The 42,584-nt window shown below is 65.5% G+C and carries 40 protein-coding genes (1 of these 40 only partly in view); 15 read left to right on the top strand and 25 right to left on the bottom strand.

Going from position 1 to position 42,584, the window contains the following annotated elements:
• Positions 1–109: 109 nt before the first annotated feature.
• From ahcY to CXY71_RS11075, 3 genes are all read right to left on the bottom strand, one after another.
• Positions 110–1,597, bottom strand: a complete 1,488-nt coding sequence (gene ahcY, locus CXY71_RS11085; protein WP_104135664.1) for an adenosylhomocysteinase — start codon at positions 1,595–1,597, stop codon at positions 110–112.
• A 287-nt stretch (positions 1,598–1,884) separates the two neighbouring features.
• Positions 1,885–2,109, bottom strand: coding sequence for a DUF3499 family protein (locus CXY71_RS11080; protein WP_104135676.1), 225 nt, complete (start codon positions 2,107–2,109; stop codon positions 1,885–1,887).
• A gap of 284 nt (positions 2,110–2,393) precedes the next feature.
• Entirely contained in the window at positions 2,394–2,681 is a 288-nt protein-coding gene (locus CXY71_RS11075; RefSeq protein WP_104135663.1) for a hypothetical protein, read from the bottom strand.
• Between the two features lie 448 nt (positions 2,682–3,129).
• Between CXY71_RS11075 and CXY71_RS21105 the strand changes: the two genes are divergently transcribed.
• The 4 genes from CXY71_RS21105 to CXY71_RS11060 all read left to right on the top strand — a co-directional run bounded on the left by CXY71_RS21105 (position 3,130) and on the right by CXY71_RS11060 (position 5,113).
• Positions 3,130–3,285, top strand: coding sequence for a hypothetical protein (locus tag CXY71_RS21105; RefSeq protein ID WP_158253063.1), 156 nt, complete (start codon positions 3,130–3,132; stop codon positions 3,283–3,285).
• 43 nt (positions 3,286–3,328) lie between these two features.
• The gene (locus tag CXY71_RS22370; RefSeq protein ID WP_255412635.1) at positions 3,329–3,463 is read left to right on the top strand and encodes a hypothetical protein; all 135 of its coding nucleotides are present in this window, start codon (positions 3,329–3,331) and stop codon (positions 3,461–3,463) included.
• Between the two features lie 163 nt (positions 3,464–3,626).
• On the top strand, positions 3,627–4,073 hold the full coding sequence (locus CXY71_RS11065; protein WP_104135661.1) for a metallopeptidase family protein: 447 nt from the start codon (positions 3,627–3,629) through the stop codon (positions 4,071–4,073).
• 359 nt (positions 4,074–4,432) lie between these two features.
• Complete coding sequence (locus CXY71_RS11060) at positions 4,433–5,113, top strand: hypothetical protein (RefSeq protein ID WP_104135660.1); 681 nt, start codon at positions 4,433–4,435, stop codon at positions 5,111–5,113.
• Positions 5,114–5,221: 108 nt separating this feature from the next.
• On the opposite strand, the gene CXY71_RS11055 is transcribed toward CXY71_RS11060, so the two are convergent.
• A complete protein-coding gene (locus tag CXY71_RS11055) occupies positions 5,222–6,607 on the bottom strand; it encodes a glycosyltransferase family 87 protein (protein ID WP_104135659.1) in 1,386 nt (461 codons plus the stop codon).
• 756 nt (positions 6,608–7,363) lie between these two features.
• Between CXY71_RS11055 and CXY71_RS11050 the strand changes: the two genes are divergently transcribed.
• A complete protein-coding gene (locus CXY71_RS11050; RefSeq protein WP_104135658.1) occupies positions 7,364–8,659 on the top strand; it encodes a molybdopterin-dependent oxidoreductase in 1,296 nt (431 codons plus the stop codon).
• Positions 8,656–9,267 (top strand): hypothetical protein, encoded by a 612-nt coding sequence (locus CXY71_RS11045; protein WP_104135657.1) that lies wholly within the window; start codon positions 8,656–8,658, stop codon positions 9,265–9,267. Before CXY71_RS11050 ends, CXY71_RS11045 begins: the two co-directional genes overlap by 4 nt.
• Positions 9,268–9,399: 132 nt before the next feature.
• Here CXY71_RS11045 and CXY71_RS11040 read toward each other — a convergent pair whose 3' ends face one another.
• Genes CXY71_RS11040 through CXY71_RS11030 form a run of 3 tightly spaced genes read right to left on the bottom strand, consistent with a single transcriptional unit; the run spans position 9,400 to position 11,776 of the window.
• A complete protein-coding gene (locus CXY71_RS11040; protein ID WP_233198141.1) occupies positions 9,400–10,239 on the bottom strand; it encodes a bifunctional 2-polyprenyl-6-hydroxyphenol methylase/3-demethylubiquinol 3-O-methyltransferase UbiG in 840 nt (279 codons plus the stop codon).
• Positions 10,236–11,021 carry a DUF2064 domain-containing protein gene (locus CXY71_RS11035; protein WP_104135656.1) on the bottom strand — a complete coding sequence of 262 codons (786 nt, stop codon included), beginning with the start codon at positions 11,019–11,021 and terminating at the stop codon, positions 10,236–10,238. Before CXY71_RS11035 ends, CXY71_RS11040 begins: the two co-directional genes overlap by 4 nt.
• Entirely contained in the window at positions 11,018–11,776 is a 759-nt protein-coding gene (locus CXY71_RS11030) for a glycosyltransferase family 2 protein (RefSeq protein WP_104135655.1), read from the bottom strand. Before CXY71_RS11030 ends, CXY71_RS11035 begins: the two co-directional genes overlap by 4 nt.
• Positions 11,777–12,012: 236 nt before the next feature.
• Here CXY71_RS11030 and CXY71_RS11025 point away from each other — a divergent pair, with 236 nt between their 5' ends.
• The gene (locus CXY71_RS11025) at positions 12,013–12,846 is read left to right on the top strand and encodes a response regulator transcription factor (RefSeq protein WP_199184283.1); all 834 of its coding nucleotides are present in this window, start codon (positions 12,013–12,015) and stop codon (positions 12,844–12,846) included.
• Complete coding sequence (locus tag CXY71_RS11020) at positions 12,843–13,991, top strand: sensor histidine kinase KdpD (RefSeq protein ID WP_104135653.1); 1,149 nt, start codon at positions 12,843–12,845, stop codon at positions 13,989–13,991. Before CXY71_RS11025 ends, CXY71_RS11020 begins: the two co-directional genes overlap by 4 nt.
• A 163-nt stretch (positions 13,992–14,154) precedes the next feature.
• On the opposite strand, the gene CXY71_RS11015 is transcribed toward CXY71_RS11020, so the two are convergent.
• The 7 genes from CXY71_RS11015 to CXY71_RS21100 form a co-directional block, all read right to left on the bottom strand.
• On the bottom strand, positions 14,155–15,402 hold the full coding sequence (locus CXY71_RS11015) for an NAD(P)-dependent oxidoreductase (protein ID WP_104135652.1): 1,248 nt from the start codon (positions 15,400–15,402) through the stop codon (positions 14,155–14,157).
• 88 nt (positions 15,403–15,490) lie between these two features.
• Positions 15,491–16,537, bottom strand: coding sequence for an MTAP family purine nucleoside phosphorylase (locus tag CXY71_RS22035; protein ID WP_233204602.1), 1,047 nt, complete (start codon positions 16,535–16,537; stop codon positions 15,491–15,493).
• 280 nt (positions 16,538–16,817) lie between these two features.
• Positions 16,818–18,281: a DUF5719 family protein gene (locus CXY71_RS11005; RefSeq protein ID WP_104135651.1), complete on the bottom strand. Its 1,464-nt coding sequence runs from the start codon at positions 18,279–18,281 to the stop codon at positions 16,818–16,820.
• Positions 18,271–21,276, bottom strand: coding sequence for a glycosyltransferase family 2 protein (locus tag CXY71_RS11000; RefSeq protein ID WP_104135650.1), 3,006 nt, complete (start codon positions 21,274–21,276; stop codon positions 18,271–18,273). Before CXY71_RS11000 ends, CXY71_RS11005 begins: the two co-directional genes overlap by 11 nt.
• Positions 21,277–21,471: 195 nt before the next feature.
• Positions 21,472–21,789, bottom strand: coding sequence for a WhiB family transcriptional regulator (locus CXY71_RS10995; RefSeq protein ID WP_104132008.1), 318 nt, complete (start codon positions 21,787–21,789; stop codon positions 21,472–21,474).
• A 204-nt stretch (positions 21,790–21,993) separates the two neighbouring features.
• Positions 21,994–22,959 (bottom strand): UDP-glucose 4-epimerase GalE, encoded by a 966-nt coding sequence (gene galE / locus CXY71_RS10990; protein WP_104135649.1) that lies wholly within the window; start codon positions 22,957–22,959, stop codon positions 21,994–21,996.
• 46 nt (positions 22,960–23,005) lie between these two features.
• Positions 23,006–23,146 carry a hypothetical protein gene (locus CXY71_RS21100; protein WP_158253062.1) on the bottom strand — a complete coding sequence of 47 codons (141 nt, stop codon included), beginning with the start codon at positions 23,144–23,146 and terminating at the stop codon, positions 23,006–23,008.
• Positions 23,147–23,266: 120 nt separating this feature from the next.
• Between CXY71_RS21100 and CXY71_RS10985 the strand changes: the two genes are divergently transcribed.
• Positions 23,267–24,223, top strand: coding sequence for a GlxA family transcriptional regulator (locus CXY71_RS10985; protein WP_104135648.1), 957 nt, complete (start codon positions 23,267–23,269; stop codon positions 24,221–24,223).
• Between the two features lie 25 nt (positions 24,224–24,248).
• Here CXY71_RS10985 and manA read toward each other — a convergent pair whose 3' ends face one another.
• Positions 24,249–25,532, bottom strand: coding sequence for a mannose-6-phosphate isomerase, class I (manA, locus tag CXY71_RS10980; protein ID WP_104135647.1), 1,284 nt, complete (start codon positions 25,530–25,532; stop codon positions 24,249–24,251).
• A gap of 124 nt (positions 25,533–25,656) precedes the next feature.
• On the opposite strand from manA, the gene CXY71_RS10975 reads away from it, so the two are divergent.
• From CXY71_RS10975 to CXY71_RS10960, 4 genes are all read left to right on the top strand, one after another.
• Complete coding sequence (locus CXY71_RS10975; RefSeq protein ID WP_104135646.1) at positions 25,657–26,835, top strand: acyl-CoA dehydrogenase family protein; 1,179 nt, start codon at positions 25,657–25,659, stop codon at positions 26,833–26,835.
• A gap of 95 nt (positions 26,836–26,930) precedes the next feature.
• Positions 26,931–28,397 carry an NAD(P)/FAD-dependent oxidoreductase gene (locus CXY71_RS10970; protein ID WP_104135645.1) on the top strand — a complete coding sequence of 489 codons (1,467 nt, stop codon included), beginning with the start codon at positions 26,931–26,933 and terminating at the stop codon, positions 28,395–28,397.
• A gap of 121 nt (positions 28,398–28,518) precedes the next feature.
• Positions 28,519–29,940, top strand: coding sequence for an O-antigen ligase (locus CXY71_RS10965; RefSeq protein WP_104135644.1), 1,422 nt, complete (start codon positions 28,519–28,521; stop codon positions 29,938–29,940).
• Between the two features lie 22 nt (positions 29,941–29,962).
• Positions 29,963–31,246 (top strand): O-antigen ligase, encoded by a 1,284-nt coding sequence (locus CXY71_RS10960; RefSeq protein WP_104135643.1) that lies wholly within the window; start codon positions 29,963–29,965, stop codon positions 31,244–31,246.
• Between the two features lie 194 nt (positions 31,247–31,440).
• Here the strand turns inward: CXY71_RS10960 and CXY71_RS21095 are convergent, their stop codons facing one another.
• The 6 genes from CXY71_RS21095 to CXY71_RS10940 all read right to left on the bottom strand — a co-directional run bounded on the left by CXY71_RS21095 (position 31,441) and on the right by CXY71_RS10940 (position 35,584).
• Entirely contained in the window at positions 31,441–31,584 is a 144-nt protein-coding gene (locus tag CXY71_RS21095; protein WP_158253061.1) for a hypothetical protein, read from the bottom strand.
• A gap of 349 nt (positions 31,585–31,933) precedes the next feature.
• A complete protein-coding gene (locus CXY71_RS20710) occupies positions 31,934–32,167 on the bottom strand; it encodes a hypothetical protein (RefSeq protein ID WP_146072806.1) in 234 nt (77 codons plus the stop codon).
• 315 nt (positions 32,168–32,482) lie between these two features.
• Positions 32,483–33,457, bottom strand: coding sequence for a glycosyltransferase family 2 protein (locus CXY71_RS10955; protein WP_104135642.1), 975 nt, complete (start codon positions 33,455–33,457; stop codon positions 32,483–32,485).
• Entirely contained in the window at positions 33,454–34,428 is a 975-nt protein-coding gene (gene galE, locus CXY71_RS10950) for a UDP-glucose 4-epimerase GalE (RefSeq protein ID WP_104135641.1), read from the bottom strand. The genes CXY71_RS10955 and galE (CXY71_RS10950) overlap by 4 nt, the downstream gene beginning before the upstream one ends.
• A gap of 32 nt (positions 34,429–34,460) precedes the next feature.
• Positions 34,461–34,850 (bottom strand): DUF2304 domain-containing protein, encoded by a 390-nt coding sequence (locus tag CXY71_RS10945; protein ID WP_104135640.1) that lies wholly within the window; start codon positions 34,848–34,850, stop codon positions 34,461–34,463.
• On the bottom strand, positions 34,847–35,584 hold the full coding sequence (locus tag CXY71_RS10940) for a glycosyltransferase family 2 protein (protein WP_104135639.1): 738 nt from the start codon (positions 35,582–35,584) through the stop codon (positions 34,847–34,849). Before CXY71_RS10940 ends, CXY71_RS10945 begins: the two co-directional genes overlap by 4 nt.
• 167 nt (positions 35,585–35,751) lie before the next feature.
• On the opposite strand from CXY71_RS10940, the gene CXY71_RS10935 reads away from it, so the two are divergent.
• Positions 35,752–37,254, top strand: coding sequence for a DUF2142 domain-containing protein (locus CXY71_RS10935; RefSeq protein ID WP_233204601.1), 1,503 nt, complete (start codon positions 35,752–35,754; stop codon positions 37,252–37,254).
• Here CXY71_RS10935 and CXY71_RS10930 read toward each other — a convergent pair.
• From CXY71_RS10930 to CXY71_RS10920, 3 genes are read right to left on the bottom strand one after another with little or no spacing between them, the layout of a single operon-like run.
• Positions 37,168–38,454, bottom strand: coding sequence for a lipopolysaccharide biosynthesis protein (locus CXY71_RS10930; protein ID WP_104135637.1), 1,287 nt, complete (start codon positions 38,452–38,454; stop codon positions 37,168–37,170). The genes CXY71_RS10935 and CXY71_RS10930 overlap by 87 nt on opposite strands.
• Positions 38,444–39,355, bottom strand: coding sequence for an alpha-1,2-fucosyltransferase (locus CXY71_RS10925; RefSeq protein ID WP_104135636.1), 912 nt, complete (start codon positions 39,353–39,355; stop codon positions 38,444–38,446). Before CXY71_RS10925 ends, CXY71_RS10930 begins: the two co-directional genes overlap by 11 nt.
• A 12-nt stretch (positions 39,356–39,367) precedes the next feature.
• On the bottom strand, positions 39,368–40,222 hold the full coding sequence (locus tag CXY71_RS10920; RefSeq protein ID WP_104135635.1) for a glycosyltransferase: 855 nt from the start codon (positions 40,220–40,222) through the stop codon (positions 39,368–39,370).
• A gap of 114 nt (positions 40,223–40,336) precedes the next feature.
• Between CXY71_RS10920 and CXY71_RS10915 the strand changes: the two genes are divergently transcribed.
• The gene (locus CXY71_RS10915; RefSeq protein ID WP_158253059.1) at positions 40,337–41,458 is read left to right on the top strand and encodes a glycosyltransferase family 4 protein; all 1,122 of its coding nucleotides are present in this window, start codon (positions 40,337–40,339) and stop codon (positions 41,456–41,458) included.
• An 18-nt stretch (positions 41,459–41,476) separates the two neighbouring features.
• Here the strand turns inward: CXY71_RS10915 and CXY71_RS10910 are convergent, their stop codons facing one another.
• A protein-coding gene (locus tag CXY71_RS10910) for a glycosyltransferase (RefSeq protein ID WP_104135633.1) crosses the window boundary here: on the bottom strand, positions 41,477–42,584 show its end. It continues 1,373 nt past the right edge of the window; the window shows 1,108 of its 2,481 coding nt (coding positions 1,374–2,481); its start codon lies beyond the right edge, outside the window — the gene reads right to left on this strand; the stop codon is at positions 41,477–41,479.

The raw sequence follows: 42,584 nt of genomic DNA, 5'->3' as shown, positions 1-42,584 counted from the left end.
TTCCGCACCTTTGGGGTACGTATAGATACACTACGGCCACCACCACCACCCGTCAAAACGCCCCCCACCCGGGCGTGTCGCACAGCCCGGTCTCGAGACCCGGCATCCGCTAATAGCGGTAGTGAGCTACTTTGTAGGGGCCTTCGGCGGGAACGCCGATATAGGCGGACTGCTCGGGGGTCAGTACGGTCAGCTCCACACCGAGGGCGTCGAGGTGCAGGCGCGCCACCTTCTCGTCGAGCAGTTTCGGCAGCACATACACACCGACCGGGTACTTCTCCGGTGAGACGTACAGTTCAATCTGCGCCAATACTTGGTTGGTGAACGAGTTGCTCATCACGAACGAGGGGTGTCCGGTGGCATTGCCGAGGTTCATTAGGCGTCCCTCCGACAACACGAGCACACTGCGCCCGCTCGGCAGACGCCATTCGTCGACCTGCGGCTTGATCTGAACCTTGACGGCGCCCGGCAATGACTCGAGCGAGGCCATGTCGATCTCGTTGTCGAAGTGACCGACGTTGGCGACAATGGCGAGGTGCTTCATGCGAAACATGTGGTCGACGCCGATGACGTTGAAGTTTCCGGTGCCGCTGACGAAGATATCGACCTGTTCGACGACGGAATCGAGGCGGGCGACCTGAAAACCGTCCATTGCGGCCTGCAGGGCGTTGATCGGGTCGATCTCGCTCACGATCACGCGGGCACCCTGGCCGCGCAATGCTTCGGCGGCGCCCTTGCCGACGTCACCATAACCGGCGACGAAGACGACCTTGCCGCCGATCAGCACGTCCGTGGCGCGGTTGAGACCGTCCGGCAGCGAGTGACGAATGCCGTACTTGTTGTCGAACTTGCTCTTGGTGACCGAGTCATTCACATTGATGGCCGGAAAGAGCAGTTCCTTGCTCGCGGCGAGCTCATAGAGACGATGCACGCCGGTGGTGGTTTCTTCGGTGACACCCATCAGATCGACGGCGACCAGGGTCCAGCGGTCGGTCGATTCGGCCAGAGACTGACGGAGGGCGGCGAGGATGACGCTGTACTCGTGGCTGTCACCGGCAGCATCCGCTGGTACGACGCCAGCTAATTCGAACTCACGCCCCTTGTGTACAAGCATCGTGGCGTCGCCGCCATCGTCGAGGATCATGTTCGGTCCGGTCCAGCTGGCTCCGGCGGCGGACGCTTCGGCGCTCCAGTCGAAGATCTGCGACGTGCACCACCAGTAGTCCTCGAGCGTTTCGCCCTTCCAAGCGAACACGGGAACACCGGCGGGGGCCTCCACTGTGCCGGCGGGGCCGACCGCGATCGCGGCGGCCGCGTCGTCTTGCGTCGAGAAAATGTTACAGCTGGCCCAGCGCACCTGAGCACCGAGCGCGACGAGGGTCTCGATCAACACGGCGGTCTGCACGGTCATATGCAGGGATCCGGCGATGCGGGCGCCGGCCAGCGGCTTGGATTCGCCGAATTCGCGGCGGAGGGCCATCAGCCCCGGCATCTCGTTCTCAGCCAGGCGCAGCTGGTGACGCCCAGCCTCGGCAAGCGACAAATCGGCAATCTTATAGGTGAATGTGGGGGGCGCGGTGGCCGAGGCGACAGTCATGCTGCTATCTTGCCATTTCCGTCTGAACGGCCCCAACAAAAAAACGACCGCACGCTGATATTCCCAGCCGGCCACAGAACGGATGCTGCCTGCTTTCGTCGGCAGGCGGCCAGTGGGCCGAGACGGCCGGGCCGGAGTGTCCCGGTTTTGTCTACAGGGTAATTCCAGCGGGACGAGACGGCCGGTCGTCGGCGATGCCGAGGCGACCGAGTAGACGGGCAGGGCAGCGGGCCGGGTCAGCCGCGGGTTCGGCAGCGGGACGAAGCTTTCGGGCAAGTCGGGGCAGGCTAATTGGAAGGATCCGGTTCGTCGGCGACGAGACGGTGCCGCATCAGCTGCCAGCCCTGCGGAGCGGTCGTTCGCTCCGCATGCCGGGAACAGAGGTCGAAGCTGTGCGGTTCTTTGCGACTGGCGAGCGGGCCGAGTACGGCCAGGGAATCCCGATAGTCAAAGGTGAGCGTGGCCACCGATGGTTCGAGGCAGGCAACGCGGGAACACGGACGGAATGTCATTGCTGTCAAGGCTACCGGCGGCAGCGGCATTACCGGGCAGGCTCCAACGTTTATGTGGCCAGTCCGTTGAAGCGACTCTGGATAGCGATCGCCGCCGCGCTGCGCGCCCAGGACGTGAACCCGCTGCCGTCAACGATGAGCTGAACCTCGAAGGCCTCGGGGTCGCGACCGTTCGAAATTACTGCGGTAACTTGAGTTGCTCGGTTCGAGCCCCGTTAGGAACTCCATGTCAATGACACTCTGTTCCGGTCAAGACTCTACCACGCCAACGGCCGGTCTGGACACTAGTCGTCCAGCTCAAACACGCAGTGAAGTTCGAACAGAAGAGCGGTTTCCGGCAGCAGAATCAGCGGGTGCAAGCCGACCTGAGCCAGTGTGGCGCCGCTAACGATGATTCCGTCCAGCCCCGGCGCGGACTGGGCCTGAATCGTTCCAGCTTCCCCGGTGGGCTGCGCAACGCGCACGCGGTTGAGCGCATCGGCGTCGGGCTCGGAAATCAGAAACTTCGCCGGGTTGCTGCCGCCGGCCGTGCTGAGCCAGCCGATGCCTACCTGCGCCTCGAACGAGGGCATGTCGCCCTTCTCGACCAGGGAATACCACCAGTCGATGGCCCCCTGGAAGCGCGGGTCATCAAAGTTGTAGGTGTCACCCCAGAGACCGCTGGTCAGGGTGGATCAAGCCGGCAAGGTGATTCCGACGATGGTATTCAGCAGCCCGAGATCTTTCACCAAGCTGAAGCTGCGGAGCAGGATGAAGTTGCGGAGCAGGATGAAGTTGGAACCAGGATGAGAAGGCCCTGCACCATGAGCGCGATCAGAAGGATGCTGAAGACCTTGTCGTACCCCTTCCAGTTTCGCAGAACGAACGCGAAGGTGACCATGGCGAGGCTTTCCTTGCCGAAGAAGCCGACCCTGTCGAACCCGAAGTATTCCGGGCCGGCGTTGATGATGCCAAGGCACCTCTTCTACGCCGGCCGGAAGTCACGATCGCGCACCCAAAATTCAACGAATCGGCCACGCCGTGGCGACTAAGGTGATCCAGGTGCTCGAACTGGCCGGACAGCACGTGATCGTGTTCTGCGCGGCTTGCGCCGACGTGTTCTCCGCCATCGTCGACACGATCACCGGCACCTACGCGGCCCCCCGCCGACGGCCCGCTCGGCCCGTTCCGCTTTGATCGCGCCGAACCCATCCGTGCGGCCGGAATCTGAGCCGGGCGCGTGCTCGAGGGCCCGACCCGCGAGCCCAATCTGCCGGGTTTCATCGAAGCGGATGCCGCCGGTCGGTTTGCCGGGGTCAGCTCCGACCCGGTTCCGCTCGCTCTGACCTCGCGGGGAACGCCGCAGCCGCGCTAGATTTCGTGATGCTGCGCCGGACTGGTTTCGCGCCCGGTGCTGCTCACTGCGCACGGAATGCCGGGAAGGGTGGTGCGACCAGGTCGGGGCGGCATCCGTTCGGATCAGAAGTGGCCGCATCCGGCGGCCGGAGCGGCCGCGGCAGCGGCCGTAGGATGGCAGCATGGCCCGATCTCGACGTTCTGCAGCGCCCGAACCGACCGTACGCGGCCGCGGGCGGGACCGGCACGGCCGAGGAATTCGCAGCTCGGCGACCGGCCCGTTTCTGCCGCCGCTGCGCACCCGGATCGATCTGTTCGACATGACGGTCGCCTCCACGATCGAGTATCTGCGCGGCGTCTGGCCAGAAGAACTCGGCCACGCCGTGTTCGAGGTGGCGTCCGGACCGCGCTCGGTGATACCGGGCATCGGCGTGGAGCGCTGGATGGTCACGCCGGAAACAAATCGGGTGGTGTTCTACCGGCTGCCGATTCAGCGCCTGTCGCGCCTGGACGAAAACGATGAAATGCACCAGCGCATGATGATCGAGACCTGCGTCTTTCGCGGAGTCGCCGAACTGCTCGGCAAAGACCCGTGGGATCTCGCGCCGGATCGCTTCCGCCACTTCTAGGCCGCCGCCGCTTGGACCGCGGAAACCGTGCTGTGCGCGGGTCGGGCAACCACTGACCGAAACCGCCGTGCGATTCGTCGCGGCACGTGATTGAGATGCTGGCATGTGTTCAAACCAGTGGCAACTTCGAAAACGCGGGCCACGGGCGGGACGCGGCATCCGCTCGGCTGAGACGCGTCGATCGCTGGCCAGGACCGGGATCGAGGGGTGTTTGGCGCGCCAGTACTATCTGGGCGTTTGCTGAATTGAGTAACAGAACGGTAACGGATTGGGACAATTCCAAACCATTTCGGGGGTGGAACCGAACACCAAGCAGACCCCAACATCACCTGCTCGATCGACAGAAAAGGATTCATCCCATGCGCACATTCACCAAGGCCACCATCGGTTTCGCCTCCGCCGGAATTCTTATCGCCGGCCTCGCTGGCTGCTCGGCTGAAGCCACCACTTCGTCCCCGGCGCCCGCCGCGAGCTCATCGAGCTCCGCGGACGCCACGCCGACACCGCTCGCCTCGATCCCCAGCCTGTCTGGTGTGGACACCGCAGTGCTGCTCGACGCCGACTTCGGTGCCGCCCTGACGAGCCTCGGCCTGAACGCCGGAACCGTGGGAACGGCCACGTTGGAAGAAGGCAGCCTGCACTTTCCGATCACCGGTGGAAACGTGGATTACTACGACCCGGCCGAAGATTACCGCCCCTACGTTCAAGGCTCCATCGAGCACGAGGGATCCGGCTTCTCGCTAACCGCCGGTGACATCGTCGTCGAGCTGACCAACTTCACCATCGACCCGGGCACCTCGGAGCTCTTCGGTGACGTCTCGGTCAACGGCGAGTCCGCTGCAAACCAGGAGCTGCTGTTCGACCTCTACGGTGGAACCCTGAAGCCGCTTGAGATGGACGGCGACAACGCCATCCTCGCCGGTACCACAGTGCACATCTCCTCGGTGGCCGCTGGCTTGCTGAACTCCACCTTTAGCACCGACGCCGTCACCGACCAGATGCTCGTGGGTATCGCGACCATCACCGCCGCCACGAAGTAGTTCTTCTTCACAGCTTTCGGCTGCACAGCACGAATCGGGGCTCGCCACATGGCGGGCCCCGATTGTTGCGTGTCCGGGTGCCCCTTGCGGCTCGCGGCACCGGGGCGGTCAGGCGGGGCGGAGTCGCCGCAGGGGATGCAGCATCCGCTTGACTGAGCCCGGGCCAGCGCGATGCAGGGAAATTACGACGATCACGATCACTGCGACCGCGATCGACGCTCGGGTGAGTGGAACGCTCGGCACCAGTAGCCTCAGCGTAAGCGCCATCGGCACGAGCAGCCATTCCCAGCGGCCACTGAGCGCCACGAACGGCAGCAGCAGCAGCGCATACCAGGGGTAGCGGGGGCTGAGTACGAGCAGGGTTGTGCCGATCATTACGAGCTGGCCGACCCACGGCTGGTTCTGGTCGGTCTTGAGAATCACGACCACGGCGACAATGGCCAGAATCAGGCCGGCGACAATTACAGCGGATGCCCCCGGCGCGACCAGAGACACCAGCGCAAACCGCGACCCGTCCTGGTATCCCTCCTCGCTCAGGTAGCCGGGCAGGTAGCCGAGCACCCCGATACCGGTCGCCAGTACATAGGGAACATAAAGCAGCGCAAAACTCAGAACGGATGCCGTCACCAGGCGCCAGCCGCCGCGCCTAAGCAGCGCCGGCGCTGCGAGCACCGGGATGAGCTTGGTGCCGATCGCGATTCCGAGGGCAATGCCGCCGCGCCAAACCTTCTTCGAAGACATTAGGAAGACGGCCGCAACCACGAAGATGACGCCGAGCATATCCACGTGGGAGTTGGTGATGGCCTCGGTCGCGACCAGCGGACACCAGGCCCAGAGGGCGACGTTGCGTTGGTCGAGGCCGCGGCGGCGCATGCCGACCAGCAGCATGACCGTGGTGCCCAGACTGAGCAGCAGACCGGCGAGTTGCAGCGGCCAATAGGCCGGCTCCGGGCCGGTGAAGAAACGCACGCTGGCAAAGAAAATTTCGCTGGCCGGAGGGTAGATCGTGGGCACAGCGGTGCGATTCAGGGCGGAGCAGAGCAGGTCGCCGTCGGTCGTGCGGGCGGTGGCGATGCGTTCACCGACACATTTCTCCCCTCCGTCGGCCGCAGTCTGGGGCGCCGGGAACAGCCAGTCTGGTCTCAGGGAATCGAGGCGGGCATCCGCTGGAGTGAAGGAGTAGGGGCTGATTCCTGCATTTTGCACGATGCCATCCCAGGCATAGCGCGCCGAATCGGTGCTCGTGTTGGGCGGGCCAACCATGGCTGCGCCGCCGATCAGAGCGGAGCCGGCCAGGATCAACGCGACCACGGCCTTGCCGCTGACACTGCGCAGCAGCCAGCAGGCCAGGCCGAACACTACCCAGAGCGCAGCCGTGACCAGAACGAGTTGCACCTCGTCTCGGTCGGCCTGGAACAGGTCGAGGGTTGTCGCGCTGAATGCGGTGACGGCAGCGCTGAGCACCAGCAGGACCGCGATGATCGTTATGCGCACCAGTCCATCCTCTCGTACCCACGCTCACCGGCGGCGCGCTCTGGCCGTGCGGCGTGAGAAACCTGCAGACTGTAAGACTCCCGGGTTACCGCTCGCCAACCCTCAAGGCCGACGGAGTAGACGAAGGCCGGGCAACCCGACAGCGGATGCCGCGCTTAGTCCCACCCTTCGGGTTCAGTGAGCAGGATCAGCGAATCGAGGCAACGGCCGACGAGTGTGCCAGTGGGTATACCGCTACCGAAGGCAATCAACTCGTCGATCACCTCCTCGAGGGGCCGCGCAGTGCAACAGGGACACCAGCCTTTTTTGTCAAAACTGGCGCGCATGGCTTCGATGGAGTCGCCGCACGACATTTAAAAGAGGTCGGTCACGATCGCCGTCGGCGTGTGGCCATCTGAACACATTCCGGTGAAGGTGCACCCACAGTCGCACGGCCCGTTGGGGTTGCGTCGGCTGGCTGGGCAGGGGTCAATCATCCACACCAGTTCGCCGGCAATGCACGCGTGTGACTGGCCCGCGCTGGCCCGTCGTTTCGCCCTTTGTTGTTTGCCCGCCAGCATCGCCGTCGCGACTAAAACCTTCATCGTGCTTCTCCCTAGTCTCGGCACGAGTCTTTGTGAGTAGTTAACAATGACGCTCACGGCACCCACCGACATTGCGGTAGTTCCGACGCGCTCGATCAAGCGAGGCAGGCCTTGTGCACATCGTAAGGATTCAGCGGGGTCACGGCGAGCGTTCAGGTGGTGCAATAGAAGCATGCGGCGATTGATGTACGAGACCCAGCGAGCGCTGGCGACACCGGTGCGCAATCCGCGCATGGCGACGGTGATCGGGCGGTTGCTCGGTGCCGCCTTTTTGATCTGCTTCGGCACCGGCCTGTACAGCCATTTTCTGCAGGAACCGCTGGATTGGATGCGCTTTGCGACCCGGCCCGAGTTTCTGTACCAGATCACCCAGGGCACGCACATTATCGCCGGAATCGCTTGTTTTCCGCTGCTGCTGGCCAAGCTGTACATCGTTTTTCCCGATCTGTTCGCCTATCCCCCGGTGCGCGGCTTCGTGCACTTTCTTGAGCGGGCCTCGATCGCTCTGTTCGTGGGGGCCTCGCTCGTGCAGATTACGATCGGACTGCTCAACACGTTTCAGTGGTATCCGTGGCCATTTCCGTTTCGGCAGGTGCACTTTGCGCTTGGCTGGGTTCTGATCGGGCTGCTGGTCATTCACATCGCGGTCAAGCTGCCGCTAATTACGCGGTATTGGAGTAAGCCGTCGAGTGACGGTGCGGGTTCTGACTCGGGTTCTGACTCGGGCGCCGGCAATCATCTGGTCGACGCGGTGTCGGCCGACCGGGCGTCTAATGCGGAGGCGGTGCGCCTGTGGGGCACGACTCGGCAGGGGGGCCTCACCGGGCGGGTGCTCGACTACATCGATGCGACGCCGCGCCCGTCTTCGCGGGTCAGCCGGCGCGGATTTCTCACCACCGTCGGCGTCGCCACGACGGCCGTCGTGGCCTTGACCGCCGGACAGACCTTCACACCGCTGAACGCGGTCAACCTGTTCGCGCCGCGCAAGAAGGGCGTCGGCCAGCAGGGCGTTCCGGTGAATCGCACCAGCGAACAGGCGCAGGTGGCGGTTACCGCCCTCGCTTCAACGTGGACTCTTACCCTCGCGGTGGCCGGCACCGAACGCTCCTTCACGCGGGCCGAACTGGTCGCCCTGCCACAGACCGAGGTCCGGCTGCCGATCGCCTGCGTCGAGGGCTGGAGTCAGATGGCGACGTGGCGCGGTGTGCGGCTGCGCGACCTCGCCGACCTGATGAGCGCCGACCCGGAGACCTCGTTTCGTTTGATCAGCTTGGAAGAACGCGGCAGCTTCAGCAAAACCCAGATGGGCCGGGAATATGTGCGCGACTCGCTCACGCTCGTGGCCCTCGAGCTGAACGGCGAAACGCTCGACCTCGAGCATGGCTATCCGGCCCGCATGATCGCGCCGGGGCGGCCTGGGGTATTGCAGACCAAATGGCTGAGCCGAATCGAGGCGATCGAATTATGAGAGCGGATGCGCGCGGGTCACGTGGCGAGGCGGCCGGCGATGACATCGGTGTGAAGACCGGAGTGGGTGCCCAGAAAAGTTCCGCGACCACGTCAACCGAGAACGCTGGGACCGGCCTGTATCCGCCGCCAGCCGGGATCGCGCCGTCGACCAGCCGGCGGATGCGGAGCATCCGTTTGGTGCTGCTGGGGGCTGGCGTGTTGCTGCTGGCCTGGGGCGCGTTCGTGATGTTCGATTCGGTTCGGCTGACCCGGATTCCCGGAGTGGCCCTGTGGATTGCGGCGGCGATCGTGCTGCACGATGTTTTTTTGGCGCCGATCGTGTTTGCGTTCGGGATTGCTCTGCGGCGGGCCGGGCGACGGGTGACTGGCACGGTCATGGCGATCGTGCAGGGCGCAATTGTGGTCGGATCTATTGTGTCGCTCGTTGCGGTGCCGACGATCGTGGCGAAAAACTTTGCTCCGGCGAATCCGACCGTGCTGCCGCTGAATTATGGGCTCAACCTTGGGATTTTCTGGCTCGTGCTCGCTGTGCTGACGGTGGTCGTGTCGGCGTGGGCGATGCTGCGGGGGCGGCGCGCTGTGCCGCAGGAGAACTCCGTGCGGTGACCGTGTCGCACGCGGCCCGCGGTGTCAACGGGTCATCCACTCCGCGCTCAGACATTGGAGATCGACGGTGCACGGACAGACTCGTGACTTCCTTGATCCGGCCCACCTGACCGAAGCGGGGAAGATGAACGACTAAGCGCGAGCGAGGCGGGCGAAGGCGCGGCCACCTCGGGACCATTCGGCGACCGGAGTTAGACCTGCTTTTGCGGCCCGGCGACACAGGGCGTTGACTCCGAGTTCGGCCCAGGGAAAGGCGTCGCTCGTGTGTCCGGCGGCGTCGTGCAGGGTACCAACATAGGCGAGGTCGTGTTCGGGGTCGCGGTGCACCTCGACGACGAGCACGCCGTCGGGGGCGAGCAGCGCGGCGCAGCGTTCGAGGAGCGCGTCGGGGTCGCCGCCGATGCCGATATTGCCATCGACTAGGAGCAGGGTTGCCCAGGTTCCCGCGAGCGGAATGTGATCGAAGACGGAGCGGTGCAGCACGGCAAGTCCGGCGGCGAGGGCGATCCGCACGGCGGTCGGTGACACATCGACACCGAGTGCGTCGAGGCCTTCGTTCATCGCTGCCCGGATCATTCGGCCCGGTCCGCAGCCGATGTCGAGCACCGGTCCGGCGACGACTGCAAGTAGGGAACGGTCGGTCGCATCGGCTCCGGCGCTCCACCGTCCGGCGTGCATGGTGGAAACGCTGGCGGCAGTTTCCGGATCGGCGTCGTGGCGGCGGCCGTGCAGGTAGAGCACATTGTCGTCGCTCTGCAGGGCCTGGGCGTACGGTTCGGATCCGCCGGAACCGAAGGTAGTCGGGCGGCGAAACCGGTCGGTCGTCGTCTGGTCTGCGGCCGAACGGTCCGCTGCCGCATGCGCGACCAGCTGCCCGACGAACTCGGAAACGAATCGGTCAGCGCCGACCGCACCCTCGCTGACGGGCCATTTTCCCGGCTGATCCCAGAAGCGCGGGGAGACCAGGCTCACGAGCGTGTCCCGGTCAGCGTGAGCAGGTCGGCCGCCTGCAGTTCGGCAGTACGCAGGGCCGCCGCGTGCAGGTGCGGGGTGCAGACGTCGGCAGCTCGCCCATCCGCAGGGGGCTGATTCGTCGTGCGCTGTTCGGGGGCGCGTAGGTTCGCATTACCGGGTTGAGCGGACGTCCGCATCTCCTCGAAGGCACGCGCGAAACGCGTGTGGGGGGCGATCGCGGCGACGGTGTGGGCATCCCTTATGGTGTCGATGTCGGTGAGCGCGGGTAGCAGGCGCACCGTTAGGCCCGCTTGGTCGAGGCGTTGCAGCTGGTGTGCGCCGGTGTCGGAGCGGCTCATTGGGATGCCGCGGAGCAGCGCGCCGCTGGGTTTTTTCAGCGCGAGTGCCCAGAATCCGCCGTCGTTGGCGGGGCCGAACCAGGCATCCGTTTCATTCCAGTTTTGGAATACTGGTGCGAGTATCTCGGCGCTGATCTGCGGAGTGTCCATTCCGAGCAGCAGGGTGGGCTCGTCGAGGTGGTCAAAGATGGCGGCGAGGCGCTCGTCGAGTGCGCCGCTGGTTTGCGGCAGAATCTGCCAATCGGATGCCTCTGGCGGCGGGGTGACACCATCGAAGGCGAGAATGTGGCGTGTCGCGGGTAGCTGTACGGCGACCTTGAGGGTGTCGGCGAGGCTCGATGCGGCGAGAAGAGCGGCCTGCTCGAGCGAGAGCGGCGGGTGCAAACGGGTCTTGACCTTGCCGGGCAGGCATTCCTTGGCGATGACGACGATGGTGGTCATGAGCGGCCCCCGCTGCGGCTGGCGCGGGCAGCGCTGGTGACGCTGCTGGTTCGGTCGGCGCTGACACTGGCGTCGTTATCGTTCCGGATGGTGCTGGTAGCGCGGAGCAGGCCGGACATGTCGTGGATGGCGGTGAGGGTGCCGCGCACGGTCCCGGTTACCTTGCTGCGGCCAACCCGCGGCGCGTAGCCGGTGTCGACCTCGCGGATGCGCCAATTTGCCGCGGCAGCGCTGAGAAACATCTCGAGCGGATACCCGCTGCGGCGGTCGTGCAGATCGAGGGCGAGCAGGTGGTCGCGGCGGGCGGCCCGCATGGGGCCGAGGTCATGAATGTTCACACCTGTTATTCGGCGCAGTCGCCAAGAAAGATAGGTATTTGCTAACCGGGCATGCGGCGGCCAGGCATTTCGGGTGGTTGGGCGGCGTCGTCCGAGCACGAGATCGGCGTCGTCTTGAGCGATAGGGTCGACCACGAGTGGCAGGTCGCGCGGGTCCATTGATGCGTCGGCGTCGCAGAACGCGACGATCGGCGCGGTCGCGGCGAGGAGTCCGGCGTGGGCGGCGGCGCCGAACCCGCGACGGGTTTCATGCACGACGTGCGCGCCGAAGGCAAGGGCAAGGTCAGCCGAACCGTCCGTAGATCCGTTGTCGACCACGATCGCCCGGTAGCCGGCGGGCATCCGCTCGAGAATCCACGGAAGCGCCTGCGCTTCGTTCAGGCAGGGCAGCACGACGTCAACCCGAATACTCGTCATGGTTAGAGACTAAGCACGGCGTCTGAGCATTCGGGGCGAAAGAGCTTACGAACCGGGGAAGGATGCGCAGCAGCTCTACACCAGACAAATACCAGCCAAGCCGAACGGTCGACCGGGCCCACCCCACGGTCCGGGCCCCGGCCCCGAACGGTTGGTGGTGGTCCGAGCGGGGCCTCCGTTGACCGGGCGACCAGACCGGTCGCGCGGTACCGAGGTCGCGCGCCTAGTCTGAGGGGGTGCCCCCCTCCCAACATTTCGCGCCGCCGCAAGCCGATGCTCTGACCGGGCGCCGTGTGCTCGTCATCGAGGACGATCCGCTGGTGTGTGAGGTGGTCGGACAGTACCTGCGCTCCGCCGGATTCATCGTCGACGAAGCCGCCGACGGACTCGCCGGACTACGCCGAGCCGAGGCGGTACCGCCCGATCTGGTCGTGCTCGACCGAATGCTCCCGCTGCTCGACGGCATCGAAGTATGTCGGCGTATTCGGCAGAATTGGGGCGCCCTGCCGGTGATCATGCTCACCGCGCTCGGCGAGGAAGAGCACCGCATCGCCGGACTCGAGGCTGGCGCCGACGACTATCTGGTGAAACCGTTCTCGCCGCGGGAACTCGTGCTGCGGGTGCAGTCGGTGCTGCGGCGCAGCCGGTCTGAGTCGATCCCGGAGGGAATTCTCGAGGCCGGCGAGTTCACCCTCAACCTGGCCGCGCACCAAATTCGCCTGCGCGGGACCGCTCTCGTACTCACCGCACGCGAATTCGATTTGCTCGCCTACCTGATCTGGCGCCCGTCCAAGGTGCTGACCCGCGAGGAATTGCTGCGCTCGGTCTGGGGCTGGGAATTCGGTGACCTGTCCACGGTGACCGTGCACGTGCGGCGGCTGCGGGAGAAGATCGAAGCCGACCCGGCGCATCCGCTCGTGTTGAACACGGTCTGGGGGGTCGGCTACCGGTTCGACCCTGTGCCCCTGGGCGCGGGGGCTGCGGATGTCGCGGTGTCGGCGGAGGACGCCGGGACTTCGCGGGGCGCACAGAACACGGATGGTGCACAGAACGCCGGCGACACGACATGACAGCGTCGGTGTTCGCCGCGGTCGTCGGCATAGCACTCGGCTGCGCGCTGGTCGTGGGCGCACTCGGATTGCTCGCATTGCGGCTGCTGTCGCGCGGGTCGCTGGTAACCCAGATCGTCGTCGTCGCCTTCGCCACCGTCGCATCGGTGCTGAGCGGAACCGCAGCGGTCGCCTCGCTGATGTATCTGTCGACGCACGATCTGATTGTTTTCTGCGTGGTTGCAGCGGTAGCTGGCATCGTGTCACTCATGATGGCAGCGCTGCTCGGACGCTCGCTCGCACGCGACAACAGGTATTTTCGGGCCGCCGCCGCGAGCATCGGACGAGGCGAATCGGGTATATCCGCCGATGGGCATACGAGTACGGAGTTCGCAGCACTCGCCGGGGAACTGGCCGCAACCGCCGATCGGCTGGCTGAATCCCGCGAACGGGAGGGGCGCATCGAGGCCTCCCGACGCGAAATCATAGCCTGGATCTCCCACGATCTACGCACCCCGCTCGCCGGAATCCGGGCCATGGCCGAGGCGCTGGAAGACGGCATGGCGCCAGACCCCGAGCGGTACCACGTGCAGATACGCGGGCAGGTCGACCGCCTCAGCGGCATGGTCGACGACCTGTTTGAACTGTCGAAAATTCATTCGGGAGCGCTGCAGCTGTCGCTCGAACGGATATCCCTGTATGACCTGATCAGCGACACGGTTGCCGACTTGGCGCCGGTTGCCCTCGCGAAGTCGCTCGACCTGCGCTTCGAGGGCGAGCGCGGTCTGATACTGCAAGCGGATGCCCGCAAGCTCGCCCGCGCGGTTGGCAACCTCGTGATGAACGCCATCCAGCATTCGCCGGCCGACAGCGCAATCGTGGTCTCCGCGACCCAGCACGTTGACGGGCGGGCGATCATCTCGATCGTCGATGCGGCCGGAGGTATCCCCGAACCAGACCTCGGCCGGGTGTTCGAGGCCGGATGGCGGGCGAGCGAGCCGCGCACGGTGTCCGCTTGGGGAACCGGCGGTCAAAGCGGTGGGGCCGGGCTCGGACTCGCGATCGTTCGGGGCATCGCTGAGGCCCATCACGGGCAGGTGACGGTGACCAATGTTGAAGGCGGGTGCCGGTTTGATTTGCTGCTGCCGCAGCATCCGCTTGGCTGACCGGTGGTCGGGGTTGGTTCGGACGGCTCGTCACGGGCAGTGTCGGCGGCTAATTCAGGAAATTTACCTGCGGCCAGCTCGTTCGGCCCCGAAAACAAGGCGTGTCCGTATCAGCCGCACCCGATTTCCTGAATTCGCCCCCAAAAGACGAAGCGGGCCGGTATCAGGGGCGCACTGCGGCGCGTAGCGGGGCGGTGGCGAACTCGCGCATTCCGTCGTCGAAAGAGATTTGCGCCGACCAGCCGAGTTCTTGTCGCAAGCGCTCGGACGACGCCGTGATGTGCCGCACGTCGCCGAGCCGATACTCGCCGGTCACGATGGGCGCTGGGCCGCCCGCCGCCGCGGCAAGGGCGGTCGCCATGTCACCGATGGTGTGAACGATTCCGCTGCCGACGTTGAACGCACGAAATATTCCGGAATCAGAATTTATCGAGCAGGTGGACGCGATTTCAGCAGATGCGGAGTCCGGAGGCACTGGGCCAAGGCCGGCAGCCCGCGGTGTGTAATCAAGCCCGGTAAAGTCGAGCGCGGCGACGTTGGCAGCGGCGACGTCCCGTACGTGTACGAAGTCGCGGCGCTGCCGGCCGTCTTCGTACACGCGGGGAGCTTCGCCGCGCTCGAGTGCTGAGCGAAACAATGAGGCGACTCCGGCATAAGGCGTGTTCTGCGGCATGCCCGGACCGTAGACGTTGTGGTAGCGCAAGGCCGCGACGCGTGCGCCGGTCGAGCGGGCCCACGCGGTCGCGAGGTATTCCTGGCCGAGTTTGCTGCTCGCGTAGACGTTGCGCGGGTCCAGCGGATCGGATTCGCTGACCAGAACGGGCTCGAGCGGCTCCCCGGTGCCCGGGTCGAGGGGATCGAAACGTCCGGCATCGAGGTCGCTGGCGAGGCGAGGGCCGGGCCGGGTGAAGCCGTTTGGGCCTCGGTAGCTGCCCTCGCCGTAGACGACCATGGACGATGCCAACACCAGACGACGGATGCCCCGCGCGGCCATCGCAGCCAGCAGCACGGCCGTCCCGACCTCGTTGCTGTGCACGTAATCGGGGGCGTCGGCGAAGTCCACGCCGAGGCCGACCTTGGCGGCCTGGTGACAGACCACGTCGATGTCGGTAAGGGCGCCGGCTACGATCGCGGGGTCGGTCACGTCCCCATGCACGAACTCGACCCGTGGGTCCAGCCCCGCCGGCCTCATGTTCCGGGCCCTGGCCAAGAAACCGGGCCCACGTTCCATCATGCGCCCACGTTCCGGGCCCGGGCCCGGAACGGTTTGCACCTCGGCCGCGGGGCCGTGAACGTCGGTGCGCAGTGAGTCCAGTACGCGCACCTCGTAGCCGCGGGCGAGGGCAGCCTCAACAATTGCGGAACCGATGAATCCGGCGCCGCCCGTGATCAGCAAGCGGACGCCGCTCATGCGAGGCCTGGGTAACTGGCACCAGTAGGTCCATTAGTTGGCCAGGGCGCATCGGGGAGCATGCGACGAGCCTCAGGCCGACCGGCCGTCACGTGAGATCCTCGGCCGGGCAGCACGGCACGGCAGTGCTGGAATCACCGCGCACGACATCCGACAGCACGGCCCGCGCTAGAACGGCTTCGACCTGGGCCGGGTCGATGACCTCGCGCGGGGCGAAGTTGGTCGGTAAGGCGCGAAGTATCGCGTCGATCGCCGCCAGAATGCGCGGCTGGGCCTCGCCGAGGCGACGGAACACGACCGACGCCGTGACGGCATCCGTTTCGCTGGTCGAGGTAGGGCCGGACGTCGCGGGAAGACCGGAAGCGCCCACGCCGGGCCTGGGCAAGCCAGAAGAGGCAGAGCCGTGAGTATCGACCACGGGACCAGCCGCGCTGTCCGCGACGGCGGAAGGCGTCGGCGCGAGTCCCGCATCGGCGTCCGTCACGAAGGAGAGGTTGACCGTGCCCATGTTGAGCTCACCGGCCAGCACGATTTCAGGATACGCGGTCATATTGACAATGTGCGCGCCGATCGAACGGAACCAGACCGACTCCGCCCGGGTGGAAAACCGCGGACCTTGAATGACGACCACCGTGCCGGTAGCAGCGAAGTTCTCGCCAAGATCCTCGAGCGCGCGCAGAGCATACGCTCGCAGCTGAGGGTCGAACGGGTCTGCGGCGGAGAGGTGCTGCACCGATTCCCGGTCGTAAAAAGTATCGGGGCGGCCGGACGTGCGGTCGATGAACTGGTCAGTGACGACGAGTAGCCCCGGCGGATACTCTGGCGTGACCCCGCCCACCGCCGAGGACGAGATGATCGCGCGCACGCCGATCGACGCGAGGGCCCAGAGATTGGCCCGATAGTTGATCAAGTGCGGCGCTACGCTGTGGCCGCTGCCGTGCCGTGGCAGAAATGCGACACGGCGAGCGGCGCGCAGGCCGATCGTGACCGACACCGACCCGTACGGTGTCGGAACCCGATGCGTCACCGCAGTTGCGGGGTCGACGAGTTCGTAAAGTCCGGATCCGCCGATCACGGCGACGTCCGCGCGGGCGATCGGGTCAAGCACAGGGTCAAGCACAGGGTCAAGCGTCACTAGCGGCTCCCAGCGGGTTACGAGTCGAGTGTTCAGTCTGCCATCGAAAGCTGCGTACCCACGAAAGACCGCCGCACCAGAACGGATGCCCCGCGCCGGACGACCGGACCCGGGCCCGGGCCGAAAAAGCCGAAGAGCGCGCGCCGGGCAACGCCCGGTGTTAGGAAACCGGGCCGCTCCGCCGGCCCGGTTTATAAACGTGAACCCACGTTCCGGGCGAGAGTCCCAAAAGCAAACAGAGACCTCCGAAGACTCCCGAAGATCCCGGAACGACAAACAGCTAGTGCGTGTAGACACGGATCGACGACGCGAGCGGTCCAGGCGGGCTCACTGTGAATGACGACAGCAAGCCCTCGCCGGAGTAGTCCACGAGCGCCCACACCGACTCCCCGCCGCTCACCAGATAGCGAGCCCCACTCACTAGCGGAACTGTCGCGCTCGCCCCGGCGTCGACCTGTAGCTCAACGGGAGAGCCGCGATCGGGCGTGAGGGTGAGCGCAGCATTCGCTCCCCCGCCGTTGACGAGGTGCAGGGTCGGTGCTGGCCCCTCGGCGACGGCTACCGTGAACGAACCCTCGAGTGGTGCCGAGGCCGCGAACCAAGCGAAGTCCCGGCCGTCAGCGCCCGCGCTGGAAGTGCGGGCAGCCGCGACGATCGGCTGGTCGGAGCGTAATTTCACCGAAAAACTACCCACGGTCAATGGTGACAGCGGAACCTCGGTCGCCACGCCGGGCTCAATCTTAACCTGGGTCGTTGTGCCGTCGGCAGCCCCGTCGGCACTGGTGACGCCGATCTGCACGGTCGCCGGCTCGGTGCCGGGCACAAACACCCGAATTGATGGGGTGTCGGCGTTGAACCCCTCGCCGGTGGTGACGGTGTCCGCGGCAACGGCCGACGTGACACGCACCCCGGCGATGGTCTGGTTGGGTGCCGGTGTGGCGGTGGCGCCGATGATCTCGACTCCGCCGGGTTCAATCCCCCGGATGCTGCTCTGCTCCAGTGCTGCCGCTACCTGCCCGCCACGCGACGAAACACGCACGACCGGGGATTTCAGGTTCGGGGCGAGACCGGCCAGAGAAATGACACGCTGCTCGCCGGGCTGCACCAGGATGCCGGAGGCGCCGGGCGCGTCGACGAGCCCACTCTCACCGTGAACGGTGACGTCGACGGTCGCCAGCACGGTCGTCGGGTTACTGAGCAGCAGCAGGCTACTGCCGCCGATATCGGTGGATCCTCCGACGATCCAGCTCTCGCTGGCCGCTTCGGTGCAGGCCGCGACAGCGAGCCCGCCCAGGGTGTCGGTGCTGACGACCTGCGACTGACTGCCGGTGACGAGCGGCGGCACGGTGACGCCGTCCTGCACGGGAACAGTCAGCAGCAGCGGTTGCTGCCGACTGTTGGAGTCGTCGACCGCACTGATCTCGGTAACCTCGGGGCGAATCTGGTCGAACTCGCTTTCGTCGGCTTCGATAGCGCCATACACGGCCGCTGCCGACCCGACACTCGACGCCGACTGAGCCTGCGTCGAATCCTCGGCGAGGGTCAGCAGCGGGCCAGGGCAGACCCGTTGCTGCTCGCTCGGCAGCGGCGCGATCTCGCTCAACTGCGGTTCGTTCTCAATGGTCGGCAGCGTCACGAGGATCGAGGCCGCGCCGACAGCGACGACGACGGCGATGCCGACGAGACCGAGCACGCCGCGGCCGGCCCGACTGCCGATGCGGGCGAGTGTGCTTCTAGCGGGCATGATCGTTCTCCACAGCGTCTTCCGTCGACGATTCCAGCCCGGTACCGACGCCGGTTTCCCGGTCCATGGCCAGGTCGGCCTCTAAATCGGTACCGCGCGGCGGTTCCCGATCGGCGTCCAGATCGGCAGCGGCAACGTTCTTGCCCCGGCGCGTGCGTTTCGGTTTCTGCCTGGCGTTGGCCTTGGCCGCGCGGCGAATCGCATCGCGGTTGGCCTGGCGCACGGCTTCGCGGCCCGCGCCGATCGGCAGCGACAGCAGCACGGCGCTGCCCACCACGGCGACGGCGATCAGCAGGGTGATCAGGCCGAAGACGCCGCCAGCACGAGCCGGCGCTGGAACGCCGCCGCCAGCATCCGTTTCGCCGAACTGCCACAGTCGCCCGAATTCGGTGTCGCCCACTGGGGCCAGCGCGGCATTTCCGTCCAGGGCGGTTTCGGTGCGCAGCGGGGTGTCACCGGCGAGAACATCAGCGTCGGCCGGCTGTAAGACAATGAAGCGGATGCCGAATTCGGCCAGACCTGCGCTGGTGTCGAGCCCGCTGCGTGAGGCCAGGTTGCCGGCGAGCTCGGCGAGTGCTTTCTCGCGGACACTCAGCCTTTGGTCGGTGCTGTCCAGGGTGGATTGCTGGTTCAGCGTGGCGCCGACACCGCGTTCGATCGTGGCAAGCAGGCCGCCATCGGCCTGCGGAACGAGCTTCAGGGTGCCGACCCGGTCATCGATCTGCGCTTCGGCGGCAACGAAGGCCGGCTGGGTCCGCCCGGTTCCCTCGCGCACGGCGGCGGTGCCGAGGTGCAGTGACGCCAGAAGGGGCAGCACCACGACGACCAGGGCGAGGGCGGCGACGACTCCGGCCGCCGCTGCGAACCGGCGCAGGGCGCGCAGGCCGATCAGGACGGCGCCGACTAGGCCGAGCCAGTACAGGCTGAGCCCGGCGCCCGACCAGACGCGTACCGGTTCGGCACCGATGGCGGCCAGAACGAGCTGGTTGGCGGCGAGGGCTGTGGTGAATCCGAGCAGGGCGACCAGCCAGGCGCCGCCCGCGAGCCGGGCGCCCGGCAGCAGCAGCGCCAACAGGGCGAGCACGGCGATGGGTGCGAGCAGGATGGGCACGAGCAGCTGGGGGTCGAGACCGGGCACCCCGAACTGATCGAGGACGTCAGCCCAGCCGCTGCCTCCGGGCAGCCCGAGCAGCAGTTGCAGGGTCGGTGTGTGAGCGCTCGACACGGGCAGGCCCGGGTCTGCGACGAGGTTCAGCCAGGTGCCACGCAGGCCTTGGTCGGCAATGAGCGGAAGCGCGAGCGCCAACGCCGGCAGCGGAATGCCAATGAAACGCATCACGCGACGACCGGCGATGGCCACGCTGAGCAGCCAGACCACGAGCAGCGCCGGGGCGAGAGAGGGCGCACAGGCCACGACCGCCGCGAACAGCAGTGCAGCCGAGGCGGAAGACGACCAGGTACGCGCGGCCGCGAACCAGTTGAAAAACAGCCACGGCAGCAGCAGATGCACGAGGATGGCGGCCGGGCGGGCATCGGCAAGGGCGACCAGAAAGCTCGGGGCCAGCACCCACAGGGTGGCGGCCAGGGCGCGCAGGCTGCCCCGGTCGGTCAGGCGGGTCGCAGCCATCCAGGCGCCGACCGCAGCGAGTGGAAAGGCGAGCGCATAGACCAGCACGAAGGCAAAGGACGGCGACCAGAACGCGATGGAGCCGAGCACGGCCAGCACAGCGGCAAACGGGTCGGCGGCGCCGACAAAACCGAGTCCGAGGTCGCGCCAGCCGTAGCCGACGCTTGCCCACAGTTCAGGCAGGCTTGGCGACAGCGGCAGCAGCCCGCCCCCGATGAGAGTGTCGGCACCAAGCAGCGGCACCATCATCACGATGCCGACAACCGCGGCGGCGAGCATGGTCCAGGCTCCGCCGCCGGAGAAGAACCGAATTTCGGCGCGTTCGCCGTGCAGGCCGAACAAGCTCGCCTCCCGTTTGAGCGAGTGCCGTCGCCGAACTTCGACCGAGGGAACGCGCAGGGTGGAGATGGCATCCCAGCCGAGAGTGCGGGTCTTGGCAAAGGTGTGGCGGGCGCTTCTCACCCGCATGCCGTTGAAAGCGGCGCCGAACGCAGCCGAGAATTCGCCTACGATCGCGCCGGGCTCCTTGCGCAGCAGCTGCCCGATCGAGCGGATGAAGGCGAGCGGCAGCAGGGTCAGCCAGTGCAGGGCGAGCACTCCGGCTGGCGCGTAGACCAGGCGGCGGTGCAGCTGCGCCGAACGTTCGGCCCGCACCCGGCGGCGGCGCAGGCGCCCCCGGGATGACTGGTTCGGTCCGGCCACGCCGTCGCCGGCCGAGGCTACCCGGGCGGCCGGAACAACCGACACGCGATACCCGGCGAGGCGCACCCGCACGCAGAAGTCGAGGGAGTCGTCGACGACCGTAAGGGCTGGGTCGAAACCACCCAGCTGTTCCCACACTTGGTGGCGCACGAGCATTCCACCGGCGCTGACGGCGAGGACATCGCTCAGCCCATCGTGCTGGCCCTGATCGAGTTCACTCTCCACCAGGGTGACGGTCGCGCCAAACGGCGTCATCGACTCGCCGAAGTTGTGAATGTACTCGCTGGCGATCCACTCCATGATCTTGGGACCGGCCACCGCAACGGACTGCGCAATCTCGAGCGCATCGACCAAGACTTCGAGCGCGGTCGGGTCTGGGGCGCTGTCTTGGGCGAGCAGCCAGAGCAGCTCCCGGTCGTGCGTGGGCGGCGTGGTCACGCGCACGGCGGCGGCAATCGCCTGCCCGAAGTTCAGGTCAGCATCGGCGGCAATAAACTGTGTCGGCCCAAAATCGGCCAGCATCTTGGCCGTCTTATCGCTCGATCCGCAGTCCACCATGATCACAATGTCGGGTTTGCGGGTTTGCAACGACAGCGCCTTGAGAGTTCGCTCAAGGTGTTTCGCGCCGTTTCGGGCGACAAGGATGGCGGTGACTCTCGGTTGCATAACAGCACCAGCCTAGGTCGGGATCGGTCGCTGCACCTCAAGCGAGAGGGCGCGCCTCAAATATTGGCAGGGCAATAGCGAAGCGCAGCCGCAACATGGCCCGCTGCCGACCACGTCAGCCCGGCGCAAGGGCTGAGGGGACTGCACCCGGACCGAGCCGGCTGGCAGCATCCGCTTAAAACTGCGCGAATTAGGTTAGGCGCGCTTGCGCAGTTTGCGACGTTCGCGCTCGGACAGCCCGCCCCAGATGCCGAACCGCTCATCATTGCTGAGCGCGTACTCGAGGCATTCGCTGCGCACCTCGCAGCCGGAGCAAATCTTCTTGGCGTCGCGGGTGGAACCGCCTTTTTCGGGGAAGAATGCCTCGGGGTCGGTCTGCGCGCAGAGGGAATCGGCCTGCCAGGCCAGCAGGTTCTCGTCGCCGTGGTCTTGTCGTACTCCCGGAACACCGAGGGTGACGGGGTCAACGAACCAGTCCTCTGGTACTCCGGAACGATAGTCAGGTAATGCCATATCGTCTCCCAGCGCTCGATCCGCACCAACTGGTGCCGCACCTAATTACACCCGTGTAATTCGATCGCGTCAAGTCGCAAATCGTAAACCCTCAATACGGGCTAGAGAGTTGCGACGCGCCAACGGCGACAAAATTCGGCTACTCGGGGGTACCTGAACGTTGCGAACACAGTACGATCGGCGCCCTCGGCGGCGTGTCGACCCTCAATGCACGGCAGCGCGGGAAGAGTCCCAGGCGCTCTGCACCATCTGCTCGAGCGTGTGGCGCATGTTCCAGCGCAGATCACGGGCCGCGAGCGCACCGGACGCGACGATGCGATCGGGGTCACCCACGCGGCGCGGTCCGATCTCCGGGCTGAAGTCGATGCCGGTGACCCGGCGCACGGTCACCATGATCTCGCCGACCGAGACGCCGTCGCCACTGCCGAGGTTGTAGACCGGCTCGATCGCCTCCTTGGCGTCGAGCCGGCCGGCGGCGGCGACGTGCGAGAGGGCCAGATCAGCGACGTGGATGTAGTCCCGTACGCAGGTGCCGTCCGGCGTGGCATAGTCATCGCCGTTGATGCGCGGGGTGCGACCATCGAGCAGAGCGGCAAAGACCAGGGGAAAGAGGTTGTGCGGGCTGGTATCGCTCAGGCTGAGTTCGCCCGAGCCGACGACGTTGAAGTAGCGCAGCGAGGTGTGCCGCAGGCCGGTCGCGACACCCTGGTCGCGCAGCAGCCATTCGCCGATCAGTTTGGATTCGCCGTAGGGCGATTCCGGGCTTTTCGCGGTACTTTCGGTGACGAGGTCGGTGTGCGGCGTGCCGTAGACCGCAGCGCTCGAGGAGAACACGATGCGGTCGATCGCCGCCGCGTCCATGGCGGCGAGGAGCGTGGCCGTCGCGGTGACGTTTTGTTCGTAGGTGTGCAGGGGGCGTTGCACCGAAACGCCGGCGTACTTGAATCCGGCGACGTGCACGACGCCGTGCACGTCATGCTCGCGAAAGGTGTGCACGAGCAGGTCGCCGTCAAGCACGCTGCCGCGTACGAAGGGCACTGTGGCCGGCACGAAAGATTCGTGGCCACTCGAGAGGTCGTCGAGCACGACCACGTCGAGCCCTTCAGCCTGAAAAGCGCGCACCACATGGGCTCCGATATAGCCCGCTCCGCCAGTTACCAACCACGTCATACTACCCCGCTCGTTCCCGGTGGCACCGATGTGCCACCGCTTCAGGCTAGCGCCGGCGAATCAGTGCCTCATCGTCGTCGGTTTCTCTGATGGCTTGGCGACCGTAACCGTCGCGCCCGGTGGAGCGAATCGAGGCCACAACAGCAGCAATCGCGAGGACTGTGAGGAGAAACATAAAGATGAACATGGCAGGAACTCTATGTATTGTGCTTTTCTGCCGCGAGCGGCAGAGTAGACGTTGTTCGACACATTCCTGCCAGATCCAGTGTTTCCCGTTTCCGGTTCCATCTCAGCAGAACGGATGCCCATGCTTCAAAAAATCGTCTGCGTCACCCTTCCGGGTCTGGCGCCGTTCGAATTCGGCGTCATCTGCGAGGTGTTCGGCATCGATCGCAGCGCGCACGGCGGGCCGGCGTTCGACTTTCACGTCGTCGCCGCCGAACCCGGCCCGATTCGCACCAAGATCGGCTTTGAAATCGTCGTGCACGACGACCTCTCGGCTGCCGCCGACGCGGACCTGATCGCGATCCCGGCCTACGAGACCGGTGCGGCGATCGACCCGCGCGTGCTGCAGGTCGTGCGCGACGCCGAGGCCCGTGGCGCCTGGGTGCTCAGCGTGTGCAGCGGCGCGTTCGTACTGGCCGAGGCCGGCATCCTCGATGGGCGCCGCAGCACCACCCACTGGATGTACACCGAAGCCCTCGCCCGGACCTACCCGAACACAACCGTCGACCCCGACGTGCTGTTTGTGGAAGACGACCACGTCGTCACCGGAGCCGGCACCGCCGCCGGCATTGACGCTGCGCTGCACATCGTACGCAAGGAACTGGGCGCGACTGTCGCGAACGTGATCGCGCGCCGCATGGTGGTGCCGCCGCAGCGCGATGGCGGCCAGTCACAGTACATCGAAGCGCCGGTCGTCGACTGCCAGGACGAATCCTTCGCCGCCGTCACCGAGTGGATGCTGCGCCACCTCGACCAGGAATTACCCGTCGATCTGCTCGCCCGCAAGTCGCTTATGTCGCCGCGCACCTTCGCCCGCCGGTTTCGCGCCGAACTCGGCACCACGCCGACCCGCTGGCTCAATCGGCAGCGGCTGCTTCGGGCGCAGGAATTGCTCGAGGACTCCTCAAACAGCCTTGAGGAGATCGCCGTCGACACCGGCTTCGGTGGGGCGGCCGTGATGCGCCATCATTTTCTGCAGGTTCTGCAGACCACGCCCACCGCCTACCGGCGGGCATTTGGCCCCCGCAAGGCCAGCTAGCCCGCCACCGACAGGCGCAGCGCGGCTACGCGCCCGTCGTCGCCAGAAACACCTCGCCGGTTCCGGCGAAGGTCAGCGTGCCCTCGTCGGGCGTGATGTACACGGCCTGGCCGCGCTTGAGCGGCCGCGACGACGCGGCCCCGGCCACCAGAAACCCGCCAGCCGTGCAGATGGCAATCGCCGGACCGGTCAGGGTGATCTGCCGCATCGTGACGGGCGTCGACGTCGCGGCGTCGGCATCCGCTTCGATCTGCACGAGCTCGAAGTCGGGCACGTCCGGCCGATACCGCAATACCCCGGGCGCGTCGACGATCGGCGCGAGGTACGGCGAGGGTGCCGGAGTGAAGTCGAGTACCGCGAGCAGCTCCTCGATGTCGATGTGCTTGGGAGTCAGCCCGCCGCGCAGCACATTATCGGAGGCGGCCATGAGTTCGACGCCGAGCCCGGATAGATACGCGTGGATGTTGCCGGCTGGCAGAAACATCGCCTCGCCGCGCTGCAGGGAGACCCGGTTCAGCAATAGGGCGAGCACGATTCCGGGGTCGCCGGGATACTCGGTGGCGAGCACACGCACCGCCGCCAGTTCGCGGGCATAGCCGATGGCCGCTCCCCCCTCGGCCAGAAACTCGGCGTGTTCGGCGAGCCCCACGACCCGTTCGACCAGCCATTTCACCTCGCCCGAATCTCCGCCGCGCCCATCGCGCAGCAGCCAGTCGACGGTGTCGGGCAGGCCCCGCGTCAGGTGGCTCTCGAGCAGGTCGATGATGGAGGCCTGCGGATTCTCGGTCGCGAGATCGAGCAGCCGCAACTCGGCAATAATGCCGCGTACCTCAGCGAGCGGCCGAAAGCCGCAGAGCGCTTCGAAGGTGTCGCTGAGCGCAACGAGCAGCTCGGGCTTGTGGAACGGGTCGCGGTAGTTGCGATTGCCAGCGTCGATGGCAACGCCCGCCTCATTCTCAAGCTCGAACCCGGTGCGGGCCTGCTCGCTCGTCGGGTGCGCCTGCAGCGACAGCGGGCGACCGGCCGCGAGAATCTTGAGCAGAAATGGGAGGCGTGGGGCCGCATCCACTTCTCGACTGGCCCAATCAGCACCGAGTGCCACCTCCGGCGCCGCAGCAATCCACGCGGCGAGGTCCAAAAAACCGCCGACCAGCGCGGGATCCTCGATCACCGACGGTGACCCGGCGTGGGCTCCCAACCACAGTTCGGCCTCCGGCCCGCCCGACGCCGTGCGGCCGAGCAGGTCAGCGATGGCATGGGTGGAACCCCATGCGTAATTGCGCGGGGTGTTGGCGATGCCCACAAACATGTACGACTCCTTCTACAACTGTTTAGACCAAACTACCAACCGGGTTGGGGCGTCCAGCCAACGACCCTAGGCTGGGCGCACTTCCCCGGTCGCACGTCGGCCGCCCTCGTGCAACGGAGCATCCATGAACTTTGAACTACTCGGCAGCGACTTCTTCGGCTACGAAAACCTGCTCACCGCGCCCGAACAGGCGGCCATCCTCAAGCTGCGCGCCTACCTCGAACACGAAGTACGGCCGATCGCAAACGGATGCTGGGACCGCGCCGAATTCCCCACCCAGGTCATCAAGCCCCTCGCCGAACTCGGCGTGTACTCCTTCGGCTGGGAGTCCACGAAACCGTTTGAGAATTCGGCAGTTTTCCGGGGATTCGTGGCGCTGGAACTGGCGCGAGTGGACGCATCCGTCGCCACCTTCGTCGGCGTGCAGACCGGTCTCGCCGCCGGCACGGTCGACGCGACGGGCTCGGACGAGCAGCGCGCCGAGTGGATTCCGCGCCTGGCCTCGGGCGAGATCGTGGGGGCGTTCGGGTTGACCGAGCCGTTGAGCGGCTCGGACGCAGCGCAGGGCCTGCGCACCACCGCCACGCGCAGCGGTGACAGCTGGACGTTGAACGGTGCCAAACGCTGGATCGGCAACGCCACCTTCAGCGACGTGACCATCATCTGGGCCAAGGACACGGCCGACGAACAGGTCAAGGGTTTCATCGTTCCCACCGACACCGCCGGGTACAGTGCCACCAAAATCGAGGGCAAGATCAGCCTGCGCGCGGTGCAGAACGCCGACATCGTGTTGACCGACGTGGTCGTTCCCGAGAGCCTGCGCCTGCAGAACGCCAACTCGTTCAAGGACACCGCGAAGGTGCTGCGGGCCACGCGCGCCGAGGTGTCGTGGGCGGCGGTCGGCAATGCCATCGGCGCCTACGACGCGGCCGTCGCCTACGCGCACGAACGCGAGCAGTTCGGCAAGCCCATCGGCGGTCACCAGCTCGTGCAGGATCTGCTGGTTAAGAGCCTCGGCAACATCACCGCAAGCCTCGGCATGGTCGTGCGGGTGTCGCAGCTGCAAGACGAGGGCGTGCAGCGCGACGAGCACTCCGCGCTGACCAAGGCGTACACAACCAGCCGCATGCGGGAAAGCGTGGCCTGGTGCCGCGAGCTGTTCGGCGGCAACGGCGTCACCCTCGAGTACAACGTGGCCCGGCACTTCGCCGACGCCGAGGCCATTTATTCCTACGAGGGCACTCAGGAGATGAACACCCTCATCGTGGGCCGCACCATCACCGGCCAGGCCGCCTTCGTCTGAGCTGATCCCAACGGCCCTGAATCCACGGGCGGGGGTGCGCCCGCGCCCCGCCCGGGATACGGTGTCGGAATGAGCCCACTCCAGTCCGGCCCCGCGTGACGACCGACCAGGGGCTCGACGCGATCGTCGTCGGATCCGGCCCGAACGGTCTCGCCGCCGCCGTAACTCTCGCCCGGGCTGGCCTCAGAGTGCGCGTCTACGAGCGCAACTCGGCGATCGGTGGCGGGGCGGCCACCGCCGAACTCACCCTGCCCGGGTTTCACCACGATGTCGGGAGCGCGGTGCATCCGCTCGCCCTGGCCTCCGAGTTCTTTCAGAAGTTCGGCCTCAAGGACCGCATCGAACTCACAGTTCCCGAGATCTCCTACGGGCATCCGCTGCCGGGCGGCCTGGCCGGTGTGGCCTGGCACGACATCGAACGCACGGCCGCCGGCCTCGGCCGGGACGGCCCGGCCTGGTTAAACCTGCTCGAGCCCCTGGTCGACCACATCCACGCCATCGCCGAACTCACCGGGGATACGCTGCTCCGGGTGCCGCGGCATCCGCTCACCCTGACCAGGTTCGGGCTGCGCACCCTCGAGCAGGGCGGCCCGGCCTGGAACTGGCGCTTCACCGGCGAGACCGCGCCGGCGTTACTCACCGGCACCTTCGCCCACTCGATCGGGCGGCTACCGAGCCCGTCTACTGCCGGGGCCGGGCTCGTGCTCGCCGCGCACGCGCATGCCGGGGGCTGGCCGATTCCGACCGGAGGAAGCGGCGCCATCGTGTGGGCCCTCGCCGACGATCTGCTCGCGCACGGCGGCGAGATCGTGACGGATGCCGAGATCGTCAGCCTCGCAGAGCTGCCGCCGGCCCGCATCGTGCTACTCGACCTGACGCCACGCGCCCTCTTCGAGCTCGCCGACGGCGCCCTACCCGCCAGCTACGCGGCATCCATGAAACGGTTTCGTTACGGCAACGCCGTCGCCAAGGTGGATTTCGCCCTCTCCGAACCGGTTCCCTTCACCGCGACCGACTTACGGCGAGCGCCGACCCTGCACGTGGGCGGCACCCGCGCCGACCAGGCTCGTGCCGAAAACGCTGTTGCCCGCGGGCGGCACGCCGAATCACCCTATGTGCTCGCCGCGCAGCCGAGCATTCTCGACGCCACTCGCGCTCCCGCCGGAAAACACACCCTCTGGGCCTATACGCACGTGCCGGCGGGCTCCACCCGCGACCAGACCGAGCAAATCACCCGACAGATCGAACGCTTCGCCCCGGGCTTTCGCGACACCATTCTCGCCTCCTACAGCCAGACCGCCGCGCAGATGCAGAACCACAATCCCAATCATGTGGGCGGCGACATCGCGGCCGGAGCCGTCAGCATGGCCCAACTCGTGCGCCGCCCGGTGCTCTCGGGCGACCCGTGGCGCACCCCCCTGGACGGCGTCTACCTGTGCTCGTCGTCGACCGCGCCAGGCCCAGGCGTGCATGGAATGTGCGGCTACCGCGCCGCCCTCAGCGCCCTGGCCCACGAATACAACATTCTGGTTTCCCCCGATCTTTCCCTCTCAACCCGCTAACTTTCCGCGAAAGCGGGTGAAGTGTTGTTTCAGCCACCGCGACGCAACCGTTTACCCATTTTCGCGACATGGTAGAACAATCTCGCGAAACCCAACGGAACAACACCGGTAATCTAAATCCATGTCCGCTGTACAGAGTCGTCTCGCCATTCGACTCTTTGCGACCTTCGTCTGGTTCACGGTTCTGGCCGGCCAGTTTTGGCGTAACCTCGGCGGCTGGTGGGGCTTCGGCGCCATCGCCGTGATCGTGGTCATTGGCAGCGTGATCGGCCTGGGTACCCAGCGCCACAACGCCCGCCGTCGGGCAACCGCCAATGCAGCCACAGCGCAAGCAGCCGTCGACGACGATACCCCCACCGACCGCGACATCGCCCGCGGCCACACCTACCGGGCAGCCCTGGCCCCGCTGCCGAACTGGCGCAAATTTCCGAAGACCATCACCGCCTTTCTGCTGCTGGCTACCCTGTCGATCGCGTGGTCGTATTACCCGGGGGCCTCCGCTCTCGGCGTTATCCTGCAGCTGATCACCACCCTCGCTGCGCTGTTTTTGGCCGTGACCCTCACCTGGCCGGAGCTGCTGCGCACCTTGGCCGGCGCCCTGCGCTGGGTGCTCGCCCTCTCCCTTGTCTTCGAGCTGTTCGTGGCGGTTGTTGTGCAACACGAAGTGCTCCCGTTCTTCGTCGACTACGGCACCGCTGACGTGCCGGGCGCCTTCTACTGGAGCAGGGGCCTACTGTTAAATGGCGGCCCAATCGAGGGCATCGTCGCCAACCGCAACCTGCTCGGATTCACGGCTTTGATAGCCATCATCGTGTTCACCGTGCAACTGAGAGCCCACATCGTCAGGCGCAACGCCGGACTGGTCTGGCTGGCGCTGGCCGTCGGGATGCTACTGCTCACCCGCTCAGCCACGGTCACCGTCTCGCTCGTCGCGGTCGTCGCGGCCCTATTGTTCGCGCTCTGGGCCAGACGACTGCACGACGAGCACCGGCGGCCGCTGTATGTCGTGGCGACGGCATCCGTTTTGGCGATCGCAGCGGCGCTCGCACTGTTCTCCGCACAACTGTTCGGCCTGCTCGGCCGCAGCAACGACCTCACCGGCCGCTTCGACATTTGGGCCAGCGTCACCGGGCTCGCCCTCGAGCGACCCCTGTTTGGCTGGGGCTGGGTGAGCTACTGGGTGCCGTGGGTCGAACCGTTCAACGACCTCGCCGTGCGCAAGGGCGTCACCTACCTGCAGGCGCACAATGCCTGGCTCGACGTTTGGCTGCAGCTCGGCATCATCGGCGTGGTTCTGTTCGCCGCCCTCGTCTTCTCGACTCTCTGGCGGGCCTGGTTCCTCGCCGTCGACCGGCCGCGCCTCGGCATCGAAGACACCGAACCGTTCGCCGTCTCCGCACTGCTGCCCCTGCTGCTGCTCGCCGCGCTGATCGCGCAGAGCGTGGCCGAGAGCCGACTGCTCATCGAGAGCGGCTGGGTGACTCTCATCGTGCTCGCCGTCGTCACCAAACGGCAGCAGCACGCGCCCAGGCCGATGCCGTGACCTGCGCGCGGTAAATTAGAGCATGACCACCCTGCCCGAGGACCTGCGCCGGGTGCTCGCGTCGCCGAAATTCGCGGCCGCACTCACGCTCATAATTTTGGCGACCGCATTCAGTACCCATCTGCTGCGCAGCGTCATGGGCTGGGCCGGTCTCATCGGTATTCTCGGCGGCCTCGTCCTGCTCGCGGTGGCCTCGCTGCTCGCCCGCCGCCCGATCGTGGAATGGCACGGCCTGCTGCCCATTTCGATCATCGTGTTCGTGGCCTGGTGCGCAGTGTCCGGCGTGTGGAGCGGCTACGTCACCGAGACGCTCATCGGCGTCAGCTATCAAATCACCGTCGGATTCCTCGCCATCTACGTGGCCCTTGTGCGCGACACCTTTCAGGTGGTGCGCGCCATCGGCGATGTGCTGCGCGTGCTTCTCGGCCTCTCGATCGTGCTCGAAGTGCTCTCTGGTCTGCTGCTCGACCTGCCGATCGCCTTTCTCGACGTGGTCGGCGACATCGACCAGCTCGGCCCGATCCAGGGCATCTTCGGCTCCCGCAACGTTTTCGGACTCATCGCGCTCATCGCCGCGGTCACCTTCTACGTCGAGCTGCGCGCCCGGTCGATTCCGCGCAGCCTCGGCCTCGGCTCGATGTGGCTGGCCGGTATCTGCCTGGTACTCTCCCGCTCCCCCGTCGTTGTCGTCGTCGCGATCTGCGTCAGCGTCGCAGCGCTCGCGCTCTACCGCTTGCGTCGCACCCCCGTTGCCGGCAGACGGATGCTGCAGCTCGGCCTCCTGAGCGCGGCCCTCGTCGCCGCCGGCGCGGCCTGGCTCGGTCGCACGACCATCATCGACACTCTCAACGCCGGCAGTGAGTTTGAAGCGCGATACTCGCTCTGGAGCGAGATGTGGCGGCTGGTGGAGCTGCATCCGCTCGAGGGCTGGGGTTGGGCCGGATTCTGGCCGCAGGACGTCACGCCATACGGCTGGCTTGAATTCACCACCGGGCGTGCGCATCTGACCGGCCTCAACGCCTACCTTGACGTGTACTTTCAGGTCGGATTGATCGGCTTTCTCGCTTTTCTCGCCCTCGTACTGCTGGCCTTCGTGCGTTCCTGGCTGCTCGCTTCGAACAAGCGCTCGCTGGTCTACGTCTGGGCGCCGCTCATACTCGTCACCCTGCTGGTGACCAGCGCGGCGGAGAGCACCATTCTGTCTGAGTTCGGCTGGTTGCTGCTGGTGATCTGTGCGGTCAAGGCCGCGCAGGGTCTGAGCTGGCGCAGCGCCCTGCCGCACAAGCCGCACCCCGACGCCGCATAGACTCCGCCCACGGAAGGGCCCGGCCGATCTCGAGAATGCGCTCCGCATCGAGCCCGCCGATATCGCCCGTCCGTCCGTCAACTCTGACGGTCTGCGACCTGCGCCCCTCACGCTGTTCGAGCCCCCCGCGACCGCCAGATCGCCAGGCGATCAGCGCTGGCGGTCGTGCGTAATCCGGCCCGCAGCAGAATGCATCAGCTGACGTCGGCGTCCTGCTGCCGTTTCGATTCGAGCATGAGCGGGCTTTTGTTCACTAGCGGGATCAGCGTCTGTGTCGTGTCGATGTTCGCGGGTGGTTGCAGCCAGAACCCGCCGTGCTCGCCCTGCTCGGCGATCACCCGCCAGCTTTCCTGATGGAGTCGGCGGTAGCAGTGACCGCAGAGCAACAGTCCACGGTCGATGTCGGTCGTGCCCTTGTCAAAGAATCCGTGGCCGACCCGTCCGACCGGTTCCGCACTGGGTCGTGCCGCGCGGAGTAGTGCTGATGAGAGTGGTACCGGCGAGGGTGGTACTGAAATGGTTGGTGCTGAAAGCGGTGGTATTGAAGACGGTCGAACTAATGAAGGTGGTGCAGAAGAAGATGGTAGCGGCGGCGGAGAGGGTGTAGCTGCAGGACTTTGTCCGAGTACTGGGGACCGTGGTGAGCGTGCCCAGTGTCAGCGTGCCCAGTGTCAGCCGGCCGAGAGTCTACCGGCCGAGCCTGCGCCCGCGCGGTGGCACCTGGCCGGGCTTCAGGATTGACCGGCATGAGCCCGGCCCGGCGTGCCCGGCCCGGCGTGCCCGGCCCGGCGTGCCCGGCCCGGCGTGCCCGGCCCGGCGTGCCCGGCTGTAAACGAGCTCGACGTTCAGTCCGGTCACCTCCGGCACGTGCGCTGTGAGCACCGTCCTGAGAATGGTGGCGGACACAGTCAAGGCTCCCACACCAGAGTCCTACAGACCACCGTCAGCCCGTCCGGTCGCCGAAATGACCCAAAGTGGTGCTCGCGAATGGCATCGTTGCGGCCGTGATTCACACGGCCCTCGCGCCGACGCTCGCTGACAATGAGGGAGCGTCGCAAGGCGCGGAGCGCGAACGCAGAATGCGCGTTGCCTGTTTGCCGGATAGAACACGGCGGGGACTCCCGCAACCAAGGCTGGTCCCGTGACAAAGAATCGGCCTTCTTCACCGTGGCCCCGACAGTGTCCCTTCCGGTCAGGCCTAACGACACTCCGTGATCCCGTTTTCCCGCCGGTAGCTCAGACCGGCTGCACCAAATCGCGCAGCACGTCTTGCAGTCCCAGCCCGAACCGGGAATAGTCGCCCGCGTGCCAGCCGCGCACAATCGGCCCCACGCGCAGCGCCCTGGCTGCCGGCAGCGCGCTGCGCCGCGTCTCGTGGGCGAGTTTCGCGTCGATCAGCGCCAGCACCGAAGCGGATGCCGCCGGCTCGAAACCCGATGCCCGTTGCTGCAGCGCAGCGGCTCGCGCCCACAGCCGCGCGTTCCGCGCCGTGCGCGGCGCGCGCAGCCGACCGAGCTTGCCCGTGGCGTCGAGGGTCGTCACACCGATCTGGTTGCCACCGTGCTGGCGATAGTCGATGAGGGGCTCCTCGAGCAGGTCGACCAGCCCTGTTGCAGCGGCGACCATCGCCATCCACTCGTCATGGACCCACGCCGAGGGAAAGGGGCGTGATTGCTCGACCAGGTCACGCCGAACCATCATCGTCGCCCCGGTGACGATGTTGCGCCGCAGGTATGCGTCGATGGCGTGCCCCGCGTGCACGGCGCGCCGGTCGGCGGGCGACACGCCCAGGGTTTGCAACAGCGTGAAGCCGAGGGGCGCCCCGTCAGCGTCGACGAGTCGGGCGTCGGCGTGCAGCATCTGCAGTATGGGCCGACGGGTGAACTCGGCCACCATACGATCCAGGCGCTCGGGCCACCAGATGTCGTCCTGGTCGCAGAGCGCGATGAGGTCGCCGGTGCAGGCGGCGAGCGCCTGCTCAAAGTTCGCGGTCACTCCAAGCGCGGTCACGTTCTGCAGCAGCACAACGTCGATATCGGTCCACGCCGCTGTGACCCGCTCCAGCACCGCCAACGTCTTGTCCGTCGACCCGTCGTCGGACACCACGATCTGGTCGGGACGCAGTGACTGCCCCACAATGCTGAGCAGCTGCTCTTCAAGATACGCGGCGCCGTTATACGTGCACAGCGCAACGGAGACGCTGTCTCTCATGAGCGCTGCAAGAGCAGGTGTGAGTCCCAGGCCGACTGTACAATGTCGACCAGTCCACGCCGGGCAGTCCACCCGATGGATGCGAAGATTGCTGCCGGGTCGGCCACGACGATGGCCGGATCGCCCGGGCGTCGTTCGCGAATTTCGGGGAGGATACTCAGACCGGATACCCGCAGAATCTCGTCGACCATCTCGCGCACCGACGAACCGAGGCCCGTACCCACGTTGTAGACGTCATGCCGCGCGCTCCCTCCGGCCAAGCCGTCCAGGGCGGCCAGGTGCGCCTCGGCGAGGTCGGCCACGTGAATGTAATCGCGCACGCACGTTCCATCGACGGTGTCGTAGTCATCCCCAAAGATAAGGGGCGCCAGGCCCTGATCGAGCCGTTCAAAGACCATGGGCACCAGGTTGAGGGCTGCAGTATCGCCGAGTTCAGCCCAACCCGCGCCGGCCACGTTGAAATAGCGCAGGCTGCAGGCGCGCAGGTCGAAAGCACCGACGGAATCCGACAACAGCCATTCGCCGATAAGTTTGGTCTCACCGTAGGCGTTGAGCGGATGCCGCGGTGTGTCTTCACGCAGCGCGGCACCCTCTGAGGTTCCATAGACTGCGGCCGACGAGGAGAAGACGATCTGCGTGACCCGCACCTGTTCCATGGCGAGCAGGAGGTTGGCGAGCGATCCGACATTCTGCTGAAAATACCAGGCGGGTCGAGCCACCGATTCGCCAACCTGTTTGCGGCCCGCAAAGTGGATGACGCGGTCGACGTTGTGCTCGTGCATGACGGTTTGGAGCATCGACGGTGCATTCGACTGGGCGAGATCCATTTCGACGAGAAGAACGTCGGCAATCCGGTTTCGATCTCCCGTGACCAGGTCGTCGACAACGACGACGTCATCGCCCCTCTCCCTGAGCAGACGCACCACATGGGAACCGATATAGCCGGCACCGCCGGTCACAAGCACTGTCACCTGTTTAGTTTGCCATTCTTTAGCGGTGATGCTTACGGGTTCGGCGTGCTGTCCTGAGCCGCCGGCTTGCTCGCCATTGCCTCAAGTTGTCGTACCCGCAGCTCCAGCAGAGCGGACTGTTCCGCCAGATCTCGGGTCTTGCTTTCGAGCTCGGTCAGCTCCGCACTGTGCTGCAGACACACCATAAACAACACGGCGATGCTCAGAAAGAAGATGAGGTTGCTGGGAACCTCGATGCCGACCAGTTCAGCCGACCATTCGAGTGTTTGGGGAAAGACACCCGCCACGAGGGCCAGCAGCCCCGCGACGAACCACCAGATGGCATGACGTTCGCGCAGGTGCCGGCGGCGCAACAGCTCGATCACCACGAAAAGTACCAGCACGGCCGCACAGATCCCCAGAATCTGGCTGAACGGAATCATGCAACGGTCCTCTCCGAGTGCACTAACGTGGCCGGCCGCATGAGGGCAAATAGCAGGGCCAGAAAAGCGCGGGCCAGATATGCCCCTGCCTTGAACGGGTTGTGCGAGGGGATGCCTCCCGCGCGTGGTCGCATCGCCACCGGAACCTGCTTGACGGTACACCCCGCGCGCGCGGCGATGACCAGCGTTTCAATGGTGTCGCCTAGGTACTCGGCCGGATAGTGCTTGGCGAAAATCGCTACGGCCTTCGGGCCACTGGCACGAAACCCGGAGGTCGTGTCGGTCAGCTGGCTTTTCACGAGTCGGCTCAGAATGCTAGCGAGAAAAGTCATGGCCCAGCGGCGTGGTCCACGCACGGAGTACGTGCCGGCGCCCGCGAAGCGCGCGCCCAGCACCAGATCGGCCTCTTTCAGTTCGGCTAGCAAAAACGGAACCTCCGCCGGATTGTGCTGACCATCTGAGTCGATCTGAACGACGTTCTGATACCCGTTATCGAGTGCGTAACGAAAACCCACCCGCATCGCCGCGCCGACGCCGAGATTGAACGGCAGGGTAACGACCACGGCACCGGCGGCTTGCGCCCGGGCGGCGGTCGCGTCGGTGGATCCGTCGCTCACGACCAGGCACAACACGCCGGGGAGGGCAGCGAGTACCTCGGTAACGACGTCGGCTACACATTCCTCTTCATTGAAGGCGGGCATGACAATCACTGTCTGCTCGAACGTCAATTTCATACTCGTCAGTCTATTCGCCCGATTCCGGTCTACGCGCCTTACGACCCGGGCGCCACGGCCGAGCCTGATCGGGCCGGTAAGATTTCTATGTGAATGGGAAACATCAGCTTCTGCGGTTCGTGTCCGAGGTTAAGCACAGAATAACGAGAATCACCGCATTCGCCGTCGTGGCACCCATTCTGGCAATACTGGCCTTGTCGGCCTGGGCATTGGCCTCCCCTGTTGGCGCCAGTCCTGACGACGATTACCATCTGGCCAGCACCTGGTGCGCTACCAATGAAGACACCAGCCTCTGTCACCTAGCGACAGAGGAGGATGAGAGATCCGTTCCCAACGCGCTCCTCATCGCCCCGTGCTACGCCTTCGACGCCAACGAAAGCGCAGCGTGCCAGGGCGATTCGTTCGATACTTACGGCGACTTCGTGGACTCTGATCGTGGCAATTTCAGCGGCGCCTACCCGCCGGTGTACTACCTCACGATGAACCTGTTCGCTTCAACGAATATCGAACTTTCGGCCGTCGTAATGCGCATCGTCAATGTCGTGCTGTTCGTCGCCCTAACCACCGCCCTCTATGCCCTTCTTCCAGCCCAGCGGCGGCCGACCCTGCTCTGGTCCTGGGCAATTTCGCTGGTTCCGCTTGGCATGTTCCTGGTAGCGTCGAACAACCCCAGCGCCTGGGCCATCATCTCGGCCGGCACCCTCTGGCTCGCGCTGCTCGGTTTCTTTGAAACGACCGGTGCCCGCAAAATCGCCCTTGGCCTACTAGCCGTCATTGCCACCGTCATGGGCGCGGGTTCACGAGCGGATGCCGCGGTCTACGCGGTGATCGCCGTTGGCGTCGTCACGCTTCTCACAGCACGCTGGGAGCGACGCTGGATTCTGTCCGCCCTGCTGCCGATCGTACTCGTGATGGTCGCCATCGTCTTCTATCTCTCGACCGGGCAATCGACGCTCGTATCGTCCGGCCTGAATTCGACGCCGAACGACGGCGTCGAACAGAATTCCTTGGGCCTGATCCTGCACATTTTCCTGAACGTGCCGGGCCTTTGGGTTGGTGTCTTTGGAAATTGGGGACTGGGCTGGCTGGACACCCTGATGCCAGCCGTCGTGTGGGTTGCCGGGCTCGGGTGCTTTGCCGCCCTGGCCTTTTCCGGGCTCGCCTCGAGGTCCCTGCGCAAACTTCTGGCGGTACTCATGGTTCTGGCCGCGCTCTGGATCATCCCCACCTTCATCCTGGTGCAGTCGCAAGTGGCGGTGGGAAGTGAGGTCCAGCCTCGTTACATTTTGCCCCTGATTGTTATGCTGGGCGGCGTTGCGCTGTTGAACGCACGCGGCCCGCGCCTAATCTTGTCGAAAATTCAGGTTCTCGGCGTCATTGCCGCACTGTCCGTGGCCAATGCGCTGGCCCTGCACTACAACCTGCGGCGCTACGTCACCGGTGCCGATCAAAACGGTCTGAACCTCGACTCAAATCTCGAGTGGTGGTGGAACATCCCGGTCGGCCCCGGAGCCATCTGGATCTTGGGATCGCTGGCTTTCGCTGCCCTACTCGTGCTGCTCGCCGGCAGCATTACTCGTCCGTCAACTCGCCGTGGCAGCACGCCGAAGTCGCGCGCCGGGGAAGAGAATAACAATCGCAATGACTCCGCGCGCGCCGTAAGCCAGTGAGACTGCCCATAGGGCGCCGGCCGTTCCGAATGTCGGCACCAGCGCGAGACAGGCCAACAGGGAGACGCTGGCCGAGGCGATACTGAGCGTGATGCCGTGCACATAATAGTTCTGCACGGCTACGGCCGTACCGCCGAAGTGCGTGGCCGGCAGCACAATGATGCCAAAGGCCAGCGGCACGGCCACCGTGAGCGTCAGTTCATAGCCCGGTCCGAGGACCACGGGCAACAGAATTGACATGATCCACAGCCCGGCCACGGCGAGCGGAGCCAACGCTAGGGTCCACCAGCCGGTGCTCGCCATAGCTGCCTTGAAGAAGTGATAAGGATCGTTTGCCGTCGTGAGCTGCCGAGCCTGACGCGCGCGCGGAATCCAGGCCTGGGTTAGCGTGCCGGAAAAAATATCGACGATCGCGAAGATGTAGAGCAGCACCACGAAATACCCCACCGTGGCCTCACCGTGGTCCTTGGCCAAAAAATACTGCGGCATCGACGAGACCAACGCCAGTATTGCTCCGGCCACGCCCATCGGAAACCCGGCGCGCAGAATTGCGGTTCGATCCAAGCGCCGGAGGATGGCCCGGTGCACGTCGGTCTCGTGCAGCGCCGTCAATCGACGGGCGGGCGACAGCATGAGCACCAAGGCGACGAATAGCGAGGTACCGGCCAGTCCGGCGAGGGCCACGTCCAGTTGCTGCGTGAACACCAGGGCTGCACCCGTGACGCCGCTGCCCAGTACGGCACTGGCCAGATATGCCCAGAAGATGCGCGGTGCCGCATGGTATTTCTGCAGCGGTGCGGAGAAGAATTCCGACAGGGTGTCGGCGACCTTGACCACGGCCACCAACGTCACGGTCACCAACAGGTCACGATTGAAGACGAAAGCAATCCCCATGCTCAACAGCAAGGCCGCCGCCGCCATGACCAATTGAATGCTCAGATACGACCGAAACCGAAATTCCCGCTGCATAGTGAGGTACACATTTTTCAGGCCCAGCTGGCCCATGACAAAGATCGGCGTGGTGATCGCGAGCGCAATCGCGTAGCGACCCACAGTCTCCTGATCTGTCAACCGAGCGAGCATCACCAGAATGACGATCAGTCCGACATTGCGCAGCACCGTGGCCGACAGCAGCCAGGTGGTGGTCTTCGCCCACGAAGGAGCTTTCGGTTTAGCGGACGGCGATAAGTTATCGGGCATCGAGCGTCATCCACTCGGCCAGCAGCAAGTCGCTGGCGCTTTCGCCCGACGTGTCCCACGGCCGGGGCGCGACGACCGGGTGGTCGCTGAGGCGACTCATCAGCCAGGCCGCCCACCAGCTGAACGACGAATTGCTCATGATGAAGCCGCGCCCCAGGGCCATCGCCTTGAGGGTAGCGACCGTTCCCAGCGACTCCACGCCGTCGAAGAACTCCAGTCTCGGCCGGGTTCCGAGTTCTTCCCTGGCCACGACCGGACTGTCTGAAAAGATCCGAGCCTGCTGACCCGGCACGAGGCGTTCACACAGGTCGATAGCCCGCTCAAAATATTCAGCGGATGCTATTCCATGGTGAGCACGTGTGGCCGCGCCCAGGTAGTCCCCGCGGCGCATGTGCACGGTGAGGCGCGGATCGGCCTGAATTCGTTGCAGCTGCACGTCTTCAGCCACCGTGGTGCTGGCGTTCCAAATCATGTCGTGCACGCGATCGGCGACGGTCGCAAAGTATTTCGGGGATTGAAAGTAGCCCACGATGGTAGTGCCGACCGTGATGTCGTTGATCTTCTCGTCGAAACCGAAAACGGGTTGTCTATACACCGCGAGGCGCCCGGACGACCGGCCCGGCCGACGAATCAGCTTCGGGCGACGCGGCGAATTTTTGAACCAGGGTGAATTCGTACCGAGTACGACCCCTGGAAGAGACACCGCAGCCAGATCGATGTGGCGCGGAGTCTCTTTGGCGAACTCGATCGGGTCAGCGCCGAGAAACCTGGCGCCGTCAATATAGAGCGGGCACCCCAGCCGGTTAGCCTGCTCCCAACCTGCCGCAACGATGAAGAGCTGGTTACCAAGCCCCCCTTGCAAATACGCGCAAATACCGTCCCGAATGTCCACTGATGCCATTGCACGATTCTCTCACGGCCGACCCGCGCGCCCGCTGCGGTGCGAGACCCGGCGCCCTGCTCGCTCGTACCCCGGGCGGATGATCCGAAAGTAGCGCGCATACTGCACTCCGCACCAGATCACATTCTTGATCGTCGACGCCGCGCGCCCCGCACGGAGCACCCGGCGCAGCGCCACGCGATCGGCCAGGACGCGATCGATGTGCGGCCCCCAGGGCGCGGCACCCCGGCTGGTTTGCTGCGGGTGCACGCGATACCGGGTGAGAATTTCGTCAATGACGGCGATTTCACCGCGCAGGGCCAGCCGCATAATGAAGTCGTAGTCTTCCATTTGAACCAGATGCTCGTCATAGCCACCGACGATCAGGCTCGTGTCGCGGCGAAACATCAGCGAAGAGTGCGCCACTACGTTCTGAAACAGGAGTTGCCGCCGAACATCGGCCCCGACAGCGAGAACCATCTCACCCTGGTCGGTGCCGTCGGCAGACATCCGCATCACTCGGCTGCCCACGGCAACCGCGTGCGGGTGGTCGTCGAGGTAGGCCACCTGCTGTTGCAACCGGTTGGGGGTCGACAAGTCGTCAGCGTCGAGTCGGGCGATCAGATCGAAACGGGCGCGGGCCAGGCCACTCTGCATCCCCGCGGTCTGACCACGACGATTAGCGTGGTGCACGAGCTGCACCCTCGGATCGTTGGTCCACGACAGGGCCCGGTCGGGTTCGACGCCGTCGTGCACGACGACCAAATCAACATCGACCCCCACACTGCCCAGGATCGACTCCACAGCCAGGTCGAGCCAGTGATCGAGACGAACCGTGGGAATGATCACACTTACACCGCGCACATTGCGTCCTTTATCGTCAGGCATCGGTTCTAGGCTAACCCAAGACGCAAAATCGGCATTCTGCACTCGCAGGCTCGCTCCGCGACGTATTTGCCGGCACCGATGGCGTCCTTCCGGAAGAAACAGAAACTGCGGTCCATGCCTCAACAGCAACACATTCTCTTTGTCGTCAACAGTTTTCCGCCCCGGGTCGGTGGCATCGAACGCCACATCGCTGATCTCGCCGACGAACTGGTGCGGCAAGGCCACCGCGCAACGGTGGTCACACTGGCAGAAGTTTCCGGCGTCACTACGGAAAACGGCATCACGGTTCACCGCCTGCGTCGACATTTTCCCGTAGCATCCGTCATGTCGTTTCCCGCCTTGGGCACCGCCCGGCGCCTTCGGCAACAATTCGCCCACGCGGGAGTGACCGCCATCTCTACCCATACGCGCTTTTTCCCCATGTCTTGGGTTGGCGTAGCTGCGGGCCGACGCCTGGGCGTGCCGGTGCTGCACACCGAGCACGGTTCCGATTTCGTTCGCGGCGTGTCGCCGCTGATCGGGCTGGCCAGTCGAGTCGTAGACGTCACCGTCGGACGCCAGACCATGCGCAAAGCCACGAGTGTTCTGGGCGTCTCCGAGCAGGTGATTGCGTTCGTGAAGCGATTGTCGGGGGTGGCCGGAACCGTGTTTTACAACGCCATCAATCTCGATGGGTGGGAGCGGCCCGACGATTTGCACGTCGCCCTGCGGCGCTTCGTGTTCGTCGGTCGTCTCGTTCCCGGTAAGGGCTGGGACAGCCTGCTAAGTGCCGCCGCGCTGCTCGCTGCCGACGAGACCGTGCAACCGTTCACCGTGGAAATTTTGGGAGACGGCCCCGATATGGCATCGCTGCGAGCCCAGATCGAGCAGGCAGGCCTGCGCTCGTGCGTTCGTGCGCACGGCTACGTGTCTGGCGAGACCGTGCGCACCTATCTTCGCGACTCAGTGCTCGTGAACCCCACCACGCTCGCCGAGGGCTTTCAAACAACGCTCCTGGAAGCGCTGGCCGGCACCTGCCAGATCGTGACCTACAACGTTCCTGGCGCAGCACAGCTCGCGTCCGAGGGCGCGCCCCTCTTCATCGTCACCGAGCAGAACCCGAACGCGCTCGCCACGGCGATGCGCGCTGCGCTGGACACTCCCAAACCGTCGTATCCGTTTGAACAGCTCAAGCAATGGTCCTGGCCGCAGCGCGTGCAGCAGTACCTCGCGCTCGTCTCCAAGGCCCAGCGCTAGGCCGGCTGGACCGCCCGGTTAGCGACGGCGCAGGCGGCTCTTCACTTTATTGAGAACCACCTTCGGCCCCCCCATACGCAGATAGTGAACGAGCAGACCGGCATCGTGGCGCAGGCCGTGCTTGCGACGACGCACAAACTGGCGGCGCGCAGCAGCACTGCCCGCCGTCACGACACCGCTGTCGACCAGATCGGGGGCGTGCCGTGGCTCGGCCACGAAATCGACCAAAGGCTGAAGAACGGTTGCCCACTCGTAACTGGCGCGCACGCGCTTGATGTTTCTTCGCGCGGCTCGAATGAAGGGCTCGTCAAAGAGCACTTGTTCCAGGGCCGCCGAGAGCGCAGCCACATCCCTCGCGGGAACCACGACGCCGAGCTTCTCGGCCGCGACGAGTTCGGCGAAGTGGTCGCCCTCGGTAACGACCATGGGCAGACCCGCCCAGAGGTAGTCCAGAATGCGGGTGCGAAAGGAGAACGTGGTTTCTACGTGAGCAAAATGGGTGCTGACGCCGGCATCAGCTTCACCGAGGTAATTGTGACGATCGGCATAGTCGACCCACGAGTCGTTGAAGAAGACCGCCTGGTCGAGCACGCCGAGTTCGCGCGCCAACGACCGCGACTCAGCTACGATCCCCATCTCGGGTACGCCCGGGTGCGGGTGCTTCGTTCCCTGAAAGAACAGTCGCACGTTGTCATGGCGGGTCGACAGGTCGGCCACCGCCGAGATGAGCGTCTTCGGATCAAACCAGTTGTAGAGCCCGCCGCTCCAGAGCAGCAGCTTGTCGTCTGCGCCGACTCCGGGGAGGACATCTTTTAGCACGGGGCGGCTGGCCGGCGGAAACACCGGGTTGAGGCCGAAGGGAACCACGTCGATCAGGCTCGTCAGATCGGGGTCGTCGGCATAATTTGCCGGATTCACGCGCCCAAGGGCCGCCAGCTGCCCGAGGTAGAAGTGCCGCTGACGTTCGGAGGCGCACAAGAAGAAGTCGCCGCGAGCGAGTTGCTCATTGAGCACGTCGGTGGCGTCGGAAACCTGCTTCTTCCACTGCTCCGTGCCCTGCTCTCGGCCCTGCTCGAGCTGTTCCAGGTGCATCGGATCGTAGATGTCGGCAACGATAACCTTGCCG

It is taken from the genome of Cryobacterium sp. Y62 (assembly GCF_002929785.1).
GTDB lineage: Bacteria > Actinomycetota > Actinomycetes > Actinomycetales > Microbacteriaceae > Cryobacterium.
Note: the sequence above shows the minus strand (reverse complement) of the source record. Positions and strands in the feature narration are given on the sequence as shown.

Bases quoted from the DNA above. Each gene is read 5' to 3' on its own strand.
- ahcY (WP_104135664.1), bottom strand. From the start codon at position 1,597: ATGACTGTCGCCTCGGCCACCGCGCCCCCCACATTCACCTATAAGATT.
- CXY71_RS11080 (WP_104135676.1), bottom strand. From the start codon at position 2,109: ATGACATTCCGTCCGTGTTCCCGCGTTGCCTGCCTCGAACCATCGGTG.
- CXY71_RS11075 (WP_104135663.1), bottom strand. From the start codon at position 2,681: ATGCCCTCGTTCGAGGCGCAGGTAGGCATCGGCTGGCTCAGCACGGCC.
- CXY71_RS11065 (WP_104135661.1), top strand. From the start codon at position 3,627: ATGGCCCGATCTCGACGTTCTGCAGCGCCCGAACCGACCGTACGCGGC.
- CXY71_RS11060 (WP_104135660.1), top strand. From the start codon at position 4,433: ATGCGCACATTCACCAAGGCCACCATCGGTTTCGCCTCCGCCGGAATT.
- CXY71_RS11050 (WP_104135658.1), top strand. From the start codon at position 7,364: ATGCGGCGATTGATGTACGAGACCCAGCGAGCGCTGGCGACACCGGTG.
- CXY71_RS11045 (WP_104135657.1), top strand. From the start codon at position 8,656: ATGAGAGCGGATGCGCGCGGGTCACGTGGCGAGGCGGCCGGCGATGAC.
- CXY71_RS11035 (WP_104135656.1), bottom strand. From the start codon at position 11,021: ATGACCACCATCGTCGTCATCGCCAAGGAATGCCTGCCCGGCAAGGTC.
- CXY71_RS11030 (WP_104135655.1), bottom strand. From the start codon at position 11,776: ATGACGAGTATTCGGGTTGACGTCGTGCTGCCCTGCCTGAACGAAGCG.
- CXY71_RS11020 (WP_104135653.1), top strand. From the start codon at position 12,843: ATGACAGCGTCGGTGTTCGCCGCGGTCGTCGGCATAGCACTCGGCTGC.
- CXY71_RS11015 (WP_104135652.1), bottom strand. From the start codon at position 15,402: ATGAGCGGCGTCCGCTTGCTGATCACGGGCGGCGCCGGATTCATCGGT.
- CXY71_RS11005 (WP_104135651.1), bottom strand. From the start codon at position 18,281: ATGCCCGCTAGAAGCACACTCGCCCGCATCGGCAGTCGGGCCGGCCGC.
- CXY71_RS11000 (WP_104135650.1), bottom strand. From the start codon at position 21,276: ATGCAACCGAGAGTCACCGCCATCCTTGTCGCCCGAAACGGCGCGAAA.
- CXY71_RS10995 (WP_104132008.1), bottom strand. From the start codon at position 21,789: ATGGCATTACCTGACTATCGTTCCGGAGTACCAGAGGACTGGTTCGTT.
- galE (WP_104135649.1), bottom strand. From the start codon at position 22,959: ATGACGTGGTTGGTAACTGGCGGAGCGGGCTATATCGGAGCCCATGTG.
- CXY71_RS21100 (WP_158253062.1), bottom strand. From the start codon at position 23,146: ATGTTCATCTTTATGTTTCTCCTCACAGTCCTCGCGATTGCTGCTGTT.
- CXY71_RS10985 (WP_104135648.1), top strand. From the start codon at position 23,267: ATGCTTCAAAAAATCGTCTGCGTCACCCTTCCGGGTCTGGCGCCGTTC.
- manA (WP_104135647.1), bottom strand. From the start codon at position 25,532: ATGTTTGTGGGCATCGCCAACACCCCGCGCAATTACGCATGGGGTTCC.
- CXY71_RS10975 (WP_104135646.1), top strand. From the start codon at position 25,657: ATGAACTTTGAACTACTCGGCAGCGACTTCTTCGGCTACGAAAACCTG.
- CXY71_RS10965 (WP_104135644.1), top strand. From the start codon at position 28,519: ATGTCCGCTGTACAGAGTCGTCTCGCCATTCGACTCTTTGCGACCTTC.
- CXY71_RS10960 (WP_104135643.1), top strand. From the start codon at position 29,963: ATGACCACCCTGCCCGAGGACCTGCGCCGGGTGCTCGCGTCGCCGAAA.
- CXY71_RS10955 (WP_104135642.1), bottom strand. From the start codon at position 33,457: ATGAGAGACAGCGTCTCCGTTGCGCTGTGCACGTATAACGGCGCCGCG.
- CXY71_RS10945 (WP_104135640.1), bottom strand. From the start codon at position 34,850: ATGATTCCGTTCAGCCAGATTCTGGGGATCTGTGCGGCCGTGCTGGTA.
- CXY71_RS10940 (WP_104135639.1), bottom strand. From the start codon at position 35,584: ATGAAATTGACGTTCGAGCAGACAGTGATTGTCATGCCCGCCTTCAAT.
- CXY71_RS10930 (WP_104135637.1), bottom strand. From the start codon at position 38,454: ATGCCCGATAACTTATCGCCGTCCGCTAAACCGAAAGCTCCTTCGTGG.
- CXY71_RS10925 (WP_104135636.1), bottom strand. From the start codon at position 39,355: ATGGCATCAGTGGACATTCGGGACGGTATTTGCGCGTATTTGCAAGGG.
- CXY71_RS10920 (WP_104135635.1), bottom strand. From the start codon at position 40,222: ATGCCTGACGATAAAGGACGCAATGTGCGCGGTGTAAGTGTGATCATT.
- CXY71_RS10915 (WP_158253059.1), top strand. From the start codon at position 40,337: ATGCCTCAACAGCAACACATTCTCTTTGTCGTCAACAGTTTTCCGCCC.